The organism is Bacillus sp. MT94 (genome assembly GCF_058792475.1).
In genome coordinates this window covers 288356-338458 of the sequence record NZ_JBXAEZ010000001.1, presented here as the reverse complement: position 1 = coordinate 338458, position 50103 = coordinate 288356, and the positions used below count along the sequence as shown (strand labels likewise).

The following is a 50103-nucleotide window of genomic DNA, read 5'->3' as shown; positions in this document are numbered from 1 at the left end:
CTCCTAAAATTAAAACAAAAATAATAAGAGCCATCTTTTTAGGTAGGCTATATGGCAATAACATAGAAAATATAAGAAGTATCACAACTGCAACATATGTAATATATTTTCCAGCCTTAAATGATTGCATATTAATATGCCCCTCTCTTAATCCTTCAATTTAATGGTACCACCTATCCGATAACCATCTCTAACGTATAATCCCGTTTCTTTTCCTAATTAATAGTGGATTATCCCTATCCTTTTTCAAACTTTATTATTGTTTAAATTTGTTATGTATTCGTCCTACCACTTTATTCGCCCCTAAGGAAATAGCTCCTAAAATTAAAACAAAAATAATAAGAGCCATCTTTTTAGGTAGGCTATATGGCAATAACATAGAAAATATAAGAATAGACGATGTATCGATAATTAAAAGCCGATTTAAAATCGGCTTTTATACATACTCATTTTCTTTTCTCATGCTTTCGCTTCCCTCATTCAGACTATTATACTCACTTCAAAGTCATAATTACCTGTCTTTCAACAAACCCAAACTCTTCGTACATCTCTTTTGCAAAGTTCCCAGTAAATACATTCAACCTAATTTCTGAATACTTCTCCTTCAATTCCTTAATACCAGCTTCCATCAGTTCTCTCGATAATCCTTTCCCGCGATATTCTGGGAAAACGTACAATTCATATATAAATCCAAGTTTTTCACAAGAAAAATAGTCTGTATTTTCCCCTATTAATATCCATCCCATTACTTTATTTTCTTCTTTAATGATTAAATAAAATGCTCCTTTTTCTACAATCGGCTTTGTAATTTCAATCGCTTTCTCGGTACTTAATTGACAATTTCCTCTCGTCCCTTCAAAAAGCGCTTGAGCTGTATGTTTTAATATTTCATTGGTATCTTCTTGATTTGCCTTAATTATCATTTTTCACAACTCCCCTGGAATAATAGGCATTACTATCCCTTGTTCAAGATTCTCCGCCTCCATAACAATTGCCGTTAATCCTTGTTCTGTACTTGTTTCATGGGGCTCTCCCTTCTCCCAAAACACAGCTTGTCCCGCCTCTACCTTTATCTTTTTTTTATTTGCCCCACATACATATCCTGCTCCGTCCACAATAAGAAGCAGTTGAGATACAACTGCTTCATGATAACCGATGATTCCATTCTCTTGTAAACGCATAGCACCGATATGTACATTTCCTTGATGGTTTACTATTTTCGACATTATGAAATTAGATTGAAATACCGATATGTGCTTTCCTACTTTTTTCACTAAAATCAAAAATTTTCATTGCTAGTCCTCCTTATACATATAAAACCATCCTTACTGTCTGCATCATATGTCCTTCAAAGTCTTCTTCAAATTGCTCTAATTCAGCAAAACCTTTCGCTTCATAAAAGCGTTTTCCTTTTTCATTTGCTGCTTCTACATGTATGTACAATTTACGTATCCCATTTAATTCCTTAATCCCTCTTTGTAATAAAGCACTTCCGATCCCTTTTCCTTGCTGATCTGGTAACAAATAAATCGCACCTAATTCCGCTTCATTTTGTAGTCTAACAGGTGAAAAGTTAGCAAATCCTATTACTTCTCCCTCTTCTTCCGCAACGAATAAATGTGTATTTTTAAGACGATATTTCATTTTTTCATCAGAATATGCCTCGTCTAAAAAACTGTCTTGAATTTCTCTTGGAATAATGCCTTCATATGTATCATGCCAAGCTATTTTTGCTACTGATTGTACAGCGTGAATGTCTTCTTGCTTCATTTCTCTAATTATATATGTCATCTCGATGTCTCCATTCTCTTTAAATTACATTCTGCTAATATACTAGAAGAAACGGCAGAACCATTTTCATAATTCACCTTAATTAATTTTAACTTTTCAATCGAGGCTGTTGTAACATCAAAATTCTCATATATATACTCCATCGCACTTAAAAACTGAGTTGAATTCAAATGATTCGCAATCGTACAATGCGGAACCCATTTTCCCGGTACGTAATATGAATTTGGATTGTCATGAAAATTTTTAAAATAATCATGATAAGAATGATGAAGTTTTAACAATTCATCGGTAACAATCGGTGCTAGAAAGACCGTTCCATTAGTAGGAAAAATTCCAACAGAAGGAAAAGTTACTGCGTCCATATTTTCTTGAATAGCTACAAACTCCCCTAGTTTCTCCGTATACAAATGAACATCTAACTCATTATAATCCGCAATCGTGATATGAGGTTCTACTCCAGCTAATTGATTTGTTCCCATTATATTCGTTAATTCATTTTGCAGTTCTGTAATTTTATTAGTAAATACACGATCAAATGTAGCAATAATAGCGTACAATCTTTCTCACCCCTTCGTTACACATAGTGCTTCCCATTCTTCACGAATCATTCCCATTCGAATAGAATCATAGTATGTTCCTTTATAATAACGACACTTTCGCATTCTACCTTCTAAGCTCATTCCTATTTTCTCCGCTACTTTCATCATTCGTTCATTGCCAGACCAAGTCGTGATTCCTACTCTACCAATCTCCATTTTTTCAAATAGCAAATCTCTATATAATGTCAATGTTTCTGTACCGTATCCACCATTCCAGTATGTTGGATCATAAATCACAAGCCCCATCTCTAACCAACGCGTCGGTTTATATTCCCAATAAAACCCGACTGTCCCAATGATTTGACCGTTATTTTCTATAATTAAATTTGACAGTGGTTCTTCTTTCAAACGAGTTTGCATCTTCTCTTTATAGGAAGAGTATTCTTGCATTGAGAACGGGAAATATGGCGCATCCCATTTCTTCCATTCTGGGCTTTCTTCTTTAAATATGATATTCCATAATGTTTCTATATCCGATTCTTCTATTGTACGAATTGTAACTTTCTTCCCCTTTAATACAACGTTTTGCATAATTCCCTCCTGCATTCACCTTTATTTCATATATAATTATAATATTTTTTCAGAAAAATCAAAACTAATATCATATATTATATTGTATAATTTTGTTATAAGATACCAATTATTGATTTAGAAAGCTGGTGATTCAATGAATAATCAATTTAGTATTGCTTTATTTCTCACTATTATTACGACAAATATTATTCTATATTTCTTCTTACCATCAAATATTGTTACGAAATGGGACTTCAATGGAACGCCTACATCAACAATGGATAAAAGCACTTTTGTAATCGTAAATATAATTATATGTTCCTTCTTATTCTTTGTATTTTTAGCTTTATCTAAAGCAGCGAGTAACCAGAAATTTCTCCATTGGATCGGCAACACAATGTTACTATTCTTATTTTTTGTCGATATTGTCATTGCCCTCATCGCTCTTGGCTTTTCACTTCCTCTTGATCATTTCATATTTTTAGCATTAGGGCTTTTATTTATATTAATAGGTTATTTCAGTTCCAAAATTGATACGACTAAATCAACCGTTTCATTAGAATGGAATGATAAGCACCTCGAAAAAAGAGCTTCAAATATTAGTAGTATTTCAATGATGATAGCAGGTATTTTTTTAGCGATACTTCCTTTTAGCGTTTCTGCTCCCTATAGAGGTTATGGCATACTAGCAATTCTTTTAGGAATGACGCTTATCATTCTACCGAGTACGATTTATTTACTTATTAAAGACAGCAGGCAGTCCACTAATTTAAAAGGTTAATTGAAGTACGAAGGCGCAAAATAGGCAATAAAAAATAGGAGGTTACATCCCTCCTATTTCTGCTCAAGCAAAATGCCTTTCTCTATCCACCCCTCTACACCATCTTTTTTAATTAAATCATATCCTGAACAACTACCATCAATGAGAGAAACGATCTCTCCTTTTCTAACGCTTATTTGCGCACAAGAAATATCAGTTTTCACTGTATATTCACCTGACTCAAGTTGTTTCATGTATTCATTTTTTACAGTGAGTAATTTATTTGTTTCCTTTTGCTTACATATTGTGTAATCTTGCATCTTCTCGATAGGCTCTATGTAATAATACGGATATGTCACTCCGCCCTGCATTTCTGAATTCGCATTAAAATCCGCTATTACTTCGTACCCTGGAAAATAGTCTACATATGTATAAGAAAACGTATCGCCCGTTTGTTTCCTCTGAATGATAAATGCATTTAATTGTCCTGCTTCTTTAATTGCATTTCCTCCATCTATTGCAATAATTTTTTTCTCCTCATCAATAACTGGATTGTTAGACGGTGCTTCTTCAGAATAGTTCACGACAGGCCAATGACCCACTATTACATACTTATTTGCTTTATGTGATTTATTAAAAAACTCTGGCATTGCTATCGCATTTTTGCGCTCTGTTTCTTTCCAATCTACTCTATCTTCTAGCCCGGCATGCACAAAAATATAATCTTCTGTTTCAATCGCTGTCGGTAACTCCGTTAGCCAATGTATTTCTTGTGAAAATTCACTTTGCAATGCTTCTCTCACTTCACGAATTGAAGTGCCTTCATGAACTGAAAAATCCAATTGCTCTAGCCATTCATTAAAAATCGAATGCTTTCTCGTACATAAATAATTAATAAGACGAGGATTTTCATTTAGAAGAGCATCAACTAAAACTTCACAATTTCCTTCAACAACGTGAACCTTTGAATTGTTCTTTACAAGATTCATAACATAGTTTACTACGCCTACGCTATCTCGTCCTTTCTCGCAAAGATCTCCATTAATAATTAAATAATCTTCATCTTTAAAGTTAACTTTATGTAGTGCTTCTTTTAAAAGATTTAATTCTCCATGAATATCAGATATGACGATAACTCTAGCATCATTAGGGATTGATAGTTTCTTTATTTTCTTCAAGTATAAGCGCTCCAATCATTCTCTTTATTAAATTAAAATAATTCGACAAAATACACTATATAACCTTTTCAAATACATATACCATAACTTACAACCTATTTACGGTTTAATAATAACTTAAAAAATAAGAAGAAGCTGTTCCCAACTTTTGCGGGACAACTTCTTCTTATTTTTTATAATTCTTTATGAAAAGAATAACTCACTTTATCATACCCTTCTCTTTCATAAAAACGATGCGCATCAATTCTTGCAAATGCTGATGTGAGGACGATAGATTCACATCCGTTTTCCTTTCCCCAGTTCTCTATATACGAAAGTAATACATTTCCATGTCCTTTTGAACGATGTGCGTCTGCCGTTACAAGGTCATATACGAAAACGTGCTTCTTATTATAAAAGTTCGTACAAATCGCTACACCTGCAAGGCTAACAACTTCATCCTCCTCATTACGCAGCGAAAATAGTTTATAATTTTCTTCTTTCATATTTCGAAATAAAGAGCTTGTTTCCTCTTTTGAAAGTTTCGTTCTTAATTGCTGTAAAACAGGTAATACTTCATGTAATTGCTCTTCTGTTACTACTTCTTTAACATTCATTTTTAACTCTCCTCTAACTATTTATTTAATTTTCTAAATGTTATATCATTATTATAGAAAGTAACTGCCCTTTACTTAAGTGACAGTTTAAGTATTTTTTATAAGGCCAGTTTTAAAGGAGAGTTTTATATGGATTTTACTATCCCATTGCAATTACAAAGTAACACACCTATTTACTTGCAAATTTACGACTATATAAAAGCTGAAATTATACAAGGGAGTATTTCTGTTGGCACACGTCTACCCTCACACAGAAATTTAGCATCACAACTTAATATTAGCCGCATCACTGTTGAATCAGCTTATCAACAATTATTAGCTGAAGGTTATGTAGAAAGTAAACCGAAACGTGGTATTTTTGTAGCAAATTTCGATATTGACGTTATCCCAAATAAAAAACGAAATGCAGCAATGAAGACGAGCAATTTAATAGACGAAAAATTCGAATATGATTGTAGCCAAGGGCTTATTGATCAAAATACATTTCCGATTACAAATTGGAAACGAGCATTACAAGAATCCATACTTACATACGAAAATGCACTATTTTCCAAAGAAGACCCTCAAGGTGAATTCGCTCTTCGAGAGCATATATCAACATATTTATATCATTCTCGCGGTGTACATTCTTCACCTGATCAAATTGTGATCGGTGCCGGAACGCAGCCACTTCTCTGGCTACTACTTCAACTGCTTGGCCCTACAAAAGAATACGGCATTGAAAACCCTGGATTTCACCGTATACACGCAATCATTAAAAGCTGTGATAGACAAATTCATCCCATACCATTGGATGAAAAAGGTATTGATATTTCTAGCTTATATAACACAAATGCCAATGTCGCATACGTAACACCATCACACCAATTTCCACTCGGGATTATTATGCCTTTATCTAGAAGAACAGAATTGTTAAAGTGGGCTAATGATTGCAATGGATACATTATTGAAGATGACTATGACGGAGAGTTTCGCTACGCTGGTAAGCCAATTCCTTCTTTACAAAGTCTTGATTCAAATGAACGCGTTATTTATATGGGAACTTTCTCAAAATCTTTTTTACCTTCTTTACGAATGGGATATGTTGTTTTACCACCACATCTTTTTAAAACATATCAAGAACTGCATGGAATTTTCAAACAAACAGTCGCTACAATACAACAACTTGCTTTTGCTAACTTTATACAAAGCGGGAATTGGGAACGTCATCTTAACCGGAGTCGTACACTATATAAAAGAAAACATCATGCGTTAGTAAAATCCATTATGAAAGAAATGGGGGCTAATGTTCAAATTCTTGGCGAACAGTCCGGACTTCATATTGTTTTATGTGTCCATAACAGTATGAATGAAAACGAACTGATTGAATCCGCTAAAAAACAAAGCGTTAAATTATACCCGCTTTCTCCATATGATTTCGTGAATGATTTACGTAAGGAATCATACGTATTACTCGGTTTTGGTAGTATTCCAGAAAATAAAATTGAAACGTTGGCTACATTATTGAAAGACGCTTGGTTCCCTAGTTGCAAGGAAACTTGTTAACAGTGGGTTTAACTTGTAACATACTAACAATTCAACAAAATAAAAAAGAAGGCTGTTCCAAAATAACTTTTTGGACAGCCTTCTGCTAGTTATTCACCTGACCTAGCTTTCCTTCCCGGACGTTTCACACCAGTCGTTTCTGTTGAATAAGAAGCTTCAATTATAGCGGTTGGATCTACAGAGAGAACGAGATCTTTCATTTTCGGATAAATGAATCGGTTTGTAATGCAATAAATGATTCTCTTATGCTCCCCTAAAAAACCACCTTCTCCATGTAGATACGTAACAGATAGTTGCAATTCTTTCATAAGTAAATCGCCTATTTCTTTATTCTTACCAGAAATAATCATAACGCTCTTACCTTGATTTATACCATCTAATATAAAATCAATCATTTTCGTAACAATATAGAAAATGGCTAATGAGAACATCGCTTGTTCGATTGAAAATAAAATGGCAACAAAGATGAAAATAACTGCATTTACTGCAAGTAAAAATGTACTAATCGGTACATTAAAGTGTTTATTCATCCAAACTGCTAACATTTCCGAACCGTCAATTGCTCCACCCATTTTAACAACAATCCCAACACCAATTCCGAACAGCACTCCACCATAAAGTACAATTAATAACTCAGAAGTCGTAATTGCTGGAAATGGTTTTAAATAAATTAATCCGAGTGTTGTAACTACATTCGCATAAGATGTACGAATAAAAAATTTCTTTCCCATTACTTTTGCAGTAAATAATAAAATTGGGATATTAATTCCTAAGAACACACCATAAAGCGGCAATCCTGCGACTTTATTTGCCATAATAGCAATAGCCGTTACCCCGCCATCTACTAATCCATTAGGTGCTAAAATAAGCTCTAATGAACCTGCTACTATAATTGAGCCAATTGTTAATAATACGTATTCAAATACTTTCTTCATTCATTACCCCCAAAACTTATATATTTTCTTAGTATTATTTTAACGTAATTTTACTACTAATTCAAAGGTATCGATTTATATACAAAAAAGTTTCACCTTTATCGCTATTTTTATGTAACACGTAATACTAGAAACACACTTACAAATTAAAAGTAAGTGTGTTTCTAACATCTATTTAATCTTTACGTACGGCTTCATTTTTAATTCAAATATTTCCTCAACTGCCCTTTGATATCCACCAGCATTTCTAAGTGACTCTCCCACTTTACGACTATTTTCCTTAAACGTCACATCATCCATTACTTTCTTTACAGTCTCACGTAACAATTCAGAAGTTAACTCGTTACGATTAAGTGTTATGCCTGCCCCTACTTCAGTCAATCGTTTTGCAACGAATGGCTGATCTCCTGTTACCGGAATTACAACTAATGAAACACCGTAATATAACGCTTCACTCGAACTATTCATACCACCATGTGTCACGAATACATCAGCATGCTGTAAAACTTCTAATTGCGGGACATAATTATACAACTTAAAGTTTTTCGGGATATTTTCAAATTGACTTATATTTATCTTCTTACCAACGACTAATACGACTGTCGCATCTACATCTTTAAACGCTTCAAAACATTTTTCATACAAAGCAGGTTGTTCATTAAAAACTGTTCCCATAGAAATGAAAATCACTTTTTCATTTTTTAAATCTTCGGTAGGAAAACTCCCCACTTCTTTTCGAGTAGCAATTGATGGACCTACAAATTTATACGATTCATCAAATAAATCTGAACGCGGCTGATATTCTTTTGAAGTATATACAATCGTAATATCACCAGGATGGTTCATAATATCATACATACTATTACATTTCATTCCATACTGCTTATTCCATCTTTCCATTCCCGCTAAACAAGATTGATATAATGGATTCATTTCGTCTACTTGTCTCGATTCTTGCCCATCATGAAAATTAATGTACTGATTAACAGCAAACGTTGTACAAGATGAAACGCTTGGTAATTGTAAAATATTCGCTATAATACGTCCTACTGGAAAATGATTATCATATATTAAATAATCATATTTTTCCTCTTTTGTTTCTTCTACAATTTGAGTAACAATACGCTCTGATGCTTCAATCATATGAGATAGCATCGTCAAAGGGCTCCCACCTTCATTTACTCGTTCCATAATATTAATTTGAGAGAGAAAATTCTCAAACACTCGGAATTCTGCACCTGTTGCTTCAATCTTCTTTCTATAATCTTCAATACAATACGAAACAACTGTTTCTCCTCGTTGGATTAACTCACTTACAATAGCTAAAGTCGGATTAATATGACCTTCCCCAGGGAAATTTATTACGAGTACATTTGCCATAATATTCTCTCCTATCCAGTCAATCTTATAAAGTTAACAATTAATTATATTAATTAATTTAAGTCTATTATAAATGAATGCATTCTACTTCTTCATGCTTTTCTCTTCATTTTATTATTGAGAAATATTTTCTATAGTCTACATTATTTTGATTCACAATCTTATAAATGAATGCTTAATTTTACTTTTACTCTTCATAGATTTAAAGATATGAGTCTTACATTCAAGTCTTACTACTATACTTTTAGACAATTCACACAAAAATGTAGAAATATAATGTTTTTAATGAATTTTCGCTATAAATGTAACTATGCTTTCAATCTTTTTATCTTTATCCTCATAACACATCATCTGTTATATAATGAATTTATAGAATTTACAGAAAAGGGAGTCTTTTCATGCTACAACAACTATTCAATTCAACTATTCTATCCGTTCAGGCCTTGCACCCAGGTTATGAAGATCATGCAAGTGATGTTTTTCTCGTTCAAACAGAAGATACAGAAGTTATCGTTCGTACTTCTAAAATGAATGAAGAACCAAATAATGATTTTTGGTGGGGATGTAAAAATCTATTTGGAATTGATCCAAGGAACGTCCATCATTTAGAAACTGTACATACATTGCTGCAAGAACATACGAATCTTCCTATCCCAACAATATTAGAAAAACATGTTTTAAATGGCCGTGAATTTGTGGTGGTCGAAAAGTTAGTAGGTAACACAGTTCAATCTTTTATCGAGCAACCAGATTCTATTTTATTTAGCCTAGGAAAAGGACTTGCAGAAATACATAAGTTTAAAGCCGATTTTATAGGAAATCCGTCAGGCACGTTCCAAGTTCCACTAGATGAATTCCAATCACATATTTTAAACGTGAGTAAAGAGCTTGTGAATATGTTTTATTCCGATGATGAAAGCATACAAAATGCTTTTCCTACCTTTGAATCACAGCTTTCTTCCCTGTCCGTACCAAAAGAAGCTACACTCGTCTTACTTGATATGGACCCTACCCAATTTTTATATGACGGTACAACTATTACGGGTTTAGTAGATACTGAAGCTTACGCGGTTGCCCCGCGAGAGTTTGATTTTATCGGACTAGAATATGTACTTACCGAAAAAGAAGCACATGCCTTTAAAAGTGGTTACGAAACAATTATGCCTATTCCTCATCTTGAAGAATGTAGACGACCATATCGTTATTTATACCGACTGTTATCTGTGCAAGGTAGTGTGGAATTAAAGGAATGGTTAAGTCACCCATCCTATTTTTAAATACAATTGAGAGGGAGTATACAATGGATATTCAGAAAAAGCGTTCTGTAACAGAAAGTGAAATACAGCAAATGAAGGATTTAGCTTATATTTGCGGGCAACAAGACAATCTTGATTACTCTTCAGATTTACATATCAACTTTTTAAAAAATCGAAATGAAGATCATATAAACGATTTTCTTCTTTATAACGGTACTCAATTAATTGGCACTTTAAATATGTATGATTTCGAAAGACCAACAAAGCTTGAACTAATAGGCTTTGTACATCCTCATTTTAGAAAACAACGTTTCGGAACTACCCTTTTACAAACTGCAATGAAAGAAATACAAAATAGAGAGGCAGATGAAGCTCTTCTTATTATCAATGGGGATTCTATTTCTGGGAATGAATTTGTAAAACATATGAAGTTACCGTATTTATATAGTGAATATAGTATGGAGTTCAAAACAAACGAAATTCAAAAAACAACAGAAAGTAATATACAGCTTACTCTTGCAGCTTCAGAATCACTTCTTGACCTTATTGAAATTTCTAGTAAAGCTTTTGGTGATTCAGTAGACAATACGGCTACATGGTTACAAAAAATGATGACTTCACCTTCTCATAAAGTTTACAGTGCTCTTATTAACGAAAAAGCTATTGGAACAATTACAGTTACTGAGCAAGAACAATCTACTACATTATCAGGATTCGCCGTTCATCCTTCTTATCAAGGTAAAGGATATGGAAAAGATATTCTTAGTTATATGGTACATACCCTTATTACAGAAGGAACTTCAACAATTGAATTAGACGTCGAAACGAAAAATAACCATGCTTTAAAACTATATACACAATGTGGTTTTAAAATTAAAACGAAGCATGACTATTATAATTTAATGAATAGCACGGAGAATATTTATGTCTAAAAAACTTATTTATTCTGATTACGATATTTTCGCATCTATTTATAATAAACATTGGGGAAATTTTGCCGAACACTCCTATCTAGCTTTTGAAAAACTCGTTTTACAATATGCACAACCACGTTCTCATATTTTAGATCTTTGTTGCGGGACTGGTCATCTTACAAGGAAACTACTTGATAATAATTTTGTAGTAACTGGTATAGATGGTTCTACTCAAATGATTGAATATGCAAGTGAAAATGCGCCAGATGCAACCTTTTTCGTCGATGACGCTCGCTATTTCAATATAAATGAGCAATTCCACTACGTCATCTCTGCCGGTGATAGTTTAAACCATATTATGAATTTAGATGAACTAAAAAGTGTGTTTCACAACGTTTACTCCGTATTACATAACGAGGGTATATTCGCATTTGATATGAATATGGAAAAAGGATTTCTTGAAAACTGGATTGCTTCGTTTCATATTTCAGAGAAAGAATATGTTTGTACGATTGATTCTACATTTGATAATAAAAACAAAAAAGCAGAAATGAATTTCATATTATTTACACGTGATACAAATGATATTTGGAAAAGAAGTGACTTTTCTTTTAAAGAAACATGTTACACTAAAGACGAAATTACTCATGCATTACAATCTGTAGGTTTTAAAAATATTCAATCGTACGGTACAAATAGAGCATTTTTCACTTGCCAAAAATAAAAAAACTGAATCTAAATGATTCAGTTTTTTCTTAATATATTTACAACTGCAGTTGTTTCGTCATTTTCTTTATAAACACGCGGAATTCTTCTATCTAGCATACATGTAACTTCATAGTTTATTGTACTTAACATATCCGCTATTTCTTCTACTGTGATATTTTCTTCACCTTGTTTACCGTAGAATACTACTTCGTCTCCTACTTGTACTGGCATCGCTTTTGAAACATCCAACATTAACTGATCCATACAAACACGGCCAATTACAGGTACTCGAACCCCGTTAATTAACGCATAGCCTTTATTAGATAATTGACGATTATAACCATCAGCATAACCAATTGGTACAGTCGCAATCCATTCTTCACCAGTTGTTACATACGTATTCCCATAACTTACACCACGATTTTTCTTCGCATGTTTAATATGAGCCACTTTTGATTTTAACGACAACGCAGGCTGTAAAGAAACGACTGAATGATCCACCTCTTTTGATGGATACATACCGTACACTCCTATTCCAACGCGCACCATATTTTGAAATGTGTTACTTAATTCCATTGATCCTGCACTATTTGAACTATGAATATATGGTATTTGAATTCCTAATTCTTTCGCTGTATTAACAGCTTTTTCAAATAAACTTGTTTGCATATTCGTATATGATTTATCGATTTCATCTGCCGTAGAGTAATGCGTAAATATCCCTACTACTTCTATATACTCCATACGGTTTAATTCTTCTAAAAATGGTTTAACTTCTTCTTCTTGTAAACCGATACGACTCATTCCTGTATCAATTTTCACTTGAATTTGTACTTTCTTTTGAAGACGGTTTGCAATTTCATTTATACCATGTAAATCTTCTACTCTATAAACAGTCATCATAACGTCATATTGAATTACATCTTCTACAGCCGCTACTGGTGTGTATCCTAAAATTAAAATCGGCACAGTAATTCCTGCTTCTCTTAATTCTATTGCTTCATCTACAAATGCAACTGCAAGTTGATTTATTCCAGCTTCAATTGCAGCTTTGGCAACTTCAACTGCCCCATGGCCATACCCATTCGCTTTTACAGCAGCCATCATCTTAATTTCTTCATCATTTACATGTTTTTTAAATTCTTTTACATTATGTTTTACAGCATTTAAGTCAATTTCTACAATTGTATCTCTTCCATATTTCAAACTCATTGGTCTAACTCCTAACTCAATAATTGCATTCCATTCTATTTCACGTTTCATATGACCTTTTACAATATAATACTTTTCATTATGCTAGTCAAACTACTAGAATTTTCGGAATTTTGAGTATGATATAATATCCTCAAGAAACTATTATATACGGAGACGAGGAGAATTACAATGTTTGTTCAATCTGCATTACATCAACTAAAAGTTGCTATTGATACTTCTATTTATATGCTTAACCAATATAGTGAAAACGATTTAAAAATACAACCGATTCACTCAAAACGATCATTATTTGAAATGTGTACACATCTTTCTCTTATTTGTCATGCTGATTTGCTCATTTTAAATGGTATTCCAGAAAAAGAATTACATACCTTTTATATAGAACATACGCCCGTAACAGTTGCTCAAATGCAACAAACGATGATTGAAGGATACAACCTTCTCTCCAAAACATTTCTTTCCTACTCCCAAATAGAATTAGCAGAAGTTATGACTGCCTATTGGGGTATTTCTTATTCGCGCTTTGAATGGTTACTTGAAATCGTTGCACACTTTTATCATCATCGTGGACAAATTCATCTTTTATTATGTGAGCATATGAAAGATCCTCGCATTCCTTTATTTGAGTGATTTTCCACTTATTCATTAATTATAAATAGAGAAGCTACAAAACCAATAAAAAGTAGCATTCCTAATAAAATAAATGTTTGAGCATACCCTCCTATTTTCATTAGATAAATAGAAATGATAGGTCCTATACTAGTACCTAAAAATAAAATAAAAGTATAAATAGATACTGCTATTCCCCTCGCTTTCCCTCCTAATTGACCTACAAGAGAAACTAAAGACGGAACGGATATAGCAATACCTATTACAAAACAGACACTCATCATTACAAGTAGAGATAGATACGAAACAAAGCCCATTGAACTTAGACTAAAAATAGCGATCAACAATCCTCCCTGAAGAACTTTTCTTACTTCAAACCTCTTCGTTAAACGACCTGCAAGCGGTGATAGCAACATACCAAATAGCCCCGCTAAGCGAAAATAAAGAATTTGTTCTGCAGTTAAATTGTAAGTAGGAGAGCTCAAATAATTCCCTAAAACAGTATATATATTAACAAAAGCCATTAATAAAACAAATGCAATTATATAGCTTAATACTAAGCTTTTATTTGTAAAAACTTTACCCATCTGTTTAATTGGCCCCAAAATATCAGTATAGGATTGAGACGTCTCTCCTTTCGGAAGAGAATAATAAACCCATATAGCAGTACTTATATAGACAATGCTAAGAAGAAAGAAAACCATATGCCATCCAAAATGCTGACTAACAGCAGTACTTATTACCTGCCCTACAATTCCAGCTACTAAAAAACCAGTACTAACAAATCCTATTGTTGTAACCCTTCTTTCTACTGGGAACATTTCTACAACGTAGGCTAGTGCTACTGGAGAAAATGTAGCTGCTGCTATCCCTTGTATACCTCTAAAAATAACAAGCCAAAATAAACTATCTACAAACCCTAAGCAAAAAGAAACAATCGACAGTGCAAGCAATCCAATAAAAATCACTTTTTTTCGTCCATATTTATCAGAAATTGCCCCAAATAACAAACACCCTATAGCAAAGCCAACAGAAAATATACTTCCTGTAGCTGCCGATTGTGCTAATGACGTATTAAAAATGTTTGAAAATAGAGAGATTAAAGGTATTGTTACATATAGGCTAGACATAACTACCATACCCGACCAACATAATACTGCTGTCATTATTGTATAATTCTTTTCACTATTTACTTCCTTTCCTATTTCCATCATAAACTCTCCCCCTTATTACGATTTGTTTTTATTAGTTTAAACTCTCTAAATTACTAAAATAGCATTCCTTTAACTCTTATTTATTTTAATTACATAGCAAAAATTATCACCGTCCATAAAGTTAGTTAAGCATATAATAAGGTAAGCTAATTATATGTCCAAATAAATAAGTTGATCTTCATAATCAACTTATTTACCTACCTTCTCCTAATTTCACCTGCATAGTTGTTTGCATTTTATTTAATAGCTTTTCTAAAACTTGACGCTCTTCTTGATTAAAGCCATCAACTAACGAAGCGCAAGATAACCAAAAAGTTGGTAAAGAATGTGTAACTAGTTCTTTTCCTTTCGGAGTAATTTTCACCTTTAATCTTCTTCGATCTTCAGAATGGTGGAATCTTACGATTAACTCTCGTTTCTCCATCCAATCTAATAAGCCAGTGACAGAAGCACGTGTAATCCCTAATCGACTCGCAATATCCGAAGGACTCATGTTCACCTCTTCCCCATTCGCTTCCATTTCACGCAAAATAAACAATAGTAAAAAATCTAATTTACTCTCTGAAATACCAAGCGGAGCTAAATCTACGTCAACCGCATCAAGAACATTATCAGACGTCCATAACATTAACAAACCAAGTTTTGCTGCAATTGGATCCGTTTCCGCTGATGCTGTCTTTTTGATTAACTCTGCGTACGGCTCAATCCCTAAAGGAAGAGAATCTTTTCTTGAATCCATTCATCTTCACTCTCCTTTCTCATTAAATAATTAGCTTACCTAATTACTTTCTCATTATACTCATATTTTTCCTTTTATTGCAAGCACATTGTTGAACAAAAAAATCCCATTATTAAAACAGGATTTTTCACACTGACTAGCTATCAGTTTTAAATAATGTGCAACTTCTTTAAGGCATAAGAAATTCCGCCTTCACTCGCCTTCGTTGTAACGAAATCAGCCCTTCTCTTCAACTCCTCTCCACCATTTCCCATCGCAACTCCTAATCCTACATACTGCAACATCTCAATATCATTTCCACCATCACCAAAAGCAATGGCTTCTGATTTACTAATATTTAAATGTTCCAATACTTTTTGAATTGCAGTTAGCTTCGATACTTTACTATCTTCCAATACATTCATAACGTAACCATGAAAACGGTCAAACGTAAGTGCTGGATATCTTTCAATGAATTTTTGAGCTTCTGCTTCATCAGCATACAGACATATGCAATACATCTCATCTGACAAGTTTTTAACTTTGTCAGGATACCGCTCTAAATTTAAAGTTTCATTTAACGCTCGTATGACACGTTCATCTTTGGAGGCAATATCATTCATTGCAAATTCTTCTGTAAAGTAAGAAACACTGTGACCATGTAATTCAGCAAAAATTGAAATATCATGAACGATTTCGCTTGAAAGTACTGATTTATGTATAACTTTTTCCCCACATTTTATATGTGCACCATTTGCAGAAATATACGTTTTTATGCCTAGCCCCTTAAATTGTGAGCATAAACTATATGGTCTCCCTGTTGTAACAACTACGTGAATCCCCTTATCTATTAATCTTTGTACCGCTTCTTTTGTACTTTCGTGCATACTTCTATCAATCTCGCTTAAAAGCGTACCGTCAACATCAAAAAATGCAACTTTGTACATAAGTCTTTACATCCCGTCCAAATGATTCGTATCATTAATGAAATGCACCGTTTTTTGTTCACCCTCAATTTCAATTAAACTTATTCCCGTATCTCCCATTTTGAAATAGTAGTCCATTGAAATTGGCATTTTGAAAAATGCACGTAATAGACTATTAATTACGCCTCCATGGGCAACAATTGCAATTCGATCATATGTATTCTCTGTCATAATTTTAGAAAAAATCCCTTCTATTCTCATTCGGAACTCAATAAATGACTCTCCGTTTTCAAAACGGTCATGAAGAAACTTTGGCTCTGGATATTTCTTTGCTTCTTCAAATGATAAACCAGCTTGTATTCCATTATTAAACTCCATTAATTCCTCTTCTAATTGAATTGGACAACCAATTGCTTCTGCTAATGTTTCACCCGTTTCGCGAGCGCGTTTTAATGTGCTTGCCCAAATGAAATCTGGTGCAAAATCTTTTTTCACTTTCTGTACAAGTCTTTGTACTTGTCGTCTCCCTTTGTCAGTCAACTCAAAATCAGCTCGTCCTTCATGCACATGTAAAATATCAGCTTCTGATTCTCCGTGGCGTATTAGTAGTATTTGCATGTTTCTCTCTCCCCCTTTATTTAACATTCACAAAATTCTATTATATCACATTTTAAGATTTCAAAATAAAAAGGAACGGTCTCCCGTCCCTCATCCATTCACTTTTTCCGCATCATTCCAATAATATTTACTAAACGCTTCTGTTAACACATCAATTGTGTTATATAATTCATCTAACGTATTATCAACACCACCAACTTCAATTAACATCGCATTTTTCGATAGATCTTGGTTATAAACGCCATTTCCATCTTTTTTATACTTCGGAAAAATCCCTCTACTTAATCCGTAATAGTTTTCATCTAAATAACTATTGATCGCTCTTGCAATTTTTTCATTTTCAGCACGGCCTTCATTTTCCATCCCAATAATAAAATATAATCTTGCATACGATTTTCCATTAATTACTTTTGTTGTTACTTTCTTACGCTGATCATCACGATGTATATCAATCGGAAACGCAATTTTATTATTTTGTGCTAATGCTCCTTTTACATATTCATGAGATGCTTTATATGACTGATACCATACCCACTTTTTACTCGCTAATAAATCACCCATATTCGTTTTATCGTGAATTACTGGAATTCCTTGCCCCTCAAGTTGTTCCTTCATACGTTTTCCTAGTAAGGACACATTTACATCTGGGCTAGATGGATCAGTTGCCCCTGGTAATAATGGAAAGAAGGATTCCCAGCTATGTGTATGATAAATATATACTGCACTTTCACCTTTTTTCGCTCCGTTCTTTTTCTGAACCGGATTATTCTTTTCCGCTTCTGTAACTTTATCTTTTGCTACTTCCCGTTCTTTCGTTACTTCTTCAATCGGTACACTAGATTCATTTGGGATATTCGTCAAGTTTGTCCCTTCCCCAGCTACGATAATATTAGAATAATACTTTGACATACCAGGTACTTCTTTACCGACGAATGTTCTTAAATCTTTAATTTTCAAATCTGTCGCAATAGAGAACATTAAATTCCCAACTGACTCTCTTTTATTCTGCTTAAAATAATCAAATCCGTAATAGTGATTCTCACTTTCTATCATTTGAACAAAACCTTGCATCGATACTTTTCCAAACCATTGATTTGCATAATTCGATTTCATTGTATGTAAAAGTGACGTCAAAATCGACGCTATTATAATTACTATTAGCGCATATAAAAGGAGTAACGAAATTAATTTCTTCCCATGTATTCGAGTTGCATACTTTTTCACTGCATCACCTTCTTTATACATGGATATGTACAAGCTTTTCGGAATATACGCACAAAAAAAGAGAAATGGCATCCCATTTCTCTTCCTCACTTTTATTGTTCTTTTCCTGTATCATTTGAAGGTAGTTTCTTCGCTTGTTTTTCTTTAAATATTTCTCCAATTGCCCCAAGAGTACCAAGTGTTTCAATTGCATTAGACGGAATAAAGACTTTATTTGCTGGTCCTTTTGCAACTTCAGCTAATGATTCGAATGATTTGTAAGCAAGTATGCGCTCATCCAAATTCGCTTCACGAAGCAATTCAATACGGTTTTGTTCTGCTTTTGCGATTTCTTCAATTGCTCGCGCTTCCCCTTGTGCCTCTAATTCTTTTGCTTCTCTTATACCTTCAGCTTCGCGAATACGCGCTTCTTTATCCCCTTCAGCCATCAAGATTTTACTTTGCTTTTCCCCTTCAGCACGAAGAACTTTATCTTGTTTTGCTGCTTCAGCTTCTAAAATAATTGCACGTTTATTACGCTCAGCCTTCATTTGTTTTTCCATTGATGCTTGCACATCTTTTGGCGGGTTAATATCAACAACTTCGACACGTTCAATACGTACGCCCCATTTTTCTGTTGCTTCATCAAGCGCTAAGCGGATTTCTGTTGAAATTTTTTCACGACCAGATAACGTTTCATCCAGTTCCATTTTACCGATAATTTGACGCATCGTTGCTGAAGTAATATTACGAACACCATATTCATAGTTTGAAATACCATATGTCGCAAGTTCTGGTTCAACAATTTGATAGAAAATAATTGTATCTATTTCTACTTGAACATTATCTTTCGTAATTACTTTTTGCGGTGGTACATTCGTTTGTTGAATACGTAAGTCGTGATATACACGAACACGATCTACAATTGGGATTAAAATATTTAATCCTGGGTGCATGATACGTTGAAACTTACCAAATCTTTCAACAACCCCAACTTTTTGCTGAGGAATAATTTTAATTGTTAATGCGATAAATGTAACTACAATTAGTGCGAATATAATCGTTAACGTTAATGCTACCATATTTATTCACTCTCCTTTTTTACTTGTAATATAGTACTATGCCTCTTTATAACAACGACTTTTTCTCCAGCATCAATTGAAGAATCTGCAATAGCTGTCCAAGTATCTCCATCCACCTTTACAATACCATTCGCTTCTTTTGTAATCGCTTGCATAACAATCCCTTTTTTACCAACAAGCATATCTACTGTATCCGTAAAACCTTTTGCTTCTCGAAAGTTTTTTGAAATTCTTTTCGTAAAGAATGTCAAAGTTAAACTTACAATTGCGCCAACAGTAACTTGTAACAGTAGTGCATCAGGAGCAAACAAAGCAATAAGACCTCCGACAACAGCTCCAATTCCAAGCCAAAGCATGTAAAATGTAATCGACAACATTTCTGCAATAAATAAAATACCAGCTATTATAAACCAAATTACCCAAGCAGCCATATGCAACCCTCACTTTCTTTCTCATTTTCTATATGTATATGAAGAAAAGAATGGTTTATCCGCCCTTTCTTACACTTGGGCGTTTGCTACAAGCTATTGTACATACTCACTGTTACAATGATTATTAATATAATACTATATTAATATATTCTTCATTATACATGAAAATTCCTTTCAAAAAGTGACAAAAAATTAAATTCTTTAAAAATTTCATTTTTTAAATTACAATTATTCTAATTACTAAATACTATTTTTATAGAGGTGTTATTCTTATTGAGAAACCTGTCACTAACCTACTACTTAGGTTCCAAAACATGCATTACTCTCGCTGACATCGTATATGTAATGATTATTACAACTCATATTTATATAGCAACTAAATCAGCTACTATTACTGCTCTTTTTCCATTATTACAAGTTATCACAAATCTAATTGCTAACATCTTTGCACCACTAATAATAAATCGTTTTCCGTCTTATACGTTGTTATATACGCTACAATGGCTAAAAACAGTCTTTTTACTATTATTAATGATTTTGTTTCCGGTCTTATCCACAAACATTATAGCTCTATTAACTTTTATTTTTTTCATTTCATTATGTAGTGGATGGAGCGCTCCATTACTATACAGCATTCTTCCGCGCCTTACACCGAAAGAAAAATTAGTAAAAGTAAATAGTATCTTTTCCTTTTCAACACAAATTGCGCAAGCCGCCGCTTATTCATTTACGAGTGTTATCGTTCTTCTCATTGGCGCTACATCTACACTCATGATTAATAACATGTTAATGATTTTTGGATGTATTGCATTACACTTTTCATTACGTACCATACATACTGAACGAATAGCAGATCCTCCCTCTTCAAAAAGTACTGCTTTATCGGAAGGTTGGAAACTCTTATTTCAAAATCCTTCTCTCCGTACCGTTACATATATGGACTTAATTGAAACTTTCGCCGGGACAATATGGATTGGTGCTATTACGATGGCATATGTTACGACTATTCTTCATAAAGGCGAAGAATGGTGGGGATATATTAATACAAGTTATTATGTTGGCACGTTAATCGGTGGTCTATTAGCATGGAAAATGAGTTCCTATATTCAAAACAATTTAATGCGATCTATGTCGATTGGCTCTCTTATATTTAGCATTCTTACATTTTTATATGGTATGACGAGCAGCGGATTTATTGCGCTTTTTCTATGTGTTCTAATGGGACCATGTTATCAAATTAGAGATATTTCTCAAACGACTGTTTTACAATCAAGTGTCACCCCTTCTTTATTATCAAAAATGTATACAGCACATGGCGCCCTTCTTTCAACAGCTTCTGGTCTTTCTATGCTTAGCGTTGGCATTATTACTGATATGTTCGGTGTTCGTACAATTTATATCATCGCATCTATTCTTATTTTATGTTCCGCTTGTTTATCTTTTAGTTTATTAAAATATCATAAAACAGAGCAGAACGATATTTCACTTTAATCACTAAAACAAAAAGGACAGGCATTCCCTGTCCTTTTTATTTATTCTATTCATGACAAGTTTGGGATTTTTCTATGTTTTGTCGCCTGTTCAAAAGCGTAAGCTAGCTTAATTAACATCCCTTCACTAAAGGCAGTACTTGCAATCGTAATTCCAAAAGGTCTCCCGCTTTCCATATATCCTGCAGGTATTGCTATAGACGGATAACCCGCTTTCGCACATATAGTAGAAGCTATATAGGAAGGAAACAGTATCGCATCAAGATTATATTTTTCCAATGCAAAATCAATGCCTTGTTCTTGTGAAAAATATATATCTTCTAATCTTGCATTTAAATATTCTGGATTTCGTAACGTATTAGGAAAATCTTTTCTTCCCTCTAACTTAGTTTGTCCATATTTTAAAGCTCTTTCTGCTATGTTTTTATTAAACTCCATTAACTCCGAAATAGAATGTACCGGAATAGTAGAAGGTAATTTAGAAAGATAGTTATCTAAACTATGCTTCAGTTCATAAAGCGGCACTCCCCAACTCCATTCTCTATGAAAAGAAGGAATATTAATATTTTCTACTACTGTCGCTCCTTCATTACGTAATACTTGGATCGTTTCCTTAAACAAGATTTCATCATACTCACCATTTTCGTAATAATCTTTTGGTGCATCGTTAAACACACCAATCTTCGCTCCATTTAAGCCATTAACATTAAGATATTTTGTATAATCCTGCTCTGCCCTACCTTCACTTCTATGAGTAGCAACATCTTTCTCATCTACTCCAATTAAACTCCCTAGCAAAATAGCAGCATCTGTTACCGTTCTAGCAAATGGTCCAGCTGTATCTTGCGAATAAGTAAATGGAATAATTCCTCTACGACTAATTAAACCGACAGTCGGTTTAATACCTACTACAGAATTTTGAACAGCGGGGCTCAAAATAGAAGCATCGGTTTCTGTCCCAATAGATACTACTGTAAAGTTAGCGGCAACTGCTATCGCAGATCCTGTACTAGATCCGCCAACAAACATATGGTCCTTGCCCGTTCCGTATGGATTGATTGTTTGACCACCTCTTGCACTATATCCAGCCCACATTTCAAAAGACATTGCATTTGCTAATTCTGTCATATTTGTTTTTCCTATTATTACTGCTCCGGCTTCTCGTAATTTTGTAACGAGAAATGCATCTTCACTGCTTATATTTTGTTCTAGAGCAATCGTACCTGCACTTGTATGCATGGAGTCATTCGTTTCAATATTGTCTTTAAGCAAAACAGGTATACCATGTAATGGACCCCTTATACCTTTTGTCTTTCTTTCATAATCTAACGCTTCTGCAATAAAAATAGCATCTGGATTGATTTCTAAAATAGAATTAATTTCCGGTCCGTCTTGGTCATACTTTGCGATTCTATGAAGATAATACATCACTAATTCCTTTGAAGTTAACTGCCCAGATTCCATTTCGGTTTGTATATCATGAATTGTTAATTCTTTTTTTAATACTGGATTAAACTGAATCTCCATTTATATTCTCCCTTATAGCAACTTTTTTGCGTATAACTCTTACTTTTTCATCTTTTCACCCCAACTATTCCAAACTAATATTCCTTTAAAGAAATTCAATTTATCTATTCAAAAAGCCTTTAATTTCCCAAAAAATAAAAAGAGTCTGAAACGAATGAACTTTCGCTTCAGACTCTTTTATTACTTTACATATATCTCATCCAATAAGTGTAAAAACTCTCCTTGTTTCCCTGCTAATTCAGGGCATTTTGCAATATTAACCCATTCGTAGCTAAACGCTAAACCTTGATCTTTCTCACCAGCACTTACTATATGTTCCCATGTATCTTTTACATCAGTTAGTAAAGTTACATGAAAAAAGTGACGTTTTTCATATTCCTGTTTTTCCTTCACATGTATAATGTAATCTGCTAAAAAACGCTCTATACATAAATGACGTAATCCGGATTCTTCCTGTACTTCACGCAATATAGCCGCTTCTAACGTTTCACCTTCATCAACCGTTCCCCCTGGCACTTGAATACCAGCTTCATGTATATCACGATGTTTAAAAACCAGTAATTGCATAACCCCCTCTTTTTCTCTTGTAATATATGCATGTACTTTTTTCTTATATAACATCGTCATTATACGTCTCTCCCCTCAATCATTTACTCTGTTACTTCTTCAAGCGTCAGTTGATTATCATACAAATATGTAGCTTGTGGATTTCCCACATACCTTACGTGCCATGGTTCATACCGATAGCCCGTAATCGTTTCTTTCGCTTTTGTGTATCGAATCACAAAACCAAATTTATGGGCATTTTCAGAAAGCCACTGACCTTCTTTCGTTTCCCCAAAAAACGTCTCTAACTGAAATTTAGCAGATTGAGACGTAATATCCATAGCTAATCCAGTTTGATGCTCACTTGTGCCAGGAACCGCGCTAGACATTGCTGTTTTTGCTTCCCCATCTTGTTTTTTATACATCGTATTTAATGCTTTTTGTCGATCAAAGGATCTAAATCCAGAAACTGCAAAAAGGAAAATACGCTCGTTGTTAGCTTGCTGGAACATTTCCTCAAGCGCCCTCGCTGCCTCTTTTCTCATCTTTTTCTTTTCTTGATCACCTTCACTAGAGTAGCGCACTTTCGGAATAACTAAATCTGGCGGTCTATAACCATCTGGTAAACGCCTACTTTTATTCACAAGTACAAGCATTGAATTCGGATTATTAATTACCGCAATATCCCCATCCATATTAGCAATCGTTTCTTTCGCTTTTGGAAATATACTATTTACACTTACTTCCCGCGCCTGCTTATCCTTATACATTTTATAATTGATTCCTGCTACTCCAACAATAATTATTGCAGCTACGATACCGAGTAGTGCCCATCTTTTTTTCATATAACGACCTCTTATTTTAATAATTTGGCCATTTCATACTCATCGATGTCCTTTCCATCGATAATAAGAGCAGCTTTTTTGACACCTTCTTTCTCAAATCCAGCTTTTTTATATAGTGCCTGAGCTCTTGTATTGTGGGCCATTACTGTTAATTCTAAACGCCATACATCATGTAATTTTGCCCACTTCTCAACCTCTTTAAACAATCTCGTCCCAATACCTCGCCCGTTATACTCTTGCAAAATACCAATTACAATGCTTGCCACATGCCTCTTTCTTTGAATGTTATTTCCATTCACTAATATAAAACCTATTATTCTCTCATCTTCAACTGCTACAAATATTGTTGCATATTCATTTTCTATAAATCGCTGGATCATTTTTTCTTGTTGCTCAGCTGTAGTTTTCCTTTCTCCTGGTTCATATAACATAAACTTCGTTTCTTCATCTAATTGCTTACTTAATTGCAAAAATGATGCTGCATCTTCTACTTTGATCTCCCTAATCACCTAAATCACCCTATCAATTTCATAATATAAAAATTTTCCTTGTAAAAAGATTTTCTCTGCCATTTCAAAAATCCCTTTCTAATTCTCCTATTATAATTAGACAAATTTCGATATCGCTATAATAATTATTAATCATGTCCATTTTGTGACATCTTGCTATCCACATTTCAAACCAACACAAAAAACGTAAGCATTACACTTACGCTTTTCCAAGATTGAAGTGAGCTAATAATTATCGATAGATACCCTGGCTAATTCAAGTTTCACTTTATCCATTCACTTTTTCTGCCTGCCAAAAATATTCACCAAATGCTTTAGCAAGTGCATCAATTGATCGATTCAATTCTTCCTCCGTATTATCTACACCGCCAACTTCTATTAATATCGCTTGTCCTGATAAATCTTGATTATAGATTCCATTTCCTGTTTGAAAACCTTTTTGAATGACCCCACGACTCACTCCTGGATATTTCTTATTAATCGCCTCATGTAAAGCTGTCGCTAATTGTAAGTTTTTTTCATAATTTTTATTTCCTTTCCCTACTACAAATGCAAGCTTCGCATATGATTTATCTCCAATTGTTTTTGTCGTTACATTCTTTCGAGCACTATCACGATGCAAATCAAAAAAGTATTGAAGATCTTTATTTCCAGCCATAGCTTGCTGCACAATTTCTCGTGACATTTTATACGAACTATTACTGTTTAAACCCTTACTTATTAACTTTTGACCAACATCACTCTTATCGTTAGTAGCTCCAATCCCTTCACCTTCTAGTTGTTCACGGAAACGATCTCCTAATATAGAAATATTCGATACAGAACTCGTTGCTTTATTCGGATTCGGGTCATTCGTTAAGTTAAGTAAAGGTAAATAAGATTCCCAGCTATGTGTATGATAAATAAACGCAACTTGTCTTTTCCCGGTCGTTTGGGACGGCTGTTTTTTCTCTTTATTCGTATCTTGTTTAGGTGCTTGTCCAGTTCCACTAGTCCGTTCTTTCACTACTTCTTCAAGAGGTACACTCGACTCTATCGGTAAGTTAGAATAGTTTGTGCCCTCACCCGCAATAACAATTTCTGTATCGTACTTACCAAACCCGGGTAGCTCTTTCCCGACAAAACTGCGTACATCATTAAAGCGAATATTTGTAGCCATAGAAAAGAGAAAAGAAGAAATTGAAAAATCTTGATTCAACTTTCGATACTCCTGTGTAAAATAATGATTCTCTTTTCCAAGTACATACATGTAACCATTCATCGATAACTCATTTAACCAATTATATAAATACGTTGACTTCGTCTCTTTCATAGAGGTTACCATCATACTAATAAGAAAAAAAGTCGCTAGCACTGTAGTAATAACAAATAAAACTAACTTACGCATACTTGTAAACTTCATAAAAAAAAAGCCCCGATTCATACTATCACCTCTCTATTTCAAGTTATGTACAAGCCCTAGAGAATAGACCGTTAAAATTTCGGCTATATTGTTAATGAGGTGAAATGAATTGAAGCTATTAATAGGAATATTACCAATCGCTCTATCATTCATTTTTTATTTGTCCGCTAAGCATCCAAAAGTCTTTATTGTACTACATATTTCTGCGTACTTGGCACTGTATGTACTCGGTACAATTATTTCCATTAATATATACGATGTTTTAATACAAGATTTAGTTTTCATGACGAGCATTCATGGGATTTTACTGAATCCATTTTTCCTTATTGCAGGAGCGTATATAGGAACATACACGTTGTACCTACTTATGTCTCACATTATTATAAAAATAAAAAATGGAGCGTAATGAAATGCAACCAACATTTATCTGTCATACATGCAAAAAAAGAATTGTGAGAAAGAAAGATCTTATTACCGCCACATGGTACTTCCGCTTTTATTTATTTCACAGTGATTGTTTTAAACGACAGCAAGTGTTCGTCCCACGATTTATCCCTGTGAATACACTTTTCAATTTCTTTCTTATTATGTATGGACTTATTTTTGGCAGCATTCTTATGATTACAGAACCGTCTATTATTTGGCTGATTCTCTTTTTTCCCATTTTTTATCGGTTTCTTTCTTATTATTATGTGGAACGTTTTTTCTCTACATAACGTGCAGACTGACCTCTCGGAATACTTAAACATTCCCACTCATTTTCTTTTAACATCTTCCCAATGTAAATAATCTGACCAATATGCAATGCATAATGGAAAATTTGCCTTTCAATTGCTTGCATGACAGTATGTGCTTCACCGCGAATGTATACCGTCTTCAATAAGTGTTCCGGTGTTAAAGTATTCATCGTATTAAAAACATATTTCCATCCTTCTTGCCAAGCTATAAGGGCTTCTTCTTTTGAATGATAGCATCCCTCAAATTCACCATCTCGATTACGATCTGTTTTTTCACCATCAGACGTTAAAAAATCCGTCCATCTAGAACGCATATTACCGTGCAGATGCTTTATAATAATCGCTATACTATTTGTTTCTTCATGAGAATACCATTGTATTTGTTCATATGATAATTGAGAAAGTGCCCGTTCCCCTTGCTTCTTTGTTGCTTTAAAGTTCGAAATCGCACATTGTAAATATTCTCGTCCGATATCCATATTAGCCCCTACCTTCACCCTAGCTAATTTTCGTTCCATTTGGCAATTCCATATTAGGCTGAAGCAACACAACATCATCAGCTTCAGGAACGCCGCCAAGCACAAGCACTTCTGATTTGAATCCAGCTACACGCTTCGGTGGAAAGTTTACAACCGCAACGATTTGTTGACCGACTAAATCTTCTGGACTGTACCTTTTCGTAATTTGGGCACTTGACTGCTTTATCCCGATTTCTCCAAAATCTATTGCTAGTTTAATCGCTGGTACTCTCGCTTCTTTAAATTCCTCTGCATGTATTACAGTTCCAATTCTCAAATCCAAATTTAAAAAATCTTCAAAATTAGCCATTTATCATTCCCCCCAATTATTACTTAGACAAAATACAAAAATCCCCTTCAAAAAAAGAAAGGTGCCTAAGCACCTTTCTTTTGTAATTCACTTGATTCATTTGATTTATAGAAGAAGAAACCGAGAATCCCGCCAATACATGATGGAATTAACCATCCGATTCCTTCGTTATATAACGGTAACATTTGTAGTACATTAGAAATTGCGTCAATTTTAATTTTCGCACTTTCTAAACCGTTAAAGAAACTAATTAACAATGCACCTAAAATAGCTCCAATATAAATTGTATTACGCTTCCCAATCCACTTATGGAAATACGAAAGTACGATTAATACAATTGCAACTGGATAAATGATCATTAACACAGGTAATGTTACTGCGATTAATTGTGTTAAACCTAGGTTAGATACAATTAAACTAAATACACATACCATTGTTACAATCGTTTTATGCGAAAGTTTTGGGAATAAGTTTGTAAAGAAACCCGCACACGCAGATGTTAACCCAACAGAAGTTGTTAAACAAGCGAGTATAATAACAAGCCCTAATAAAATTTTACCACTCGTCCCATATAGCTCATTTACAACATTCGTTAAAATAAGACCACCGTTTTCTGAAATACCAAGTGATGTACTTGTTGAACCAAGATAAGCAAGTGATAAATAAATTAACGTTAAACCAAGTACAGCAATAATACCTGATACGACTGTTATTTTTGCAATTTGACTACTCTCTTTTATCCCTTTAGAGCGGATAACTTGTACAACGACAATCCCAAATACGAGAGCACTAATTGCATCCATCGTTAAATATCCTTGAATAAATCCACCAAAGAAAGCATTTTCTTTGTAAGCAGCTAACGGCGCAGCTGGCTCTCCAATTGGATCAATAATTGCCTTTCCGACAATAACAGCGACAATTAATACTAATAATGGTGTAAGAAACTTTCCAAACCAATCCACTAATTTAGATGGATTTAATGATAAATACCACGTTATTCCGAAGAAAACTATCGTGAAAAGAAATAGCATGTACCACTCTGAAACCATTGCCTCTGATAAAAACGGCTTCATACCCATTTCAAACGAAACAGCTCCAGTACGAGGAATCGCGAAAAATGGTCCAATTGCTAAATAACTAATCAATGGGAAAATAAACGCAAATATAGGGTGGACTCTAGAAGATAGCGCTTTCAAGTCCCCCTCTACAAACGCGACAGCTGTTACAGCTAGTAGGGGTAATCCGACTCCCGTTACAAGGAATCCTATTGTAGCAATCCAAACATTCTCTCCTGCTTGTTGACCTAAAACTGGCGGGAAAATTAAATTTCCTGCTCCTAAAAATAATGCAAATAGCATTAAACCAATTGCTACCGTATCACCTGGCCTTAAACGTCCCTTCATGCTCTTCATTTGCATAGCATTTTTTCATTGTTTATCTCTATATTTTACAATATGCTATGCATCCTCCTCTCTGCTCAAGATGATAAAATATGCCCCTTACAAAGCAGTGTCTTTCTCCATAATTTCTCCATTCCCCTTATTTTTACTCTAATCATTAATACAATTGTTATTTTTGAATTTTGAGTTTTTTGAATTTTTAAATCATTAGAGTGTTATTACGTGGAGTATAGTTGTCAGACCTCTTTGTTTTTATCACACATATAGTAACATATTTAGTTGCAAAATAAAAACATATTTTCAAATTGATTTTTTTGAAAATCGAAATTATCTACATTTTTTATTCTCTTACACAAATATTGTTATAATCTCACCTATTATCTTGTCGTTATTTTAAAATAACTTTATACACGTAACATAACAAAAGCCATCCAAGATAATTAGATGGCTTTTGTATGTTACTCTATCGTTTCAACTTCACGTGGATTTTTCATCTCTTCCACATATACAACTCTAAATCCGTGATCTTCTAAATCTTTCAATAATGTCTCTAATTCACCGTCGTTAAACTCTTCTCCTAATGTAAACATAATTCTACGAACTAATAAGGCATCATTATCAAAAGTCATCAAACTTTGAATACCAGTGTATTTCTTTAAAACTGTCGATAACTTTTGGATTGCTCCATTATAGTCTTGCGTTCCAATCATGACAGAGTATTTACTAGAGTGAACGCCCCAAGCATCCTCTAATAACTCAAAAACTTTTTTATGCGTTAAAATTCCAAGGAAAACCCCTTTTTCGTCAACTACTGATAAATAAGGCAATTTTTTTATTGTAAAAAATACTTTAAAGAAAGAAGAATCTTCTCTCACAAATCCCTCTTTATCGTTTAATAATTGCATTACACTCTCGTCAAGTGATCCTTTATATTCTAAAATATCTACTTTATATATATTCCCTAAAAATTTCTCTTTTTTTTCATCTAAAACTGGTACACAACGATACCCCGTTTTATTTAAATGCTCTAACGCTTCCCCTATCGTAATCGAACTTGAGCACAGTAAAACTTCCCTTTTTGGCACGTAATTCCCTTTAATCCTCATAAAAAGCCTCCTTATGTTAAAATACTTTCTGTGCCATAACTATATTATATTTTCAGAAAAAAATAAATAATTTATTTTATTTTTCTGAAAATTATTCATTTTCTTGTCATAATTTATTCATGAATCCTTCACTTGCACTTTCTTCCGCATCCAAAACCCTCCCTCTGAATTCTGAATCACTTCAATGTATCATTGTACGGACCTAATTGTTTTTTAGAAAAGTAATAATTTGTCTCCTTACTTTTCATTAACATATTTCCTTTTATAATTAAAAAATAGGTAGCTATTAGAAAGTAGATCACCCCAAATAACCAATCCAAATTTGTAGCCAGATTGTGTAAAAGAATATACCTCATATATACATAACCAATTGGAACATGTAGTAATACAACCGCACCTAATCCCGGATTATATATTGTTTTAGCTTTTATATTCGCAAAAATACCATGCCATATGAATTGAAAAAATCCCATTAAAATAGGTGCCAACCCAAGCCATATTATATTTTGAAAAAAAACCGGGAGTAAATAAAAAACATACGCAATCAAAATATTTATTACCATAGCAGATTGCGTATTTAATGGATAGCGGTCTGGTATATCACTTTTAAATATAACTACATTAAACAGACCAGCAAAATAACCTGGCCAACGATACTCTTCAAATTGATGCACTAAAATGGCCACAAAACTTAACCCTAACAGTACTTTTATTTCACTCATTTCTCCCAAATTCGCGACTAAAGAAACAACGACAATAATAGCGACAACTAACCCTATATCACACCAATGCTTTCTAAAGAAACTAGCCACCTCTATCACCCACTATCTCAATTTTTATAAAAATAGCGTTCAAATAGGAAATCAATCTGTTTTTCTACAGATGGTACTTTTATATCTGCCCCTGATTCGAGAATTGGCATCATTAATGTGGGAAGAAAAATGGATCCAAATATTTGCACCGTCATCATCATTAAAATTTCCCGATCCGTTTCATTTGTTATCTCGCTCAAAATATTCTTCACTTTACTGAAACCTAGCCTCTTCAAAAAATCCCCATATTCGTATTGAGATGTAAATACCGTAGTTCCCATTGCAATAATCTTCCTAACTAACTCCGGATATTGCCGAATTACTAGTACATAATCCAATAAAAATATTTTTAATCTTTCTTTTGCTGGCACTGTAATATTATCTAAAATAGAAAAAGTGCCTTGAAAGCTAATTAATAAAACTCTAATCGTCTCACTAATTAACTTTTCTTTTGAACCAAAATGGTAATTTACTAGCGCTATATTTATATCTGACAATGCTGCAATTTTTCTTATCGTTACCTTTTCAAAACCTTCTTTTTTAATTAATTCCAATGTTGTATTTAAAATCTTTTTTTTCGTTGATACGTTTTCATTCCCTCCCAATTTATCTCCCCCTCTAGAATGTATCAGTTAAACAACGATTTAAACATCGTTTAATTTTATGGTATCACTTTCCAATTTTAAAAATCTATTTAATCCTTTCGACATTTCCCTACATTCTCTTCATTCCACACAAAAAATAGATTTCTAAATACAATTTAAAATTATCCATATGCCCATACATGAAGAAAAATATATTGTAACTTGCTCCAAAAACGGCTAAAATAAGAATAAGAATTTTCTGAATATTCTAAGAGTAGGTGGTTTATATGTCCTTATTACGCTCACATATATGTAAATTTATAATTGGTGTTATTGTTATTTTTGCCATAAGTCCTATTCCAGCTCTTTTTATTACACACAATTACTCTTATCAAAATGGATTTATTAGCATTTTTCAAAACTTCGCACAGCTTTCTTCTATATCAATTCCAAAGGTTGATTGGATGCATGAATCTATCTTTTTCTCAGCAAATCAAATGATACATACTTCTAATCATTCAACACCATTATTCCCTTACATATGGGAAATATATTTTATATCGATTGTTCGTTTTACTTTTACCCTTGCGATCGGATTTTTCATAAGTTTGGGTATCGGCCATTTATTTTTCAAAGTACCTAACTCGTTTAAAAAGTTTACTACTGTATTGAATTGGATACCTTACTCTGTTTGCACTGTAGTATTACAATGTTCAGTCTTATTACTACTCCTATACGTCGCACAATTTATAAACCTTCCTTACTACTCATCTTTTATCATCGTATGTAGTACTTCCATGATTATCGTTATGCAAGCAGTAAAAAAATGGATTCCTTTCTTGAAAAACACAAATGAATATGAAATAAAACATGATTCTTTTCTTGTGGATACATTGTTTTTGGCGCTTACTTCGAACCATAAATCAATTTTAGGTTCCATCATTCTTTCATTCGTTTTTATGGAATGCGTTTTTCATGCAAGTGGACTGTTACAATTTATCGTTCAATTTGGCGGAAATTCACCCATAATTGTTACAATCGGCTTATTACTACTCTATATCCCATATAGCATACTTTCTTTCCTTCAAACACTATGGACCACAAACTACTCCAAGCAACAGTCATACACTTTAACGAGAAGTGTTCCAAAACCTTAATTGAAATAACCCTCTATAATCTAAAAGTAGGGGGTTATTCCTTTTGTATAGCGGACAAAATAACAGCAAATTCAAAAACTATTACAGAAACATACCAATATTTGCCCTTTTCCTTTGACTATTCTTTTCATTTGGATTTATTATAAAAGTATAACATAATTGCAGGAGGTGACATCTTTATTCCAAACCTTGGAATGGAGAACACACTTGGACATATTAAATATTTTTCTCATCTTTGTACTTATTCTTATTTCTGGCTTTTTCGTTGCATCAGAATTCGCTGTTGTAAAAGTACGAAAAAGTCGAATTGACCAACTTGCAAATGAAGGTAATAAACAAGCTTTAGCTGCAAGAAGCGTCCTATCTAATTTAGATGTTTATTTATCAGCTTGTCAGCTCGGGATTACGATCACTTCTTTAGGGCTTGGTTGGCTTGGTGAACCGACTGTGGAACATATACTACGACCGCTCTTTGAAAAAATTAATATTACTGGAACAATGGCTAACACTTTATCTTTTGTTATTGCTTTTAGTGTTATTACATTTTTCCACGTTGTATTAGGTGAGTTAGTTCCAAAGTCTTTCGCAATTCAAAAAGCAGAAGCAATCACACTCAAATTTGCAAAACCTCTTATTTTATTTGATAAAATTATGTATCCATTTATTTGGTTACTCAATAGTGCAGCTATATTTTTCACAAAACTACTCGGATTAGAACCTGCCAAAGAAAATGAACTTGCTCATTCTGAAGAGGAATTGCGACTCATTTTAGGTGAAAGTTTTAAAAGCGGTGAAATAAACCAAACCGAATATAAATATGTAAATAACATTTTTGAATTTGATGATCGAGTTGCGAAAGAAATAATGGTTCCTCGTACCGAAATGATTTGCTTATCTACTGAAAATACGTTAGAAGAAAATATGGATATCGTCGCAACTGAAAAATATACACGCTATCCAATCATTGAAAAAGATAAAGATGATATCATCGGGATGATTAATACGAAAGAAGTATTCCATGATCAAACGAAAGGTATTTATAAACCACTTGAATCTTATATACATCCTGTTTTAACAGTATTTGAAACAGTTCCAATTCGTAAAACGTTAGTCCATCTTCAAAAAAATCGCGTTCAGATGGCAATCGTTATGGATGAATATGGTGGCACTGCCGGACTTTTAACGATGGAAGATATTCTTGAAGAAATCATTGGAGAAATTCAAGATGAATTCGATGCGGATGAATCACCTATGATTGAAAAGCGTACACCTAAGCTTACTGTTTTAGATGGAAAGGTGCTCATTTCTGAAGTAAATGATATGTTTGGCCTACATATTGATGATAGTGATTTAGATACAATTGGAGGATGGCTTCTCTCTCAAGCAGTTGACTTAAATATTGAAGCTGGTTATTCCATTGAATATGCTGGTTTTCAATTTAAAGTATTAGAACTTGATGGACATCAAGTCAAAAAAGTTGCTGTACATAAACTAGATATTAAAAAGGAGCTATAAAGTGACTGTTTTATTAACAATTTGTATCATTGCCTGTTTCCTTGTTTCATTTCTCGCCTTTATTTATCCCATTATCCCTGGCATATTTGCTGTCTGGGCTGGATATTTAATTTACCATTTCGGTATAAATGGAGGAGAATTAACAACTTCTTTTTGGATTATTCAAGTCATTTTCACTCTTTTCATTTTCGTTGCTGATTTTATTGCAAATGGATATTTCTTAAAAAAATACGGTAGTTCTAAATGGGGCGAACGTGTCGGAATGATTTCTATCATTGTCGGATCGTTCTTCTTCCCACCATTCGGACTTATTATCATACCGTTTTTATCAGTATTTATAACAGAACTAGTGCATAAAAAAGCGCCAAAAGATGCCTTTCTAGTTGGAGTCGCTACTGTAGTTGGTTTTTTAAGCAGTACAGTAGCGAAAGCAATTCTCCAAATCATTATGATTGTCATCTTCTTGTGTTATATCATATTTTAACCATCCCGACTTCGGGATGGTTTTTTAATATGCAATACCTACTCGACTATTTTCATATATGTTTTTCTTACATAGATCCCATGCAAAGTGTGCTGTATCACCCACTGTAATTTTTGATCCACCTTCTGGCAATATATCTTTTTCAGTTCGATATACCTCTGTCGCCTCACCGTCTATTAAATGTGTCGGACAAACAACTGTCCAACATAAATTATTACTATTACTTAGTACCTTATATGCAGCCAAATGATCTTCTGCTGCTGTTGTCGTTTTCCTTTTTGATTCCGTTGATTGAAAACGATATAAATTTAGATCCGTTCTTGCTTGTAAAATACCCGCCGTTCCTATTGTTATGATCTTATGAACCCCTTCTTCTTCCATTTGCTTAATAATTTGTGGCATACTCTTCGCTAATGTTCCATTTTGATCCGTTCCAAGTGCACTAATTACTATATCGCTTCCTTCTATCGCTTTTTTTATATCATTTTCGTTCAATACATTACCTTCTATCACTCGTAACCTTTCATGTTGTATTTCTATTCTATTAAAATCACGCGCTAATGCAGTCACTTCAGCTGAATCCTTTAATGCTAAATTAATTATGTTTGAACCTACTCGTCCTGTTGCTCCCAATATACATACTTTCATTTGTTTTCCCCCTCTTTCATTCTCTTTCTATTTTTCAATAATATCAATCAATTTACAACAAAAAAGCTTCCTCATATATGAGAGGAAGCTTTATTATTACTTTATTTTTTCTCTTTAGAATCAGTAGACTTCTCGGTTCCGCTTGTTTCTTTATCCTTTTTATCCTCTTGTTGTGTTGTTGTGTCGTCTTCTTTCTTCTTGTCTTCACCTTTACTACAACCTACCATTAATAAAGAACTTGCAAGTGCCATAGCAGTTAATGATTTAACCCATTTGTTCATTTGCGTTTCCTCCCTGTGATAGAATATGTACAACCTCATATTACTCTCTATTTTTAAAGGAGAGATTGAAAAACAGTAAATATACGGTAAATTTTTGTAAATATTCCGATAACAAAAACTAATTTAAATTTACATATTTCATTTCCAATCGATACACAATAAAACTAATTTTTTTCTCTAAATGGACATAAAAAAAACTAAGGCGCATACCATTCCGCCTTAGTTTCTCATGCAAACTTTTCATTTTCATATAGATGTGTAATCTTATATTCCTTCTTCATAACATATTGCCACACACTATAAGCGTAACGGTTCATTTTCAGGAAACAATTTTCCAAAAATGAGCGGAACTCCGGATTAGCAACTTCCACTGCAACTTGAGCAAACTTTAGAGCTAATCGTTTTAAGTGCGCAATATAACATGTTGCAATATGAATATCCCCTGTATATTTACTAACTGTTTCCTTTTCCATTTCATGCAAACCAAACTCCGTTGTTTCACAGGTTATATGTTGCACATTCTCTCCTTCTTGAAAATTTACTTGTTCATTATATGCTTGTAACATATATGGTAAATGGTGCTGTAATAGATTTTTTAATTCTTCGTCTCTGACCTTTCCAGCATACTCTCCAACCTTGTATATTAGCATATAACTATATCTCATTAACTCTTTCATACAATCCATGAAAGTGCCTCCCTTCTCTAGGGTCTATATGTTATAAATATGATGCTAAAACATTTGCTATTCTTGCTAAAAACCAATCCCATCTACTAATTTTCTCAAAATCTTCTTCAGAAAATCGTTTTGATTTATGAAAGTCTACCTTTAATCGACTCCATACTTCATCAACAACTGTTTTATCATATATGATACAGTTAGACTCACAATTTAAATAAAAACTTCTATTATCAAAATTCGCTGTCCCAATATCAACAATTTCTCCATCAATGATTGTTACTTTCCCATGAAAAAATCCATTTCGATATTGATAAATCTCCGCTCCAGCATGTAACATATCTTTCAAATATGGATAGGCAGCTTGTTTTAACAATATGGCATCACTTTTAAATGGCACGAGAATTTTCACATTAACACCACGATTTAATGCAGCTTTTAGCTCTTTCACCATTTCTTTACTTGGTACAAAATATGGTGTAGCGATAATTAAAGACTTTTTAGCCTTTTTTAAAAGTGCCCCATACTTTTCCCATAAGCCTTTTCCATTTGAAAATAAATATTGATATTTTACATTCCCTAATGTCGGTATACTTTCATGTATAGGCATTTTTTCTCCTGTATCTTCTTTCCAATCTTCGGCGAACTTTCTTTCCATATCCGCTGCACCCTCACCATGGATGCGCACGTGATAATCACGCCATGGCCCAAACTTCGGATCTTGTCCAAGGTACTCCTTTCCGATATTAAAACCACCGACGTATGATACCTTTCCATCTATCGTAACAATACGTCTATGATTTCGTTGATGCAAAGAATAGAAAACATTTTTCAGTTTCGGTTTTTTACTAAATGTAAACTTCACACCGTTTTCCTTTAATCGGCTAATTACCTTTTTCTTCAGCTTATATCCACCTATCCGATCGACTGACAATTTCACTTCTACTCCACTAGATGCTTTTTTCTCTAATAACTGTAAAAACTCTTCGCTTATTTCATCTTTTCCTACAATATAAAAATGGATATATATATACTTTTCTGCTTCGTTTATATCCTCAAATAATTTTCTATATAACTCTTCACCGTTCGTATATAGTTGAAATTCACCTAATCGAACTTGTCCTAATTCATATTCACTAGCCATTTCCTTCCCCATTTCCACATCGATGTTCATCCAAATGAATACACCTATTAAACAAAGGATTATAGCGAAAAAGTGCTTCATGGATAAATTCCTTTCTCCACTTACTGTTATTTCTATATCTTCCCTTTTTTATTACATTATCATTCAAGAAAATATGTCATTGCATGATATATGTCCATATCAAACAATAGCTCATTTGCATATTGTATGTTGTATCTTAAAATAAAAGGAGGAAATAACAATGGGCTTCGCACATGGTAATGGATTTGCGCTATTAGTCGTATTATTTATCCTCTTAATCATCGTCGGTGCTGCTTGCTTCTGCTAAGTAGCTACTGTCATATGATATGTGGATGAAAAAACTATAAAAGCGGACACCTATTTTTAGGTGTCCGCTTTTCATTTTAAAACCATTTCCGCCTGCTATTGTAACTTAAATGGCTAAACATTTATCTCAAAAGGTTAACAATGTAGCTACTTTCTTACTCTCTGCCTTACGTATATGACGCTGCTCTGCACGTAACACTGCAATACGATGTAATTCTTTCTCTTCTTCTGTTTCAGGGATAACACGCGGTACTGGAACTGGATTATTTCCCTTACTAAGTGCAACAAAAGTAACGAATGACGTTGCCGCTATACGCTTCTCACCTGAAATTAAATCTTCAGCCACTACCTTCACAAACACTTCCATCGAAGTTCTTCCCGTCCAAATTACGAAAGATTCATAACTAACACAATCTGAAGAACGAACAGGATGTAAGAAATCAACCCAGTCCATAGATGCTGTGACACATTCCTTTCTCGAGTGTCTGGATGCTGAAATAGAAGCAACCATATCCATCTCCGCTAATATCTTCCCACCAAATAGCGTGTTATGATCATTTAAATCTGTTGGGAATACCCGGCTCGTTTTGAACACCCTTGACTCATTGGCTGTTTTCCCCTTTACTTCTGTCATTGTTATCACCCCTTTAATGATCTATCCCTAATATTTCAATAATCCCTATACCAAATGAACTACACATTTAATATTAGCAACATTCAGAACTTTTAGTCCACAAAAAAGAACCGATTTTATCAATCGGCTCCTCTAAATACATATTGTTCTTTCGGCTGTTCAACTTTATTCCATTTTGTTACTTCTAATACAGGAATATTCGCATGAAACGGCTGATAAAACTCAGTAGTTATCTCTCCTTCTACTTGAATCCAGTCATCATTATTCCACTCTACGCCTTCTGGTTTTTTCACTAACATACCATATACACCAGAATCCGCTACACAGTGTATAATACCGAAACGGAATAAGAAATATTGTTCTTTTTTAGAAGAATCATCTCTAAAAACAAACCCTTTAAAAGATAATTTTTTCCCAGTAAACTCGCCAGGATAATTATAAATTGTTTCCATACCCTTTAGGAAGTCTTCATCTTTCAAATTAATATTGTCTTTCGTAACAAACTCTTTCTTCCCTTTTTCCATTACACCGCGGTATCCTTCTTTCCCGTAATAAATGCTCGTATCAGGTCTTAGAAATTGTCTTGTCATAAATGGATCCTTACTTTCTGCTTGTGCAACAGGAAAATGAAATCCTTTCGCCTTAACAATATCTGAATCTAACGTTGCAATCGGGAAAAATAAGCCTGAGATAATTGGAAAACAAAACAAGGAGTACGAAAATGCTTTTTTCCACCATGTATTCTCATCTTTTGAATGATCATGTCCGCAATGGCTATGGTCACAACTGCAATCATTTTTCTCTTTTTCCTTTTGGTGCTCTTTTTGGAAAACGACGATAATTTGTACAATCGTTAAGAAACCTAAAATAATTGCTGCTGTTGTTGATAAATAGGCATACTTCATATTGATATACTTCGTAATGTTACCGGAAATATGAAGCTGCGCAATTAATATTGTAAAACCTAATAATATATATGCTCGAAACATAACCTACCACCCCATCGCATAAATGAGTAGTGAGCTTGCATAAACAACAAGAGTAACTGTAACTATAACAACAATTACAAATTTAGTTTTAAATGTCGCAAGCATCATAAACATATTTTTAATATCCACCATCGGTCCGTAAACGAGGAACGCGACAAGTGAAGCTGTTGAAAACGTACTTTGGAACGAAGAAGCGATAAATGCATCTGCCTCTGAACAAAGTGATAATATATAAGCAAGTCCCATCATAACAGCTGATGAAGAAAACGGACCTTGTCCAATAGCAAGAAGTGTTGAAGTTTGTACAAACGTTTGTACCGCTGCTGCAATTAACGCACCTAGTACTAAATATTTTCCCATTGAGAAGAATTCCTCAACAGCGTGTGTACATACATCCCACATTTTTTTACGCAGTGGACGCTTATTATTCACTTCTGGGAAGTGATCATCTCTTAATTGATGTTCTTTAAACATAAAGGATAATATAATTCCAACGATAATGGCTACGATAATCGCTACAATAGAACGATACCATACCATGTGCATACTACTCCCAAAGGCAACGTATGTTGCAAATAAAACAACTGGATTAATAATTGGACCAGTTAACATAAATGCAATCCCTGCGTATGGTGGAACGCCTTTTCCGATTAATCGTCTTACAATCGGAACAATTCCACATTCACAACCTGGAAACAACATGCCTAAAAAAGTAGCTAATAAAACAGACAGAAATCGGTTCTTCGGCATCCATTTAGCCACCATATCTTCTGTCACGAACATTTGAATGAATCCTGAAATAAATACACCAATTAGCACAAACGGAAGTGCTTCGATCAATATGGAGATAAAAATTGTATTCATTTGCAGGAATGCTTTCGGTAATTGAAACAATTCCATGATGTATTTCCTCCAACTTTTCATTAACAATATGTAATTTTAACCCCATTTCATTAATTGGACAAGGATTATATGGCATACATAGCCTTTATATACATTACATTGTACAAGTTATATTCTATTCAAAATTTGAGATTTCATAGCAAAAAAGCTGCTCTAGCGTAGTTATATAACTATGCTAGAGCAGCTTTTTTATCGTTAAAAGTAACGTTTCTTCCAAAAAACAAAAGCTAACGTGATAGATAGTGTTACACATATGATGAGTACAATTACAAAACCGTGGGCTTCCCCTTCAAACGGAACCTTTACGTTCATTCCAAAGAAACTAGAAACCATCGTCGGTAAAGATAAAATGATTGTAATTGACGTTAACAGTTTCATAACACTATTTAAATTATTTGATATAACGGAGCTAAAAGTATTCATCATTCCACTTAAAATGTGACTATATATTTCCGCCATTTCAATAGCCTGCTTATTTTCAATTAATACATCTTCTAATAAATCTTGATCGTCTTCATACATTTTTAAAAATGTACTATTACGCATTAACTTTTGAATTACAATTTTATTAGCCTTTAATGACGTTGTAAAGTATACTAAACTTTTCTCAAGGCCTAATAATGTGAAGATCTCTTTATTTTTCATTGACTGATTTAATTGATGCTCTAAATCAATTGTTTTTCGATTTATTTGCTTTAAGTATCTTAAATAATAAGTAGAAATCGTATATAAGAGCTGAAGTGCAAAGCGCGTCTTTTTAAACGTATAAAATTCTTTAATACGTTGATTAATAAAACGTTCAAAAATTGGATTCTCTTCTAAGCAGATTGTAACAAAACAATCCGGCATCACAATCATACCTATTGGAATCGTGTCATAAATCGAATTTCCTTCTTCGTCATGTCTAACTGTCGGAATATCCACGATAATTAAAGTATTATTGTCTTCCTTTTCAATACGAGAGCGTTCTTCATCATCCAAAGGGTCTTTAATGAAATCTAAGTCTACATTTAAAGTTTGTACTAGATATTGAATTTCTTCTTCTGTTGGATGAAGTACATTAATCCAGCACCCCTTTTGCATTTCCTCAATCTCTTGTAGTTTTCCGTTTCGGTCTGTTAAATATATATTTAACATACTATCACCCCGATTCTTTTTACATGTAGGAATCTACCTCTCTTAAATCACAGTTTTTAAACCGCCATTCTCAGCATATGAAACATACGTTTAAATTTCAATAGAAAAATTATTTTGAAAACGTTTTTATAGGAAAAATATTATAAAGTGAAACTTTAATCAGTGGGTGGCTTCATCCCCCACTGATTATTAGCCCTCACAAATCGGGCTTTTACGGGCTACCCGCCCCCAACCAAACTTCTTTTCTTTCACTGAATTTTGAGGTGAGGGTCTCACTGCCCGTTAAAGCGGGATAAACATAGAAAAAGACAGAGTGCTCTCTGCCTTAAAAGCTTATGTTGCCTTTATAACATATTTAGAAAGCATCCACAAGTTAAACCCGACTGAAATCGTATAGCCAGCGTATGTTGAAATGATAAAACTTACATAATCGAAATACGGAAGCAATACAATATTTAAAACTATCTTCACAATAATTCCAATCACAAGTCCTAGCACCGTCTTCTGCTGTTGATTGATTCCTTGTAGCATAGCAGCCGTTACTGTAAAAAGAGAAAATAATATGCAAGCAGGAGCATAATACTGTAAAATGATTCTCCCCATCTCTGGATCATTTCCAGCACCGAATAAAAGAGTATATACAGGCTTGGCTAACACCATCATTCCAATTGCCGCCGGTACCGTAATCGCTACTACTAATACATTTGTTCTCGTAAAATGTTTGTACAATAGCTTCGTATTTCCTGCTGTGTAAGCTTTCGTCATCTCTGGTACGAGAGACATACTAAAAGCTGTCGCAACGGATACCGGGATAAGCACAACCATTTGAACAAGACCAATTATCGCATTAATTTTTTCCGCTTCTCCTTGCATATACCCTATTTGTATAAGTAGTTTATTAATTGTAAATGTATCAATCGTCTGATACAACGGAATTGCTAAGCCCACCACAACAAAAGGAATAGAATATGTAAAGAGCTCCTTATAAAGCGAGAAAAAAGATTTCGTTGTTTGTGGTATACTTGCCATTTCTTTTTTCTTTAAGTGCCTTCTCCTTCTCATATAATACGCACTTAAAACAGTTAATCCACCTACCGCTCCCATAAAGGCACCAAATGTTGAAATACCAACTGCTAGCGAGACAGATGCTTTTAAAATATATAAAACGACAAAGCTTCCTATTAAAATGGTTAAAACCCGAAAAAATTGCTCTACAACGACACTTAATGCAGAAGGCCCCATCGATTGGAATCCTTGAAAGAAGCCCCTTAATAAACTCATTACTGGCACAAGTATTAACGCAAAACTTACAATTCGAATATTAGTAGTAACCGCTCCTACACTATTCCCCGTTTGATCATTCCCATCGATGACAAGCTTAGCTAAATGCGGAGCTAGCATATATAACGTAAAACACGAAATGACTCCCATTATAAACATAAACACGATTCCACTTTTCAACACTCTCTTAACCGTATGATAATCATTCAGTTGATCATATTTTGATACCATTTTTGAAACTGCAAGTGGTAATCCCATTGTCGCAATGCTGAGCATAATGGTATAGGGACGATATGCATACGTGTATAAAACATACCCACTCGTACCGACCATTGCTGTAAATGGTATAACATATATAAATCCTAACATTTTTGATATCATCGTTGCCATCGTTAAAAATATCGTTCCACGTATAAACGGTGACCCTTTCATCACATTCCTCCGCTACGCTTTATTATTACACATTATGGACAACTCCTTTTTTTTAGAACCGGAAACAAATAAAAAAGCCAATGAAAAATCATTGACTTTAACGCGCAGCTTTTTTCTTTTTGAAATACTTTAAACCAAAGTATAGAGCAATAAAAAGAACAGCTCCTATAATTATGTAATGTGTGTAATCAGATGCATACTCTTTAATTTGTCGCCAATTCCCACCAAGTTTTTCACCTAAGTATATAAATAGAATTGACCACGGAATGATCGCTACAACCGTATAAAGTGTAAATAGTTTTAATGGCATCTTAGCTAGTCCTGCTGGAATAGAGATCGCATGACGTACTACTGGGATAAAGCGCGCAGAAAATATTACGCCTGCTCCATAACGCTTAAACCAACCTTCCGCTATGTCTAAATGATGTTTATTAATAAGTAGATATTTCCCATATTTCTCTACAACCGGACGCCCTCCGTAGTATCCAAGCCAGTATAAAAAGATTTGCGCTAAAGTACCACCAATCGTTCCGGCGATAACTGCACCAACAAAACTTATTTTACCATTCGCTACTAAAAAGCCAGCATACGAAAGTACAATTTCACTCGGGATTACTTCAATCATTAAAGCAAGAGCTACTCCAAAGTAACCTAAGCTTGCAAAAAATTGCAATAACTGATCTATTATGTTTGCTAACATGTTCTTTTTTATCTCCTTTTTTCTTCACATACCATCCCATTATTACATAAAGGCTGCAATCTGCCAATATCTTCATTTTAACAATATGTACAATTCAAGCAGGATTAATCTATTAATTTCTCTTTCTGCGGGTCTTTCATGTAGGCAAACATCTCTTTAATTTGGTCTTCTGTATTTCTAGCAATTGATAAATTAGGCAATTCATTTTCACCAAAAAACTCCACCTCTTCTGTTTCAATACTAGTTTTCTTTTCTCCACCAATAATCTCGCATCCAATGAAAATCTTATATACATGCGTTGCCGATGGAGATGGTTGATTTTTTTCTTTATCAAATATAGCTAGTAACTTAAAATGATCTACCTCATAACCTGCCTCTTCGAAAACCTCTTTTGCTGCAACTTCGGTTGGGGTATAACCGACATCAGCCCATCCACCTGGCAATGCCCATTTCCCATCGCTTTTTTCTTTCACAAATAATAACTTTTCATTTTGAAAAACAACCGCTCTTATATCAACTTTAGGTGTTTGATAGCCTGTCTCACTTGCAAATAATTTCTCTACGACTTCCCAATCTGTTTTCGTGTAATGTGACATCATTGAAATAGAAATATCTCGTAATTGCTGGAAACGCTCAATATCATACACATCCTTAGAATACGTTAAACCCGCTTGAGCTATAGATTGTATTTGTTTTACCCAATCAATCCATTTAATCGTCATATATCCGCATCCCCATTCTCTATCAAATATATTACTTCATTTTTATTGATACATCTTTATTATACAAAAAAAAGAGATTGATAACGTTTCAATCTCTTTCAAAATTAATCCAATTCATGTAAGTGGTCTTGTATATACTTTCTTCTCTTATTTATATATTCATAAATCATATCAGCCTCTTGATCAAATGTTTCTAATTTTTCTTTCATGTATGGATCTTGTAGTAAATATGGACGAATCAATTCACACAACCCTTCTACTTTCGGCCTCATAAACGAAACTGTAAATTGATCTTCTAATATTTCTTCTAAAATACTTCGATACTGCTTTCTAAATACAGGTATGTCTAGCAATCTTGCACTTAACGTATTATACCCTTGAATGCGAATATATTCATGATTAAGTGGTCTTCCTTGTACATCTCGCCCCCAAGTCGCATCATAATCCCACGGTATAACTTCAAATAAATTTGTTTCATCGTTATGATATAGTGCGTAGTTATGAACGAAACCATCAAAGTTTTGTGTAAAAATAACTCCTGCTAACCATCTTAAATATTTATCGACATGTAGAAACTTCCCAATCTCTTTTTCATAGGCTTCCCTCGTCAAAGTATTCGCTTGAAATACAAATTCACTCAGTTGTTCTTCACTATTTTTATTCGAATATTTAAATTCATAACCCGCAAAGAGCTCTGTCTTAACATCTTTATCTCGTTCACTCATTAATGAAAAATTCGCATCATCATCTATCGCATAATAAATAGAACCACTCGGTAATCCTCTATTTTTCAAAAAATTTTCATCAACCGATTCTAACTGTAAATACACACCTTGAATTTGACCATTAATTTTTATAAATACATGTTGTGATTTTGGCGAAAGTACACCAATATCATGAAAAAAATCTAAAGATAATTTATTTCGTATGAGAGACGGATCCATAAACTCCGAATTCAAATGAAACTCTTTCGCACCTTGAAATTTTTTAGGCTTATAAAACATAACATGATAAGACTTTTTCTCAAATTCGCGAATATGAGCTCCTCGGTATACGATATCAATATCATACTTCTTTTTTCCATAAGTTAATTTTGCTGGCACTGGACTATCTGACCAAATGTCCTTTTTCAATTCCACTAAGTACATTGGATGAACAAAAAAATCATATGAAGGCAGCATGTTTTCTCATCCCTTCTCAGTTCTCTTCATTCAATGTATGCGCCTTGTCTTGTCCATACATCCGCAATCATCTATTTATATAAAATTACACTCTTGTCCTGTTCAGAAAGATGCCTACATACATATCATGTTAAGGAAAAAGAATACCTTTTCACTTTAATACATGATAAGGAGGATTTCTATGAAACGTGATATTAGAAAAGCTGTCGAAGAAATCAAAAGTGCTGGGATGGAGGATTTCTTACACCAAGATCCAAGTACTTTTGAATGCGATGATGATAAATTCACTCATCATCATTGTACAACTGGATGTAAATGTACAACTGGGGGTAAATGTCCAAGAACAAGATGTACTCGCGTGAAACATTGTACGTTCGTTACAAAATGTACGCATGTAAAAAAATGGACATTTGTTACGAAATGTACACGTGTACGTGTTCAAAAATGGACGTTCGTTACGAAAGTCACGCGTAGAAAAGAATGCGTATTAGTTACAAAACGTACTCGCAGAAAACATTGTACATTCATTACAAAATGCATACGCTTTGAAAAGAAATTTTTCTGGACAAAACGAAGTTTCTGTAAAAAATGCGAATTCTTCCCTAACAGACACGGTCAATCTTGCGATGATTCATGTGATCATGGTAAAGACTGTCACGATAGCGGACACAAATGGAATGATTGCAAAGGCGGACATAAATTCCCATCTTGCAAAAATAAGAAATTCGATCACTTCTGGTATAAAAAACGTAACTGCTAGTTTTTATACCACCCAAAAAAGGCCGTTTTGCGGCCTTTTTTACATTTATTGAAAGTGACTTATATCTGCAAATTGTTTCACTTTACCAATACCCTCTTCAAATTCTATTATGCTCAAACTGGCACTATGCATAAATGGATCATCCCACACATTTTCTATTTCAATTCCCGCGAAATGCCCTACAAGTAATTTTGCTGCTGCCGCATGAGAAACAATCAATATGTTTTGTCCTTTATGCCTCTCTAAAAGAAGCTGCATCCCTTCAATTACTCTTTCATAAACGGCCTCGAAATTTTCGCCTGATGTTGACTGAAAAAGATGTGGCTCATTCCAAAATAGATGTACTTCTTCTGGAAATTGCTTTTCTATATCCGCGATTGTTTGTCCTTCCCATATACCCATGTTGATTTCATAGAAATGCTCATCCGCTATAATGGGTATATCACGTTCCCCTTTTATTAACTCTGCCGTATGAAGTGTTCTTTCGCTCGGACTACTATAGATCGCATGGATTGGTAAATCTTTCATTCGATTCCCTAATTGTTTCGCCTGAACTATACCATTTTCAGTTAAAGCAGAATTTTTTCGTCCCTGCATTCGCTTCGCTACATTCCACTCTGTTTCACCATGCCTTGTTACATATATAGTTGTTTTCATTTCTTACTCCCCCTCACCATGTTGGTCGTAATTCCCACGGTTCAACTCTCCCTACAATCCACTCCGCTCGTTTACTTTCAATCCCTTTTATAACTCCATCAGCTATCTCTTCATGCGTAAGCCATCTTCCATATGTATCTTCTAAAATAAAACCTAAAATAATTCTATAATAAATACATCGCGTACTTCCTATTTTTTGTGCAGGCATACGTGATGCTTTACTACCTAAAATATGAAATAAACTATATGTTTTAGACGACAAATCTAGTTCTTTACAAATATTTGATAGTGCATGCTTTGCACTTGTGTGTACCCATGCAACAACTAATGTGATCGGGCCATTTTTCTTAATTGTACTTTTAATAGCTAGCTTTACATCTTCATCCTTATGATAATCTAACGAAAGGCATGTAATATTTTCTGGTGCAGAACTCATTCTCTTAACATTTTCTAAATTCACTTCATCTCGCCCGATAATAGAAACATAAAATCCTTTCTCACAAAGCCACATAGAAACTTTCTTTAGCATTCCTGTTCCACCAATTACAAGTGCATGCAAATGCTATCCCTCCCTAATAAAATGTCATATGAGGTTTCTCATCCCTATAATAATTTAAACGGTCTTGCAGTGTCCCTGAGTGAAACTCAAATTTATGACCGTCAGGATCAACAAAGTATATAGATTCACAATCTCTGATATCACGTTCTCTTCCTTGTAAAATATGAACATCATTTTCTTCTAATCGCTGTATTAAACATTTAAAGTCTTCTCGTTCAACAGAAAATGCAATGTGCGTATAGGATTGATGAATCTCATTTCTCGGAATATGCGTCTCTTCATTAAGCGCTATCCATACTCCACATATGTTAAAATAAGCCAATTTTCTTCCTTTAACTAATAATTCTCCTTCTAATACTTTTTCATAAAACATAATAGAGTTTTCTAAATTAGATACCGAAAAACAAATATGATTGATTCCCCTTAACAACTATAATTCCTCCTTATACAAATAAAAGATGAGCGAAAATTCACTCATCTTTTATTATACTATTTTTTTGTAATATATGCCCATTTATAACTGAAGTCCCCACCAAACGTATGATTAGCAATACCTTTTACAAATGGCTTCTCTAAATAAGCTGTACTTTGTTGGTACGTAGGAGAAATTGCTGCGTCTTGACCAATTAAGATTTTTTCAGCTTCCGCAAGTGCATTCCAGCGTGCTTTATCATCTTTTAATAGCTCTCCTTTTGATTTCGCTACTAAATCATCATACTTCGGATTAGAATAATCCATTTCATTAAATGAGCTTCCAGTAACAAACATATCAATATAAGTCATTGGATCCGGATAATCAGGGCTCCATGCAGATAATGAGAATTCATATTGGAATTTCTTTTCTAAATCTAGCTTCTGCTTGTATGGTTGCTGTTTCAAATTCACTTTAATACCAGGCAAGTTTTTCTCTAGTTCTTCCTTAATAAAGTCGCCCACTTTTTTACGGCTACCGTTATCATCGTTTAGTAATTCAACCGTAATTGTATCTTGACCAAGCTCTTTCTTCGCTTCTTCCCATAATTTTTTTGCTTTCTCTGCATTATCTTTACTATCACGGAAGTTTTTATTTACAGAGCGGAAATCTTTTCCATCCGGACCTGTCGTAAATTTTTCAGGTACTAAGAAATATGCTGGCAATGAACCGTCATTTAAAATGACATCAGCAATTCCTTTTTTATCGTATGCTAAATCAATCGCTTCACGTACTTTTTGGTTTTTAAATGTTGCATTTTTTTGGTTAAAACGCAAGAAATATATGCGTGGATCTAACTTCGTTTTAAATTCATCTGGCTTATTCTTTTTATATTTATCAACAAATTCAGAAGTTAAAATAACTCGATCTGCTTGATCACTATCATATAAATTTACTCCCGTGCTTGTTTCCTTCACAATACTTACATTAATTTCGTCTAATTTTACAGTATCTTTATCCCAATAATTAGGATTTTTCTTCAACTGATAATTTTGTTCATGTTTCCATTGACTCATTGTAAATGGTCCATTATATAATAATTTATCTGCTTCTAATCCGTATTTATCTCCTTGCTCTTTCACATATTTTTCATTTAATGGGAAAAATGTAGGGAACGACGTAAGCTCAAGAAAATAAGGTGCTGGTTGCTCTAATTCTACTACCAACGTTTTATCATCCTTCGCTTTAACACCCAATTGATCTGCTGGTAATTCACCTTTATTTACTTTCTGTGCATTTTTCACATCAAATAAAATGAATGCATATTCTGCCGCTAATGCTTTATCTAATGTACGTTGCCATGCATATACAAAATCTTGTGCTCGAACTGGATCACCATTTGACCATTTCGCATCACGTAATTCAAATGTATATGTCTTTTTATCTTCACTAATCTTCACATCTTTTGCCATACCTGGTGTTGGTTTATTATCTTTATCTAGACGATATAAACCTTCCATTGCATT

At 33.8% G+C, this 50103-nt stretch carries 57 protein-coding genes and 1 pseudogene (1 of these 58 running past the window's edge); 14 read left to right on the top strand and 44 right to left on the bottom strand.

All coding sequences use genetic code 11. The features are described from left to right. Positions 1-494 precede the first annotated feature (494 nt). The 5 genes and pseudogenes from AC1Q51_RS01660 to AC1Q51_RS01640 form a co-directional block, all read right to left on the bottom strand. Positions 495-923: a GNAT family N-acetyltransferase gene (locus AC1Q51_RS01660; RefSeq protein ID WP_000584233.1), complete on the bottom strand. Its 429-nt coding sequence runs from the start codon at positions 921-923 to the stop codon at positions 495-497. Between the two features lie 3 nt (positions 924-926). Next, a pseudogene (locus tag AC1Q51_RS01655) lies at positions 927-1293 on the bottom strand (cupin). 12 nt (positions 1294-1305) lie between these two features. Continuing rightward, entirely contained in the window at positions 1306-1791 is a 486-nt protein-coding gene (locus tag AC1Q51_RS01650; protein WP_000221051.1) for a GNAT family N-acetyltransferase, read from the bottom strand. After that, positions 1788-2348: a 2'-5' RNA ligase family protein gene (locus AC1Q51_RS01645; protein WP_090976278.1), complete on the bottom strand. Its 561-nt coding sequence runs from the start codon at positions 2346-2348 to the stop codon at positions 1788-1790. The genes AC1Q51_RS01650 and AC1Q51_RS01645 overlap by 4 nt, the downstream gene beginning before the upstream one ends. Before the next feature lie 6 nt (positions 2349-2354). Further along, positions 2355-2921, bottom strand: a complete 567-nt coding sequence (locus AC1Q51_RS01640; protein WP_001181849.1) for a GNAT family N-acetyltransferase — start codon at positions 2919-2921, stop codon at positions 2355-2357. Between the two features lie 136 nt (positions 2922-3057). Between AC1Q51_RS01640 and AC1Q51_RS01635 the strand changes: the two genes are divergently transcribed. Next, positions 3058-3684: a DUF1648 domain-containing protein gene (locus tag AC1Q51_RS01635; RefSeq protein WP_053564673.1), complete on the top strand. Its 627-nt coding sequence runs from the start codon at positions 3058-3060 to the stop codon at positions 3682-3684. A gap of 53 nt (positions 3685-3737) precedes the next feature. Here the strand turns inward: AC1Q51_RS01635 and AC1Q51_RS01630 are convergent, their stop codons facing one another. Next, positions 3738-4841 (bottom strand): metallophosphoesterase, encoded by a 1104-nt coding sequence (locus AC1Q51_RS01630; RefSeq protein WP_100910335.1) that lies wholly within the window; start codon positions 4839-4841, stop codon positions 3738-3740. Positions 4842-5014: 173 nt separating this feature from the next. Beyond that, the gene (locus AC1Q51_RS01625; protein WP_001101119.1) at positions 5015-5437 is read right to left on the bottom strand and encodes a GNAT family N-acetyltransferase; all 423 of its coding nucleotides are present in this window, start codon (positions 5435-5437) and stop codon (positions 5015-5017) included. Between the two features lie 129 nt (positions 5438-5566). Here AC1Q51_RS01625 and pdxR point away from each other — a divergent pair, with 129 nt between their 5' ends. Next, a complete protein-coding gene (gene pdxR / locus AC1Q51_RS01620; RefSeq protein WP_492331327.1) occupies positions 5567-6982 on the top strand; it encodes a MocR-like pyridoxine biosynthesis transcription factor PdxR in 1416 nt (471 codons plus the stop codon). 89 nt (positions 6983-7071) lie between these two features. Here pdxR and AC1Q51_RS01615 read toward each other — a convergent pair whose 3' ends face one another. Next, positions 7072-7917: a YitT family protein gene (locus AC1Q51_RS01615; RefSeq protein WP_000755126.1), complete on the bottom strand. Its 846-nt coding sequence runs from the start codon at positions 7915-7917 to the stop codon at positions 7072-7074. A 171-nt stretch (positions 7918-8088) separates the two neighbouring features. Next, positions 8089-9297, bottom strand: a complete 1209-nt coding sequence (locus AC1Q51_RS01610; RefSeq protein WP_088020754.1) for a macrolide family glycosyltransferase — start codon at positions 9295-9297, stop codon at positions 8089-8091. Between the two features lie 398 nt (positions 9298-9695). On the opposite strand from AC1Q51_RS01610, the gene AC1Q51_RS01605 reads away from it, so the two are divergent. The 3 genes from AC1Q51_RS01605 to AC1Q51_RS01595 are packed head-to-tail and all read left to right on the top strand — an operon-like array spanning position 9696 to position 12191. After that, the gene (locus AC1Q51_RS01605; RefSeq protein ID WP_016512970.1) at positions 9696-10574 is read left to right on the top strand and encodes an aminoglycoside phosphotransferase family protein; all 879 of its coding nucleotides are present in this window, start codon (positions 9696-9698) and stop codon (positions 10572-10574) included. A 23-nt stretch (positions 10575-10597) separates the two neighbouring features. Then, positions 10598-11485 carry a GNAT family N-acetyltransferase gene (locus tag AC1Q51_RS01600; protein ID WP_069355469.1) on the top strand — a complete coding sequence of 296 codons (888 nt, stop codon included), beginning with the start codon at positions 10598-10600 and terminating at the stop codon, positions 11483-11485. Then, positions 11478-12191 (top strand): class I SAM-dependent methyltransferase, encoded by a 714-nt coding sequence (locus tag AC1Q51_RS01595; protein WP_000038495.1) that lies wholly within the window; start codon positions 11478-11480, stop codon positions 12189-12191. The genes AC1Q51_RS01600 and AC1Q51_RS01595 overlap by 8 nt, the downstream gene beginning before the upstream one ends. Before the next feature lie 20 nt (positions 12192-12211). Here AC1Q51_RS01595 and alr read toward each other — a convergent pair whose 3' ends face one another. Continuing rightward, positions 12212-13387 (bottom strand): alanine racemase, encoded by a 1176-nt coding sequence (gene alr, locus AC1Q51_RS01590; RefSeq protein ID WP_002093966.1) that lies wholly within the window; start codon positions 13385-13387, stop codon positions 12212-12214. A gap of 171 nt (positions 13388-13558) precedes the next feature. On the opposite strand from alr, the gene AC1Q51_RS01585 reads away from it, so the two are divergent. Further along, entirely contained in the window at positions 13559-14020 is a 462-nt protein-coding gene (locus tag AC1Q51_RS01585) for a DinB family protein (RefSeq protein WP_000498006.1), read from the top strand. A gap of 8 nt (positions 14021-14028) precedes the next feature. Here the strand turns inward: AC1Q51_RS01585 and AC1Q51_RS01580 are convergent, their stop codons facing one another. From AC1Q51_RS01580 to AC1Q51_RS01550, 7 genes are all read right to left on the bottom strand, one after another. After that, positions 14029-15210 carry an MFS transporter gene (locus AC1Q51_RS01580; RefSeq protein WP_139213216.1) on the bottom strand — a complete coding sequence of 394 codons (1182 nt, stop codon included), beginning with the start codon at positions 15208-15210 and terminating at the stop codon, positions 14029-14031. 196 nt (positions 15211-15406) lie between these two features. Continuing rightward, entirely contained in the window at positions 15407-15952 is a 546-nt protein-coding gene (locus AC1Q51_RS01575) for a MarR family winged helix-turn-helix transcriptional regulator (RefSeq protein ID WP_000378333.1), read from the bottom strand. A 149-nt stretch (positions 15953-16101) separates the two neighbouring features. Next, the gene (locus AC1Q51_RS01570) at positions 16102-16878 is read right to left on the bottom strand and encodes a Cof-type HAD-IIB family hydrolase (RefSeq protein WP_089170859.1); all 777 of its coding nucleotides are present in this window, start codon (positions 16876-16878) and stop codon (positions 16102-16104) included. A gap of 6 nt (positions 16879-16884) precedes the next feature. After that, positions 16885-17475 (bottom strand): histidine phosphatase family protein, encoded by a 591-nt coding sequence (locus AC1Q51_RS01565; protein WP_001166441.1) that lies wholly within the window; start codon positions 17473-17475, stop codon positions 16885-16887. A gap of 90 nt (positions 17476-17565) precedes the next feature. After that, on the bottom strand, positions 17566-18771 hold the full coding sequence (gene spoIIP, locus AC1Q51_RS01560; RefSeq protein WP_307838012.1) for a stage II sporulation protein P: 1206 nt from the start codon (positions 18769-18771) through the stop codon (positions 17566-17568). Positions 18772-18791: 20 nt separating this feature from the next. After that, positions 18792-19760, bottom strand: coding sequence for an SPFH domain-containing protein (locus AC1Q51_RS01555; RefSeq protein ID WP_000226254.1), 969 nt, complete (start codon positions 19758-19760; stop codon positions 18792-18794). Positions 19761-19762: 2 nt separating this feature from the next. Next, entirely contained in the window at positions 19763-20191 is a 429-nt protein-coding gene (locus AC1Q51_RS01550) for an NfeD family protein (RefSeq protein ID WP_097821820.1), read from the bottom strand. A gap of 273 nt (positions 20192-20464) precedes the next feature. Here AC1Q51_RS01550 and AC1Q51_RS01545 point away from each other — a divergent pair, with 273 nt between their 5' ends. Next, the gene (locus AC1Q51_RS01545) at positions 20465-21682 is read left to right on the top strand and encodes an MFS transporter (protein WP_492331326.1); all 1218 of its coding nucleotides are present in this window, start codon (positions 20465-20467) and stop codon (positions 21680-21682) included. Between the two features lie 50 nt (positions 21683-21732). Here AC1Q51_RS01545 and AC1Q51_RS01540 read toward each other — a convergent pair whose 3' ends face one another. The 5 genes from AC1Q51_RS01540 to spoIIP (AC1Q51_RS01520) form a co-directional block, all read right to left on the bottom strand. Then, positions 21733-23208 carry an amidase family protein gene (locus AC1Q51_RS01540; protein ID WP_088023984.1) on the bottom strand — a complete coding sequence of 492 codons (1476 nt, stop codon included), beginning with the start codon at positions 23206-23208 and terminating at the stop codon, positions 21733-21735. Between the two features lie 180 nt (positions 23209-23388). Continuing rightward, entirely contained in the window at positions 23389-23835 is a 447-nt protein-coding gene (locus AC1Q51_RS01535; RefSeq protein WP_016512975.1) for an NUDIX hydrolase, read from the bottom strand. A gap of 23 nt (positions 23836-23858) precedes the next feature. Then, a complete protein-coding gene (locus tag AC1Q51_RS01530) occupies positions 23859-24599 on the bottom strand; it encodes a M15 family metallopeptidase (protein ID WP_090976264.1) in 741 nt (246 codons plus the stop codon). A gap of 11 nt (positions 24600-24610) precedes the next feature. Continuing rightward, positions 24611-25108 (bottom strand): GNAT family N-acetyltransferase, encoded by a 498-nt coding sequence (locus tag AC1Q51_RS01525; protein WP_002093964.1) that lies wholly within the window; start codon positions 25106-25108, stop codon positions 24611-24613. A 268-nt stretch (positions 25109-25376) separates the two neighbouring features. After that, positions 25377-26531, bottom strand: a complete 1155-nt coding sequence (spoIIP, locus tag AC1Q51_RS01520) for a stage II sporulation protein P (RefSeq protein ID WP_001079282.1) — start codon at positions 26529-26531, stop codon at positions 25377-25379. Positions 26532-26619: 88 nt separating this feature from the next. Here spoIIP (AC1Q51_RS01520) and AC1Q51_RS01515 point away from each other — a divergent pair, with 88 nt between their 5' ends. Both AC1Q51_RS01515 and AC1Q51_RS01510 read left to right on the top strand, forming a co-directional pair. Next, positions 26620-26916 (top strand): hypothetical protein, encoded by a 297-nt coding sequence (locus tag AC1Q51_RS01515; RefSeq protein WP_090976262.1) that lies wholly within the window; start codon positions 26620-26622, stop codon positions 26914-26916. 4 nt (positions 26917-26920) lie between these two features. Continuing rightward, positions 26921-27226, top strand: coding sequence for a permease (locus tag AC1Q51_RS01510; RefSeq protein WP_139213215.1), 306 nt, complete (start codon positions 26921-26923; stop codon positions 27224-27226). Here AC1Q51_RS01510 and AC1Q51_RS01505 read toward each other — a convergent pair. The 6 genes from AC1Q51_RS01505 to AC1Q51_RS01480 all read right to left on the bottom strand — a co-directional run bounded on the left by AC1Q51_RS01505 (position 27199) and on the right by AC1Q51_RS01480 (position 31998). Further along, on the bottom strand, positions 27199-27765 hold the full coding sequence (locus tag AC1Q51_RS01505) for a DUF1572 domain-containing protein (protein ID WP_492331325.1): 567 nt from the start codon (positions 27763-27765) through the stop codon (positions 27199-27201). The two genes, AC1Q51_RS01510 and AC1Q51_RS01505, sit on opposite strands and share 28 nt — an antisense overlap. After that, a complete protein-coding gene (csaA, locus tag AC1Q51_RS01500; protein ID WP_001263018.1) occupies positions 27746-28075 on the bottom strand; it encodes a chaperone CsaA in 330 nt (109 codons plus the stop codon). Before csaA ends, AC1Q51_RS01505 begins: the two co-directional genes overlap by 20 nt. 65 nt (positions 28076-28140) lie before the next feature. Continuing rightward, positions 28141-29478 carry a branched-chain amino acid transport system II carrier protein BrnQ4 gene (gene brnQ4, locus AC1Q51_RS01495; protein WP_011110049.1) on the bottom strand — a complete coding sequence of 446 codons (1338 nt, stop codon included), beginning with the start codon at positions 29476-29478 and terminating at the stop codon, positions 28141-28143. Between the two features lie 455 nt (positions 29479-29933). Beyond that, entirely contained in the window at positions 29934-30581 is a 648-nt protein-coding gene (gene cbpA / locus AC1Q51_RS01490) for a cyclic di-AMP binding protein CbpA (RefSeq protein ID WP_001220528.1), read from the bottom strand. Positions 30582-30757: 176 nt separating this feature from the next. Continuing rightward, positions 30758-31402 (bottom strand): HXXEE domain-containing protein, encoded by a 645-nt coding sequence (locus AC1Q51_RS01485; protein WP_003270331.1) that lies wholly within the window; start codon positions 31400-31402, stop codon positions 30758-30760. Positions 31403-31410: 8 nt separating this feature from the next. Next, a complete protein-coding gene (locus tag AC1Q51_RS01480; RefSeq protein ID WP_089170849.1) occupies positions 31411-31998 on the bottom strand; it encodes a TetR/AcrR family transcriptional regulator in 588 nt (195 codons plus the stop codon). 266 nt (positions 31999-32264) lie between these two features. Here AC1Q51_RS01480 and AC1Q51_RS01475 point away from each other — a divergent pair, with 266 nt between their 5' ends. The 3 genes from AC1Q51_RS01475 to AC1Q51_RS01465 all read left to right on the top strand — a co-directional run bounded on the left by AC1Q51_RS01475 (position 32265) and on the right by AC1Q51_RS01465 (position 35133). Further along, positions 32265-33134 carry a hypothetical protein gene (locus AC1Q51_RS01475; RefSeq protein WP_090976258.1) on the top strand — a complete coding sequence of 290 codons (870 nt, stop codon included), beginning with the start codon at positions 32265-32267 and terminating at the stop codon, positions 33132-33134. A 207-nt stretch (positions 33135-33341) separates the two neighbouring features. Further along, positions 33342-34649 carry a hemolysin family protein gene (locus AC1Q51_RS01470; RefSeq protein WP_016081950.1) on the top strand — a complete coding sequence of 436 codons (1308 nt, stop codon included), beginning with the start codon at positions 33342-33344 and terminating at the stop codon, positions 34647-34649. A gap of 1 nt (position 34650) precedes the next feature. Beyond that, a complete protein-coding gene (locus tag AC1Q51_RS01465) occupies positions 34651-35133 on the top strand; it encodes a DUF456 domain-containing protein (protein ID WP_053564685.1) in 483 nt (160 codons plus the stop codon). Between the two features lie 24 nt (positions 35134-35157). Here the strand turns inward: AC1Q51_RS01465 and AC1Q51_RS01460 are convergent, their stop codons facing one another. The 4 genes from AC1Q51_RS01460 to cls all read right to left on the bottom strand — a co-directional run bounded on the left by AC1Q51_RS01460 (position 35158) and on the right by cls (position 37964). Then, positions 35158-35781 (bottom strand): NAD(P)-dependent oxidoreductase, encoded by a 624-nt coding sequence (locus AC1Q51_RS01460; protein WP_053564686.1) that lies wholly within the window; start codon positions 35779-35781, stop codon positions 35158-35160. 101 nt (positions 35782-35882) lie between these two features. Next, positions 35883-36062 carry a hypothetical protein gene (locus tag AC1Q51_RS01455; protein ID WP_001045960.1) on the bottom strand — a complete coding sequence of 60 codons (180 nt, stop codon included), beginning with the start codon at positions 36060-36062 and terminating at the stop codon, positions 35883-35885. A gap of 227 nt (positions 36063-36289) precedes the next feature. Further along, positions 36290-36748, bottom strand: a complete 459-nt coding sequence (locus tag AC1Q51_RS01450; protein WP_000340543.1) for a spore coat protein — start codon at positions 36746-36748, stop codon at positions 36290-36292. Positions 36749-36779: 31 nt separating this feature from the next. Further along, the gene (gene cls, locus AC1Q51_RS01445; RefSeq protein ID WP_016512978.1) at positions 36780-37964 is read right to left on the bottom strand and encodes a cardiolipin synthase; all 1185 of its coding nucleotides are present in this window, start codon (positions 37962-37964) and stop codon (positions 36780-36782) included. 160 nt (positions 37965-38124) lie between these two features. Here cls and AC1Q51_RS01440 point away from each other — a divergent pair, with 160 nt between their 5' ends. Beyond that, positions 38125-38211 (top strand): YjcZ family sporulation protein, encoded by an 87-nt coding sequence (locus tag AC1Q51_RS01440; protein WP_000505094.1) that lies wholly within the window; start codon positions 38125-38127, stop codon positions 38209-38211. A gap of 126 nt (positions 38212-38337) precedes the next feature. Here the strand turns inward: AC1Q51_RS01440 and AC1Q51_RS01435 are convergent, their stop codons facing one another. The 8 genes from AC1Q51_RS01435 to cotH all read right to left on the bottom strand — a co-directional run bounded on the left by AC1Q51_RS01435 (position 38338) and on the right by cotH (position 46189). Next, positions 38338-38844: an acyl-CoA thioesterase gene (locus AC1Q51_RS01435; RefSeq protein WP_053564687.1), complete on the bottom strand. Its 507-nt coding sequence runs from the start codon at positions 38842-38844 to the stop codon at positions 38338-38340. Between the two features lie 119 nt (positions 38845-38963). Next, the gene (locus AC1Q51_RS01430; protein ID WP_000488059.1) at positions 38964-39833 is read right to left on the bottom strand and encodes a TIGR03943 family putative permease subunit; all 870 of its coding nucleotides are present in this window, start codon (positions 39831-39833) and stop codon (positions 38964-38966) included. A gap of 3 nt (positions 39834-39836) precedes the next feature. Continuing rightward, positions 39837-40733 (bottom strand): permease, encoded by an 897-nt coding sequence (locus AC1Q51_RS01425; RefSeq protein WP_000418716.1) that lies wholly within the window; start codon positions 40731-40733, stop codon positions 39837-39839. Positions 40734-40931: 198 nt separating this feature from the next. Then, the gene (locus tag AC1Q51_RS01420) at positions 40932-41873 is read right to left on the bottom strand and encodes a magnesium transporter CorA family protein (RefSeq protein ID WP_492331324.1); all 942 of its coding nucleotides are present in this window, start codon (positions 41871-41873) and stop codon (positions 40932-40934) included. A gap of 333 nt (positions 41874-42206) precedes the next feature. Beyond that, positions 42207-43586, bottom strand: a complete 1380-nt coding sequence (locus tag AC1Q51_RS01415; protein ID WP_000678842.1) for a putative polysaccharide biosynthesis protein — start codon at positions 43584-43586, stop codon at positions 42207-42209. A 97-nt stretch (positions 43587-43683) separates the two neighbouring features. After that, positions 43684-44286, bottom strand: a complete 603-nt coding sequence (gene uptA, locus AC1Q51_RS01410; RefSeq protein ID WP_000880691.1) for an undecaprenyl phosphate transporter UptA — start codon at positions 44284-44286, stop codon at positions 43684-43686. Positions 44287-44390: 104 nt separating this feature from the next. Next, positions 44391-45008, bottom strand: a complete 618-nt coding sequence (locus AC1Q51_RS01405) for an NUDIX hydrolase N-terminal domain-containing protein (RefSeq protein ID WP_088020884.1) — start codon at positions 45006-45008, stop codon at positions 44391-44393. A gap of 104 nt (positions 45009-45112) precedes the next feature. Further along, on the bottom strand, positions 45113-46189 hold the full coding sequence (gene cotH / locus AC1Q51_RS01400) for a spore coat protein CotH (protein WP_000937999.1): 1077 nt from the start codon (positions 46187-46189) through the stop codon (positions 45113-45115). 181 nt (positions 46190-46370) lie between these two features. Here cotH and exsB point away from each other — a divergent pair, with 181 nt between their 5' ends. After that, entirely contained in the window at positions 46371-46949 is a 579-nt protein-coding gene (gene exsB, locus AC1Q51_RS01395) for an exosporium protein ExsB (protein ID WP_492331323.1), read from the top strand. A gap of 45 nt (positions 46950-46994) precedes the next feature. Here the strand turns inward: exsB and AC1Q51_RS01390 are convergent, their stop codons facing one another. The 4 genes in view from AC1Q51_RS01390 to AC1Q51_RS01375 are tightly spaced (at most 59 nt apart) and all read right to left on the bottom strand, a layout consistent with a single transcriptional unit that may run on beyond the window. Then, entirely contained in the window at positions 46995-47606 is a 612-nt protein-coding gene (locus tag AC1Q51_RS01390; protein WP_053564690.1) for a phosphoserine phosphatase 1, read from the bottom strand. A gap of 13 nt (positions 47607-47619) precedes the next feature. Then, positions 47620-48165 (bottom strand): short-chain dehydrogenase, encoded by a 546-nt coding sequence (locus AC1Q51_RS01385; protein ID WP_069355458.1) that lies wholly within the window; start codon positions 48163-48165, stop codon positions 47620-47622. Positions 48166-48178: 13 nt separating this feature from the next. Continuing rightward, a complete protein-coding gene (gene fosB, locus AC1Q51_RS01380) occupies positions 48179-48595 on the bottom strand; it encodes a FosBx1 family fosfomycin resistance bacillithiol transferase (RefSeq protein ID WP_053564692.1) in 417 nt (138 codons plus the stop codon). A gap of 59 nt (positions 48596-48654) precedes the next feature. Further along, a protein-coding gene (locus AC1Q51_RS01375; protein WP_000824276.1) for a peptide ABC transporter substrate-binding protein crosses the window boundary here: on the bottom strand, positions 48655-50103 show its 3' portion. Its footprint extends 213 nt past the window's final position; 1449 of the gene's 1662 nt are visible here — the last part of the coding sequence; its start codon lies off the right edge, out of view; the stop codon is at positions 48655-48657.

Bases quoted from the DNA above. Each gene is read 5' to 3' on its own strand.
- AC1Q51_RS01660 (WP_000584233.1), bottom strand. From the start codon at position 923: ATGATAATTAAGGCAAATCAAGAAGATACCAATGAAATATTAAAACAT.
- AC1Q51_RS01650 (WP_000221051.1), bottom strand. From the start codon at position 1,791: ATGACATATATAATTAGAGAAATGAAGCAAGAAGACATTCACGCTGTA.
- AC1Q51_RS01640 (WP_001181849.1), bottom strand. From the start codon at position 2,921: ATGCAAAACGTTGTATTAAAGGGGAAGAAAGTTACAATTCGTACAATA.
- AC1Q51_RS01635 (WP_053564673.1), top strand. From the start codon at position 3,058: ATGAATAATCAATTTAGTATTGCTTTATTTCTCACTATTATTACGACA.
- AC1Q51_RS01625 (WP_001101119.1), bottom strand. From the start codon at position 5,437: ATGAATGTTAAAGAAGTAGTAACAGAAGAGCAATTACATGAAGTATTA.
- pdxR (WP_492331327.1), top strand. From the start codon at position 5,567: ATGGATTTTACTATCCCATTGCAATTACAAAGTAACACACCTATTTAC.
- AC1Q51_RS01615 (WP_000755126.1), bottom strand. From the start codon at position 7,917: ATGAAGAAAGTATTTGAATACGTATTATTAACAATTGGCTCAATTATA.
- AC1Q51_RS01610 (WP_088020754.1), bottom strand. From the start codon at position 9,297: ATGGCAAATGTACTCGTAATAAATTTCCCTGGGGAAGGTCATATTAAT.
- AC1Q51_RS01605 (WP_016512970.1), top strand. From the start codon at position 9,696: ATGCTACAACAACTATTCAATTCAACTATTCTATCCGTTCAGGCCTTG.
- AC1Q51_RS01600 (WP_069355469.1), top strand. From the start codon at position 10,598: ATGGATATTCAGAAAAAGCGTTCTGTAACAGAAAGTGAAATACAGCAA.
- AC1Q51_RS01595 (WP_000038495.1), top strand. From the start codon at position 11,478: ATGTCTAAAAAACTTATTTATTCTGATTACGATATTTTCGCATCTATT.
- alr (WP_002093966.1), bottom strand. From the start codon at position 13,387: ATGAGTTTGAAATATGGAAGAGATACAATTGTAGAAATTGACTTAAAT.
- AC1Q51_RS01585 (WP_000498006.1), top strand. From the start codon at position 13,559: ATGTTTGTTCAATCTGCATTACATCAACTAAAAGTTGCTATTGATACT.
- AC1Q51_RS01580 (WP_139213216.1), bottom strand. From the start codon at position 15,210: ATGGAAATAGGAAAGGAAGTAAATAGTGAAAAGAATTATACAATAATG.
- AC1Q51_RS01575 (WP_000378333.1), bottom strand. From the start codon at position 15,952: ATGGATTCAAGAAAAGATTCTCTTCCTTTAGGGATTGAGCCGTACGCA.
- AC1Q51_RS01570 (WP_089170859.1), bottom strand. From the start codon at position 16,878: ATGTACAAAGTTGCATTTTTTGATGTTGACGGTACGCTTTTAAGCGAG.
- AC1Q51_RS01565 (WP_001166441.1), bottom strand. From the start codon at position 17,475: ATGCAAATACTACTAATACGCCACGGAGAATCAGAAGCTGATATTTTA.
- spoIIP (WP_307838012.1), bottom strand. From the start codon at position 18,771: ATGCCATTTCTCTTTTTTTGTGCGTATATTCCGAAAAGCTTGTACATA.
- AC1Q51_RS01555 (WP_000226254.1), bottom strand. From the start codon at position 19,760: ATGGTAGCATTAACGTTAACGATTATATTCGCACTAATTGTAGTTACA.
- AC1Q51_RS01550 (WP_097821820.1), bottom strand. From the start codon at position 20,191: ATGGCTGCTTGGGTAATTTGGTTTATAATAGCTGGTATTTTATTTATT.
- AC1Q51_RS01540 (WP_088023984.1), bottom strand. From the start codon at position 23,208: ATGGAGATTCAGTTTAATCCAGTATTAAAAAAAGAATTAACAATTCAT.
- AC1Q51_RS01535 (WP_016512975.1), bottom strand. From the start codon at position 23,835: ATGACGATGTTATATAAGAAAAAAGTACATGCATATATTACAAGAGAA.
- AC1Q51_RS01530 (WP_090976264.1), bottom strand. From the start codon at position 24,599: ATGAAAAAAAGATGGGCACTACTCGGTATCGTAGCTGCAATAATTATT.
- spoIIP (WP_001079282.1), bottom strand. From the start codon at position 26,531: ATGAATCGGGGCTTTTTTTTTATGAAGTTTACAAGTATGCGTAAGTTA.
- AC1Q51_RS01510 (WP_139213215.1), top strand. From the start codon at position 26,921: ATGCAACCAACATTTATCTGTCATACATGCAAAAAAAGAATTGTGAGA.
- AC1Q51_RS01505 (WP_492331325.1), bottom strand. From the start codon at position 27,765: ATGGAACGAAAATTAGCTAGGGTGAAGGTAGGGGCTAATATGGATATC.
- csaA (WP_001263018.1), bottom strand. From the start codon at position 28,075: ATGGCTAATTTTGAAGATTTTTTAAATTTGGATTTGAGAATTGGAACT.
- brnQ4 (WP_011110049.1), bottom strand. From the start codon at position 29,478: ATGAAGGGACGTTTAAGGCCAGGTGATACGGTAGCAATTGGTTTAATG.
- cbpA (WP_001220528.1), bottom strand. From the start codon at position 30,581: ATGAGGATTAAAGGGAATTACGTGCCAAAAAGGGAAGTTTTACTGTGC.
- AC1Q51_RS01475 (WP_090976258.1), top strand. From the start codon at position 32,265: ATGTCCTTATTACGCTCACATATATGTAAATTTATAATTGGTGTTATT.
- AC1Q51_RS01460 (WP_053564686.1), bottom strand. From the start codon at position 35,781: ATGAAAGTATGTATATTGGGAGCAACAGGACGAGTAGGTTCAAACATA.
- AC1Q51_RS01455 (WP_001045960.1), bottom strand. From the start codon at position 36,062: ATGAACAAATGGGTTAAATCATTAACTGCTATGGCACTTGCAAGTTCT.
- AC1Q51_RS01450 (WP_000340543.1), bottom strand. From the start codon at position 36,748: ATGGATTGTATGAAAGAGTTAATGAGATATAGTTATATGCTAATATAC.
- cls (WP_016512978.1), bottom strand. From the start codon at position 37,964: ATGAAGCACTTTTTCGCTATAATCCTTTGTTTAATAGGTGTATTCATT.
- AC1Q51_RS01440 (WP_000505094.1), top strand. From the start codon at position 38,125: ATGGGCTTCGCACATGGTAATGGATTTGCGCTATTAGTCGTATTATTT.
- AC1Q51_RS01435 (WP_053564687.1), bottom strand. From the start codon at position 38,844: ATGACAGAAGTAAAGGGGAAAACAGCCAATGAGTCAAGGGTGTTCAAA.
- AC1Q51_RS01430 (WP_000488059.1), bottom strand. From the start codon at position 39,833: ATGTTTCGAGCATATATATTATTAGGTTTTACAATATTAATTGCGCAG.
- AC1Q51_RS01425 (WP_000418716.1), bottom strand. From the start codon at position 40,733: ATGGAATTGTTTCAATTACCGAAAGCATTCCTGCAAATGAATACAATT.
- AC1Q51_RS01420 (WP_492331324.1), bottom strand. From the start codon at position 41,873: ATGTTAAATATATATTTAACAGACCGAAACGGAAAACTACAAGAGATT.
- AC1Q51_RS01415 (WP_000678842.1), bottom strand. From the start codon at position 43,586: ATGAAAGGGTCACCGTTTATACGTGGAACGATATTTTTAACGATGGCA.
- uptA (WP_000880691.1), bottom strand. From the start codon at position 44,286: ATGTTAGCAAACATAATAGATCAGTTATTGCAATTTTTTGCAAGCTTA.
- AC1Q51_RS01405 (WP_088020884.1), bottom strand. From the start codon at position 45,008: ATGACGATTAAATGGATTGATTGGGTAAAACAAATACAATCTATAGCT.
- cotH (WP_000937999.1), bottom strand. From the start codon at position 46,189: ATGCTGCCTTCATATGATTTTTTTGTTCATCCAATGTACTTAGTGGAA.
- exsB (WP_492331323.1), top strand. From the start codon at position 46,371: ATGAAACGTGATATTAGAAAAGCTGTCGAAGAAATCAAAAGTGCTGGG.
- AC1Q51_RS01390 (WP_053564690.1), bottom strand. From the start codon at position 47,606: ATGAAAACAACTATATATGTAACAAGGCATGGTGAAACAGAGTGGAAT.